The 55,676-nt window shown below is 63.9% G+C and carries 57 protein-coding genes (1 of these 57 running past the window's edge); 28 read left to right on the top strand and 29 right to left on the bottom strand.

Going from position 1 to position 55,676, the window contains the following annotated elements:
- From F6X61_RS15955 to F6X61_RS15920, 8 genes are all read right to left on the bottom strand, one after another.
- Nucleotides 1-771: the 5' portion of an ABC transporter ATP-binding protein gene (locus F6X61_RS15955; protein ID WP_153787430.1), read on the bottom strand. It extends 198 nt beyond the left edge of the window; 771 of the gene's 969 nt are visible here — the first part of the coding sequence; the start codon lies at nt 769-771; the stop codon falls past the left edge of the window.
- 10 nt (nt 772-781) lie between these two features.
- Complete coding sequence (locus tag F6X61_RS15950) at nt 782-1,708, bottom strand: ABC transporter permease subunit (RefSeq protein ID WP_153787429.1); 927 nt, start codon at nt 1,706-1,708, stop codon at nt 782-784.
- A gap of 10 nt (nt 1,709-1,718) precedes the next feature.
- Nucleotides 1,719-2,729 (bottom strand): ABC transporter permease subunit, encoded by a 1,011-nt coding sequence (locus F6X61_RS15945; protein ID WP_125465371.1) that lies wholly within the window; start codon nt 2,727-2,729, stop codon nt 1,719-1,721.
- A gap of 74 nt (nt 2,730-2,803) precedes the next feature.
- Entirely contained in the window at nt 2,804-4,399 is a 1,596-nt protein-coding gene (locus tag F6X61_RS15940; RefSeq protein WP_153787428.1) for an ABC transporter substrate-binding protein, read from the bottom strand.
- 71 nt (nt 4,400-4,470) lie between these two features.
- Complete coding sequence (locus F6X61_RS15935; RefSeq protein WP_153787427.1) at nt 4,471-5,838, bottom strand: OprD family porin; 1,368 nt, start codon at nt 5,836-5,838, stop codon at nt 4,471-4,473.
- A gap of 175 nt (nt 5,839-6,013) precedes the next feature.
- Nucleotides 6,014-7,606 (bottom strand): ABC transporter substrate-binding protein, encoded by a 1,593-nt coding sequence (locus F6X61_RS15930; protein ID WP_153787426.1) that lies wholly within the window; start codon nt 7,604-7,606, stop codon nt 6,014-6,016.
- 217 nt (nt 7,607-7,823) lie between these two features.
- Nucleotides 7,824-9,449, bottom strand: a complete 1,626-nt coding sequence (locus F6X61_RS15925) for an ABC transporter substrate-binding protein (RefSeq protein WP_153787425.1) — start codon at nt 9,447-9,449, stop codon at nt 7,824-7,826.
- 309 nt (nt 9,450-9,758) lie between these two features.
- Entirely contained in the window at nt 9,759-10,478 is a 720-nt protein-coding gene (locus F6X61_RS15920; protein ID WP_153787424.1) for an SIMPL domain-containing protein, read from the bottom strand.
- A gap of 199 nt (nt 10,479-10,677) precedes the next feature.
- On the opposite strand from F6X61_RS15920, the gene F6X61_RS15915 reads away from it, so the two are divergent.
- Together F6X61_RS15915 and F6X61_RS15910 are read left to right on the top strand one after the other, a co-directional pair.
- Complete coding sequence (locus tag F6X61_RS15915; RefSeq protein ID WP_153787423.1) at nt 10,678-11,934, top strand: ATP-binding protein; 1,257 nt, start codon at nt 10,678-10,680, stop codon at nt 11,932-11,934.
- Nucleotides 11,934-12,494, top strand: a complete 561-nt coding sequence (locus F6X61_RS15910; protein ID WP_153787422.1) for a response regulator transcription factor — start codon at nt 11,934-11,936, stop codon at nt 12,492-12,494. Before F6X61_RS15915 ends, F6X61_RS15910 begins: the two co-directional genes overlap by 1 nt.
- 114 nt (nt 12,495-12,608) lie before the next feature.
- Here the strand turns inward: F6X61_RS15910 and F6X61_RS15905 are convergent, their stop codons facing one another.
- Nucleotides 12,609-12,800, bottom strand: a complete 192-nt coding sequence (locus F6X61_RS15905) for a hypothetical protein (protein ID WP_110993461.1) — start codon at nt 12,798-12,800, stop codon at nt 12,609-12,611.
- Between the two features lie 14 nt (nt 12,801-12,814).
- Nucleotides 12,815-14,449 (bottom strand): phospholipase, encoded by a 1,635-nt coding sequence (locus F6X61_RS15900; protein ID WP_153787421.1) that lies wholly within the window; start codon nt 14,447-14,449, stop codon nt 12,815-12,817.
- Nucleotides 14,450-14,638: 189 nt separating this feature from the next.
- On the opposite strand from F6X61_RS15900, the gene F6X61_RS15895 reads away from it, so the two are divergent.
- Entirely contained in the window at nt 14,639-15,580 is a 942-nt protein-coding gene (locus F6X61_RS15895; protein WP_153787420.1) for an AEC family transporter, read from the top strand.
- 51 nt (nt 15,581-15,631) lie between these two features.
- Nucleotides 15,632-16,987 carry an amino acid permease gene (locus F6X61_RS15890; protein ID WP_153787419.1) on the top strand — a complete coding sequence of 452 codons (1,356 nt, stop codon included), beginning with the start codon at nt 15,632-15,634 and terminating at the stop codon, nt 16,985-16,987.
- A gap of 64 nt (nt 16,988-17,051) precedes the next feature.
- On the opposite strand, the gene F6X61_RS15885 is transcribed toward F6X61_RS15890, so the two are convergent.
- The 6 genes from F6X61_RS15885 to gatC form a co-directional block, all read right to left on the bottom strand.
- Complete coding sequence (locus F6X61_RS15885) at nt 17,052-17,429, bottom strand: carboxymuconolactone decarboxylase family protein (protein ID WP_153787418.1); 378 nt, start codon at nt 17,427-17,429, stop codon at nt 17,052-17,054.
- A gap of 10 nt (nt 17,430-17,439) precedes the next feature.
- Nucleotides 17,440-18,483: a calcium/sodium antiporter gene (locus F6X61_RS15880; protein ID WP_153787417.1), complete on the bottom strand. Its 1,044-nt coding sequence runs from the start codon at nt 18,481-18,483 to the stop codon at nt 17,440-17,442.
- 61 nt (nt 18,484-18,544) lie between these two features.
- Entirely contained in the window at nt 18,545-18,919 is a 375-nt protein-coding gene (locus tag F6X61_RS15875; RefSeq protein ID WP_153787416.1) for a septal ring lytic transglycosylase RlpA family protein, read from the bottom strand.
- Between the two features lie 81 nt (nt 18,920-19,000).
- A complete protein-coding gene (gene gatB / locus F6X61_RS15870; protein WP_153787415.1) occupies nt 19,001-20,446 on the bottom strand; it encodes an Asp-tRNA(Asn)/Glu-tRNA(Gln) amidotransferase subunit GatB in 1,446 nt (481 codons plus the stop codon).
- Between the two features lie 11 nt (nt 20,447-20,457).
- On the bottom strand, nt 20,458-21,909 hold the full coding sequence (gene gatA / locus F6X61_RS15865; protein ID WP_153787414.1) for an Asp-tRNA(Asn)/Glu-tRNA(Gln) amidotransferase subunit GatA: 1,452 nt from the start codon (nt 21,907-21,909) through the stop codon (nt 20,458-20,460).
- A gap of 15 nt (nt 21,910-21,924) precedes the next feature.
- The gene (gene gatC, locus F6X61_RS15860) at nt 21,925-22,212 is read right to left on the bottom strand and encodes an Asp-tRNA(Asn)/Glu-tRNA(Gln) amidotransferase subunit GatC (RefSeq protein WP_110993452.1); all 288 of its coding nucleotides are present in this window, start codon (nt 22,210-22,212) and stop codon (nt 21,925-21,927) included.
- A 208-nt stretch (nt 22,213-22,420) separates the two neighbouring features.
- On the opposite strand from gatC, the gene mreB reads away from it, so the two are divergent.
- From mreB to tldD, 8 genes are all read left to right on the top strand, one after another.
- Nucleotides 22,421-23,458: a rod shape-determining protein MreB gene (mreB, locus tag F6X61_RS15855; RefSeq protein ID WP_003255163.1), complete on the top strand. Its 1,038-nt coding sequence runs from the start codon at nt 22,421-22,423 to the stop codon at nt 23,456-23,458.
- Between the two features lie 167 nt (nt 23,459-23,625).
- Entirely contained in the window at nt 23,626-24,660 is a 1,035-nt protein-coding gene (gene mreC, locus F6X61_RS15850; RefSeq protein ID WP_153787413.1) for a rod shape-determining protein MreC, read from the top strand.
- Nucleotides 24,660-25,148, top strand: coding sequence for a rod shape-determining protein MreD (mreD, locus tag F6X61_RS15845; RefSeq protein ID WP_110993450.1), 489 nt, complete (start codon nt 24,660-24,662; stop codon nt 25,146-25,148). The genes mreC and mreD overlap by 1 nt, the downstream gene beginning before the upstream one ends.
- A 32-nt stretch (nt 25,149-25,180) precedes the next feature.
- A complete protein-coding gene (locus F6X61_RS15840) occupies nt 25,181-25,780 on the top strand; it encodes a nucleoside triphosphate pyrophosphatase (protein WP_153787412.1) in 600 nt (199 codons plus the stop codon).
- A gap of 53 nt (nt 25,781-25,833) precedes the next feature.
- Complete coding sequence (gene rng / locus F6X61_RS15835; protein WP_153787411.1) at nt 25,834-27,291, top strand: ribonuclease G; 1,458 nt, start codon at nt 25,834-25,836, stop codon at nt 27,289-27,291.
- 88 nt (nt 27,292-27,379) lie between these two features.
- A complete protein-coding gene (locus F6X61_RS15830) occupies nt 27,380-31,189 on the top strand; it encodes a YhdP family protein (RefSeq protein WP_153787410.1) in 3,810 nt (1,269 codons plus the stop codon).
- Nucleotides 31,190-31,202: 13 nt separating this feature from the next.
- Complete coding sequence (locus F6X61_RS15825) at nt 31,203-32,054, top strand: carbon-nitrogen hydrolase family protein (protein WP_153787409.1); 852 nt, start codon at nt 31,203-31,205, stop codon at nt 32,052-32,054.
- A gap of 2 nt (nt 32,055-32,056) precedes the next feature.
- A complete protein-coding gene (gene tldD / locus F6X61_RS15820) occupies nt 32,057-33,496 on the top strand; it encodes a metalloprotease TldD (protein ID WP_153787408.1) in 1,440 nt (479 codons plus the stop codon).
- 62 nt (nt 33,497-33,558) lie between these two features.
- Here tldD and yjgA read toward each other — a convergent pair whose 3' ends face one another.
- Nucleotides 33,559-34,080 carry a ribosome biogenesis factor YjgA gene (gene yjgA / locus F6X61_RS15815; protein ID WP_110993444.1) on the bottom strand — a complete coding sequence of 174 codons (522 nt, stop codon included), beginning with the start codon at nt 34,078-34,080 and terminating at the stop codon, nt 33,559-33,561.
- A gap of 109 nt (nt 34,081-34,189) precedes the next feature.
- Between yjgA and pmbA the strand changes: the two genes are divergently transcribed.
- From pmbA to F6X61_RS15785, 6 genes are all read left to right on the top strand, one after another.
- Nucleotides 34,190-35,536: a metalloprotease PmbA gene (pmbA, locus tag F6X61_RS15810; protein ID WP_110993443.1), complete on the top strand. Its 1,347-nt coding sequence runs from the start codon at nt 34,190-34,192 to the stop codon at nt 35,534-35,536.
- A gap of 197 nt (nt 35,537-35,733) precedes the next feature.
- Nucleotides 35,734-36,135 (top strand): FagA protein, encoded by a 402-nt coding sequence (locus F6X61_RS15805; protein WP_153787407.1) that lies wholly within the window; start codon nt 35,734-35,736, stop codon nt 36,133-36,135.
- Nucleotides 36,128-37,504, top strand: coding sequence for a lyase family protein (locus F6X61_RS15800; protein ID WP_153787406.1), 1,377 nt, complete (start codon nt 36,128-36,130; stop codon nt 37,502-37,504). The genes F6X61_RS15805 and F6X61_RS15800 overlap by 8 nt, the downstream gene beginning before the upstream one ends.
- A 25-nt stretch (nt 37,505-37,529) precedes the next feature.
- Nucleotides 37,530-37,991 (top strand): hypothetical protein, encoded by a 462-nt coding sequence (locus tag F6X61_RS15795; RefSeq protein WP_110993440.1) that lies wholly within the window; start codon nt 37,530-37,532, stop codon nt 37,989-37,991.
- A 1-nt stretch (nt 37,992) separates the two neighbouring features.
- Complete coding sequence (locus tag F6X61_RS15790; protein ID WP_153787405.1) at nt 37,993-38,604, top strand: superoxide dismutase; 612 nt, start codon at nt 37,993-37,995, stop codon at nt 38,602-38,604.
- An 11-nt stretch (nt 38,605-38,615) separates the two neighbouring features.
- Nucleotides 38,616-39,509 (top strand): ZIP family metal transporter, encoded by an 894-nt coding sequence (locus tag F6X61_RS15785; protein WP_153787464.1) that lies wholly within the window; start codon nt 38,616-38,618, stop codon nt 39,507-39,509.
- Between the two features lie 3 nt (nt 39,510-39,512).
- Here the strand turns inward: F6X61_RS15785 and F6X61_RS15780 are convergent, their stop codons facing one another.
- The 12 genes from F6X61_RS15780 to F6X61_RS15725 form a co-directional block, all read right to left on the bottom strand.
- Nucleotides 39,513-39,833 (bottom strand): helix-turn-helix domain-containing protein, encoded by a 321-nt coding sequence (locus tag F6X61_RS15780; protein ID WP_153787404.1) that lies wholly within the window; start codon nt 39,831-39,833, stop codon nt 39,513-39,515.
- Nucleotides 39,826-40,197, bottom strand: a complete 372-nt coding sequence (locus tag F6X61_RS15775) for a type II toxin-antitoxin system RelE/ParE family toxin (RefSeq protein WP_153787403.1) — start codon at nt 40,195-40,197, stop codon at nt 39,826-39,828. Before F6X61_RS15775 ends, F6X61_RS15780 begins: the two co-directional genes overlap by 8 nt.
- A gap of 93 nt (nt 40,198-40,290) precedes the next feature.
- Nucleotides 40,291-40,563 carry an HPr family phosphocarrier protein gene (locus F6X61_RS15770; RefSeq protein ID WP_011532412.1) on the bottom strand — a complete coding sequence of 91 codons (273 nt, stop codon included), beginning with the start codon at nt 40,561-40,563 and terminating at the stop codon, nt 40,291-40,293.
- 20 nt (nt 40,564-40,583) lie between these two features.
- Nucleotides 40,584-41,438 carry an RNase adapter RapZ gene (gene rapZ, locus F6X61_RS15765; protein ID WP_153787402.1) on the bottom strand — a complete coding sequence of 285 codons (855 nt, stop codon included), beginning with the start codon at nt 41,436-41,438 and terminating at the stop codon, nt 40,584-40,586.
- Between the two features lie 2 nt (nt 41,439-41,440).
- The gene (gene ptsN, locus F6X61_RS15760; protein WP_110993433.1) at nt 41,441-41,905 is read right to left on the bottom strand and encodes a PTS IIA-like nitrogen regulatory protein PtsN; all 465 of its coding nucleotides are present in this window, start codon (nt 41,903-41,905) and stop codon (nt 41,441-41,443) included.
- Nucleotides 41,906-41,917: 12 nt separating this feature from the next.
- Nucleotides 41,918-42,226, bottom strand: a complete 309-nt coding sequence (gene hpf, locus F6X61_RS15755; RefSeq protein WP_110993432.1) for a ribosome hibernation-promoting factor, HPF/YfiA family — start codon at nt 42,224-42,226, stop codon at nt 41,918-41,920.
- A 78-nt stretch (nt 42,227-42,304) separates the two neighbouring features.
- Nucleotides 42,305-43,798 carry an RNA polymerase factor sigma-54 gene (locus F6X61_RS15750; RefSeq protein WP_153787401.1) on the bottom strand — a complete coding sequence of 498 codons (1,494 nt, stop codon included), beginning with the start codon at nt 43,796-43,798 and terminating at the stop codon, nt 42,305-42,307.
- A gap of 184 nt (nt 43,799-43,982) precedes the next feature.
- The gene (lptB, locus tag F6X61_RS15745) at nt 43,983-44,708 is read right to left on the bottom strand and encodes an LPS export ABC transporter ATP-binding protein (protein ID WP_153787400.1); all 726 of its coding nucleotides are present in this window, start codon (nt 44,706-44,708) and stop codon (nt 43,983-43,985) included.
- On the bottom strand, nt 44,709-45,233 hold the full coding sequence (lptA, locus tag F6X61_RS15740) for a lipopolysaccharide transport periplasmic protein LptA (RefSeq protein ID WP_110993429.1): 525 nt from the start codon (nt 45,231-45,233) through the stop codon (nt 44,709-44,711).
- Nucleotides 45,220-45,792: an LPS export ABC transporter periplasmic protein LptC gene (lptC, locus tag F6X61_RS15735; RefSeq protein WP_153787399.1), complete on the bottom strand. Its 573-nt coding sequence runs from the start codon at nt 45,790-45,792 to the stop codon at nt 45,220-45,222. The genes lptA and lptC overlap by 14 nt, the downstream gene beginning before the upstream one ends.
- A gap of 8 nt (nt 45,793-45,800) precedes the next feature.
- Complete coding sequence (locus F6X61_RS15730; RefSeq protein ID WP_153787398.1) at nt 45,801-46,325, bottom strand: HAD family hydrolase; 525 nt, start codon at nt 46,323-46,325, stop codon at nt 45,801-45,803.
- Nucleotides 46,326-47,300: an SIS domain-containing protein gene (locus F6X61_RS15725; RefSeq protein WP_153787397.1), complete on the bottom strand. Its 975-nt coding sequence runs from the start codon at nt 47,298-47,300 to the stop codon at nt 46,326-46,328.
- Nucleotides 47,301-47,546: 246 nt separating this feature from the next.
- Here F6X61_RS15725 and F6X61_RS15720 point away from each other — a divergent pair, with 246 nt between their 5' ends.
- The 10 genes from F6X61_RS15720 (at nt 47,547) to hisC (ending at nt 55,475) form a co-directional block, all read left to right on the top strand.
- On the top strand, nt 47,547-48,356 hold the full coding sequence (locus tag F6X61_RS15720; RefSeq protein ID WP_110993425.1) for an ATP-binding cassette domain-containing protein: 810 nt from the start codon (nt 47,547-47,549) through the stop codon (nt 48,354-48,356).
- Entirely contained in the window at nt 48,356-49,153 is a 798-nt protein-coding gene (gene mlaE / locus F6X61_RS15715) for a lipid asymmetry maintenance ABC transporter permease subunit MlaE (RefSeq protein ID WP_110993424.1), read from the top strand. Before F6X61_RS15720 ends, mlaE begins: the two co-directional genes overlap by 1 nt.
- A complete protein-coding gene (gene mlaD / locus F6X61_RS15710) occupies nt 49,153-49,638 on the top strand; it encodes an outer membrane lipid asymmetry maintenance protein MlaD (RefSeq protein ID WP_110993423.1) in 486 nt (161 codons plus the stop codon). Before mlaE ends, mlaD begins: the two co-directional genes overlap by 1 nt.
- A gap of 9 nt (nt 49,639-49,647) precedes the next feature.
- Nucleotides 49,648-50,301, top strand: a complete 654-nt coding sequence (locus F6X61_RS15705) for a phospholipid-binding protein MlaC (protein ID WP_110993422.1) — start codon at nt 49,648-49,650, stop codon at nt 50,299-50,301.
- Nucleotides 50,298-50,600: a lipid asymmetry maintenance protein MlaB gene (locus F6X61_RS15700; protein ID WP_153787396.1), complete on the top strand. Its 303-nt coding sequence runs from the start codon at nt 50,298-50,300 to the stop codon at nt 50,598-50,600. Before F6X61_RS15705 ends, F6X61_RS15700 begins: the two co-directional genes overlap by 4 nt.
- A gap of 118 nt (nt 50,601-50,718) precedes the next feature.
- Nucleotides 50,719-50,958: a BolA family protein gene (locus F6X61_RS15695; protein ID WP_110993420.1), complete on the top strand. Its 240-nt coding sequence runs from the start codon at nt 50,719-50,721 to the stop codon at nt 50,956-50,958.
- Between the two features lie 23 nt (nt 50,959-50,981).
- Nucleotides 50,982-52,247, top strand: a complete 1,266-nt coding sequence (gene murA / locus F6X61_RS15690; RefSeq protein ID WP_153787395.1) for a UDP-N-acetylglucosamine 1-carboxyvinyltransferase — start codon at nt 50,982-50,984, stop codon at nt 52,245-52,247.
- Between the two features lie 93 nt (nt 52,248-52,340).
- A complete protein-coding gene (gene hisG / locus F6X61_RS15685; RefSeq protein ID WP_011532429.1) occupies nt 52,341-52,976 on the top strand; it encodes an ATP phosphoribosyltransferase in 636 nt (211 codons plus the stop codon).
- Nucleotides 52,977-53,103: 127 nt separating this feature from the next.
- Complete coding sequence (gene hisD / locus F6X61_RS15680; protein WP_153787394.1) at nt 53,104-54,426, top strand: histidinol dehydrogenase; 1,323 nt, start codon at nt 53,104-53,106, stop codon at nt 54,424-54,426.
- A 2-nt stretch (nt 54,427-54,428) separates the two neighbouring features.
- On the top strand, nt 54,429-55,475 hold the full coding sequence (gene hisC, locus F6X61_RS15675; protein WP_153787393.1) for a histidinol-phosphate transaminase: 1,047 nt from the start codon (nt 54,429-54,431) through the stop codon (nt 55,473-55,475).
- Nucleotides 55,476-55,676 lie beyond the last annotated feature (201 nt).

The raw sequence follows: 55,676 nt of genomic DNA, 5'->3' as shown, positions 1-55,676 counted from the left end.
GGGGATGGCCGCCAGCAGCGCTTCGCTGTAGGGGTGGGCGGGGATGTCGAAGAGTTCCGGCACCTGGCCGACCTCGACGGCCTGGCCTGCATACATTACACACACGCGCTTGGCAGTCTCGGCGACCACGGCCAGGTCGTGGGTGATCAGGATCAGCGCCATGTTGCGCTCTTTCTGCAGGTTGACCAGCAGCTCCATGATCTGCGCCTGGATGGTCACATCCAGCGCGGTGGTCGGCTCGTCGGCGATCAGCAGCTTGGGTTCACCGGCGATGGCCATGGCGATCGCCACCCGTTGGCTCATACCACCGGACAGTTGGTGCGGGTAGGCGTCCAGGCGGCTTTCGGCGCCCGGGATCTCGACTTTTTTCAGCAGCTCCAGGGCACGCTGGCGGGCGGCCTTGCCCTTGAGCCCGAGGTGTTGGCGCAGCACTTCCTCGATCTGGTAGCCCACGGTGTAGCTGGGGTTGAGCGCGGTCATCGGGTCCTGGAAGACCATGGCGATGTCCTTGCCCACCACCTTGCGCCGTTGCCGGCCGCTGAGCTTGAGCATGTCGGTGCCGTCGAAGGTGAGGGCATCGGCGGTGATGCGCCCGGGGGCGTCGATCAGGCCCATCAGGGCCATCATGGTGACCGACTTGCCGGAGCCGGACTCGCCGACGATGGCGAGGATCTCGCCGGCGTCCACGTTCAGGTCGAGGCCGTCCACCACCGGTACTGCATTGGCGTCGCCGAAGCGCACGTTCAGGTTGTTGATCTGCAACAGTGACATGGCGTTCTCCTCAGGCGGCGTTCTTGAGTTTCGGGTCCAGCGCATCGCGCAGGCCGTCGCCCATCAGGTTGATTGCCAACACACTGAGCAGGATGGTCAGGCCGGGCAGGCTCACCACCCACCAGGCACGCTCGATGTAGTCGCGCGCCGAGGCCAGCATGGTGCCCCACTCGGGGGTGGGCGGCTGCACGCCAAGGCCGAGGAAGCCCAGGGCGGCGGCGTCGAGGATCGCCGAGGAGAAACTCAAGGTGGCCTGCACGATCAGCGGCGCCATGCAGTTGGGCAGCACGGTGACGAACATCAGCCGTGGCAGGCTGGCGCCGGCCAGACGTGCGGCGGTCACGTAGTCACGGTTCAGCTCGCCCATCACCGCGGCGCGGGTCAGGCGCACGTAGGACGGTAGCGAGACGATGGCGATGGCGATCACCGTGTTGATCAGGCCAGGGCCAAGGATGGCGACGATGGCCACGGCCAGCAGTAGCGAGGGCAGGGCGAGCATGACGTCCATCAGGCGCATGATCGACGGGCCGAGGATCTGCGGGAAGAACCCGGCCAACAGGCCCAGCAGGATGCCGGGGATCAGCGACATCACCACCGACGACAGGCCGATCAGCAGCGACAGGCGTGCGCCCTGGATCAGGCGCGAAAGCAGGTCGCGACCCAGCTCGTCGGTGCCGAGGATGAACTGCCAGGTGCCGCCTTCGAGCCACACCGGCGGCGTGAGCAGGAAGTCGCGGTACTGCTCGCTGGGGTTGTGCGGTGCCACCCAGGGGGCGAACAGTGCGCAGAACACCACCAGGGTCATGAAGGCCAGGCCGGCCACCGCGCCTTTGTTGCGCGAGAAGGCCTGCCAGAACTCCTTGTAGGGCGAGGGGTAGAGCAAGCTGTGGTCAACCGCGGCTGGCGGAGTGACGGATTTTGGAATCGGGCTGGTCATGACGAAGTCCTCAGCGCTGATGGCGGATGCGTGGGTTGACCAGGCCGTAGAGGATGTCCACGACGAAGTTGACCAGGATCACCAGGCAGGCGATCAGCAGAATGCCGTTCTGCACCACAGGGTAGTCACGGGCGCCGATGGCTTCGATCAGCCATTTGCCGATGCCCGGCCAGGAGAAGATGGTTTCGGTGAGCACTGCGCCGGCCAGCAGCGTGCCGACCTGCAGGCCGAACACGGTCAGCACCGGGATCAGGGCGTTGCGCAGGCCGTGGATGAACACTACGCGGGCAGGCGACAGGCCCTTGGCGCGGGCGGTGCGGATGTAGTCCTCGCGCAGCACTTCGAGCATCGACGAGCGGGTCATTCGGGCGATCACCGCCAGCGGGATGGTGCCCAGCACGATGGCCGGCAGGATCAGGTGCATCAGTGCGTCCTTGAACGCCCCTTCTTCGTCGCTGAGCAGGGTGTCGATGAGCATGAAGCCGGTCTTCGGCTCGATGTCGTAGAGCAGGTCGATGCGGCCGGAGACTGGCGTCCAGCCCAGGCTCACAGAGAAGAACATGATGAGAATCAGGCCCCACCAGAAGATCGGCATGGAGTAGCCGGCCAACGAGATGCCCATGACGCCGTGGTCGAACAGCGAGCCGCGCTTGAGCGCGGCGATCACCCCGGCCAGCAGGCCGATGATGCCGGCGAACAGCAGGGCGGCAAAGGCCAGTTCGAGGGTCGCCGGGAACAGTGTGGTGAACTCGTGCCAGACGCTCTCGCGGGTGCGCAACGACTCACCGAGGTCGCCCTGGGCAAGCTTGCCGACGTAGTCCAGGTACTGCACTGGCAGCGGTTTGTTCAGGCCAAGGCGCTCCATGGCCTGGGCGTGCATTTCGGGGTCGACCCTGCGTTCGCCCATCATCACTTCGACGGGGTCGCCGGGGATCAGGCGTATGAGCGCGAAGGTCAGCAAGGTGATACCGAAGAAGGTCGGGATCAGCAGGCCCAGGCGCCGGGCAATGAAACTCAACATGTTTGGGGTACCTCATCAGCCACTAAGGGCAGAGCCGCCGGCTGCCTTGCAGATCGCCGGCGGTCGTTGTTGTTCTACTTCACCTTGGTGGTGGCGAAGTTATTGTTGGTCAGTGGGTTGATCACGTAGCCCTCGACGTTCTCGCGCATCGCGGTGAACATCTTCGGGTGGGCCATGCTGATCCACGGTTGGTCCTCATCGTACACCGCCAGCGCTTCGCTATAGAGCTTGGCGCGTTCGTCGTTGTCGATGGCTTCACGGGCGCGGGTGATCAACTGCTGGAACTTGGGGTTGCACCAGCGCGCATAGTTCTCGCCGGATTTTGCCGCATCGCAGCTGAGCAGCGGGCTGAGGAAGTTGTCCGGGTCGCCGTTGTCACCGGCCCAGCCGGTTGACACGAGGTCGGCCTCGCCGTTTTTGGCCCGGCGCAACATTTCGGCCCATTCCATCACGCGAATATCGAGCTTGATACCGACCTTGGCCAGGTCGGCCTGCAGCATTTCCGCTGACAGGCGCGGGTTGGGGTTGGTCGGACCACCACCGTTGCGGGTGAAAAGGGTGATCACGGTGCCTTCCGGAACGCCGGCTTCCTTGAGCAGGGCGCGAGCCTTGTCCAGGTCGTGGGGCGGGTTCTGGTTGGTACTGTTGTAGCCGAGCATGGTCGGTGGATACGGGTTGACCCCTACCATCGCGTTGCCCTTGCCGAACAACTGGTCGACGTGGGTCTGGCGGTCGAAGGCCATGTTGATCGCCTTGCGCACGCGTACGTCGCTCAGGTACTTGTGCTCGGTGTTCATCGAGATGTAGCCGGTGACCAGCGCTTCGATCTCGGCGACCTTGAGTTTCGGGTCGGCCTTGATCGAGGACACGTCGTCAGGTTTGGGGTACAGCGCCACCTGGCACTCGTTGGCACGCAGTTTCTGCAGGCGGACATTGCTGTCGGTGGCGATGGCGAAGATCAAAGCGTCAGCCGGTGGCTTGCCACGGAAGTAGTCCGGGTTGGGCTTGAAGCGGACCTGGGCATCCTTGTTGTAGCGCTGGAACACGAAGGGCCCGGTACCGATCGGCTTGCTGTTGAGGTCGCCGGTCTTGCCGGCCTTGAGCAACTGGTCGCCGTATTCGGCGGAGTAGATCGAGGTGAAGGCCATGCCCAGGTCATGCAGGAAGGGGGCTTCCGGACGGGTCAGGGTGATCACCACGGTGTGGTCGTCGGTCTTCTCCACCGATTTGAGCAGGTCCTTGAAGGCCATGCTCTCGAAATAGGGGTAGCCGACGCTGCTCTTGTCGTGCCACGGGTGGTCCGGCCTGAGCTGGCGGTTCAGGCTCCACACTACGTCGTCGGCGTTGAAGTCGCGGGTAGGGGTGAAGTAGTCGGTGCTGTGGAATTTGACGCCTTCACGCAGGTGGAAGGTGTAGACCAGGCCGTCCGGGCTGATGTCCCAGTGGGTGGCCAGGGCCGGCTGGATATCCGTGGTGCCTGGCTTGAAGTCGACCAGGCGGTTGAAGATGGTTTCGGCCGAGGCGTCGGCGGTGACGGCGGTGGTGTACTGGACAATGTCGAAGCCCTCGGGGCTGGCCTCGGTGCACACCACCAGCGGCTTGGCCGCAACGGTGGATGCAGCGCCCAGGATGACCGCTGCCAGGGCAGCGCGTAGCGGTAACGATTTCATGAAACCTCCCTGCAGTGCTATTCCAGCGTAGCCGCCACGGCCCGTGGGGAGTCGGGCCGTGGCGTCAGCGGTCAAAGGATGTTGAATGGAATGGTGGTGACCAGGCGGAACTCGTCGAGGCTGCCATCGCCCTGGGCCTTGCTGGCGCGGTGGGCGGTGTAGGTGGCACGGATGCTGGTGTCTTTCAGTGGGCCGCTCTGCACTGCGTAGCTGGTGCCGAAGCCCCACTCGTAGTGGTTTTCGCCGTCGAGGCCATTGACGTCGTAGGCGGTACCCCGGTAATGGGTGCCGTCGATACCCCAGCCACGGGCGTTGTACAGGTTGAACTTGAGGCCCGGTACGCCATACGGCGCCATGTTCAGCACGTAGCTGATCTGCAGCGATTTCTCGTTGGGGCCGTTGAAGTCCGACAGCAGCGAGTTGGCCAGGTAGATGCCGTTGGTTTCATGCAGGTAGTCGAAGTACTCGTTGCCATTTACCTGCTGCCACGACGCGCTCAGGGTGTGCGCCTGATGGGTCAGGCCGAACGACAGGCTGTAGGTGTCGTTGTCGATCTCGCCCATCTTCTTGCTGCCGGCGTCCACGGTCTTGTAGTAGTTCAGGCCGGTGGTCAGGCTCAACACGGCGCTGTCGCCCAGCACGTGGTTGGCGCCGAAGTAGTACTGGTTCCAGAAGTCGTCGACCTTGGTCGCGTACAGGCTGGTGCTCAGGCTCTTGAGCGGCTGGTAGTTGATGCCGGCGGTGCTGGCGCGGTCGGTTTCGACACCGGTGGCGCTGTACTCGCTGCGGAACTTGCTCAGGCTCTGTTCGGTACGCGGCGAGACGCGGTCGAAGGTGCCCAGGTCGAACGACAGGTTGTCGAACTCGGCGCTGTGCAGGAACGCACCCTGGAAGCTCGATGGCAGCGCGCGGTTGCCGATGTAGGCGATCATCGGGGTGTCGACCGACTGGCGGCCCACGGTGAGGGTGGTGTTGGACACCCGCGCCTTGACGTTGCCCAGGCCCATCTTGCTCCACTGGCCGATCACGTCGCCGTCGCTGTGGGTGAGCGTGCGGTTGTTCGGGCCGGCTACCGCGGCGCGCCCCTGTTCCAGGGCGATGGCATTGTAGGCCGCGGCCTCGACGGCGAAGCCGACGGTGCCCTCGGTGAAGCCCGAGCTGTAGTTGAGGATGGTGCCCTGCAGCCAGTTGTCACGGCTGTGGGTGGGATGACGGGTACCGTCGCTCTTGTAGTACTTCCACAGTGGCGCGCGGGTGGCGCGTTCGCGGGCATACCAGTTGCGGGTACTGCCGGACAGGCTCTGGCCGTCGATGAAGCCCTTGGCTTCGGCTTGTTCACTGCTGGACTTGAGCGTGGTGGGGACGAATTCCTGGCTCATCGGTTCGGCCTGGGCCAGGGCGCTGAAGGCGCCGATAGACAAGGCCAATGCGGTTTTCATGGTGCGTTTCAAAATCAAAGCTCCCTTTCTGTTCTTTTAGTTATTACCCGTGCCTCGTGGGCCGGGCCTGCAACGGTGACGCGGTACTGCAGGTATCCGCCTGGGGTCGCCAGGCAAATCCAGGCTGCACGCGGCCGCGGGAGTGGGTCGCACTCCCGGCCAGACGATGCAGGGGTCAATCGATACTGACGCCGGAGAAAACGTTGCGTCCGAAGGGGCTGACCTTGAAGTCGTTGACGTTGCTGCTCAGTGGCTGGTTGACCGTGGAGTGGGCCACGGGCGTGATCGGTACCTGTTGCTTGAGGCGTTGCTGGGCCTGCTGGTAGAGGGCGCTGCGTTGTTCACGGTCGGTGACCCGTTTGGCTTGCTTGACCAGCGCGTCGTACTGCGGGTCGCACCACAGCGAATAGTTGTTGCTGCCGATGGCGTCGCAGCCATAGAGGGTGCCCAGCCAGTTGTCGGGGTCGCCGTTGTCGCCGGTCCAGCCGATCAGGGCGATATCGTGCTCACCGCTTTTCATGCGCTTGAGGTATTCACCCCACTCGTAGCTGACGATGCGCACCTTGATGCCGAGCTTGCTCCAGTCGGCCTGAAGCATTTCGGCCATGAGCTTGGCGTTGGGGTTGTAGGGGCGCTGCACGGGCATGGCCCAGAGGGTGATCTCGGTGCCTTCCTTGACCCCGGCCTGCTTGAGCAGGGCCTTGGCCTTCTGCGGGTCGAACGGCGCGTCCTTGAGCGAGTCGTCGTAGGACCACTGGGTGGGCGGCATGGCGTTTACCGCAAGTTGCCCGGCCTCCTGGTAGACGGCCTGGATGATCGCCTGCTTGTTCACCGCCATGTCCATGGCCTGGCGCACTTCGAGGCGGTCGAAGGGCGGGTGCTGTGTGTTGTAGGCGATGTAGCCGAGGTTGAAGCCGGGCTGCTGCAGCACCTGCAGCTTGCTGTCCTGCCGGAGTGCGGGCAGGTCGGCCGGGCGCGGGTGCAGGGTGACCTGGCATTCGTTGCGGCGCAGCTTCTGGATGCGCACCGATGGGTCGATGTTGATGGAGAACACCAGGTTGTCGAGCTTCACCTGGTCGGGCGCCCAATAGTCCTTGTTGCCCTTGTAGCGAATCTGCGCGTCTTTCTGGTAGCGCTGGAACACGAACGGGCCGGTGCCGATCGGTTTCTGGTTGATGTCGCTCGGCCGGCCCTCGGCCAGCAGGTGCTCGGCGTACTCGGCGGAGAGGATCGCGGCGAACGCCATGGCGAGGTTCTGGATGAACGCGGCATCGACCTTGTTGAGGGTGAACACCACGGTCAGCGGGGCGGTCTTCTCGATCTTGGCGATGTTCTTGTCCAGCCCCATGCTGATGAAGTACGGGAATTCGGTGGGGTAGGCCTGGCGGAACGGGTGCTGCTTGTCGAGCATGCGGTTGAAGGTGAACAGCACGTCGTCGGCGTTGAAATCGCGGGTGGGCTTGAAGCCCTTGTTGGCGTGGAACTTCACCCCGGGCCGCAGGTGGAAGGTGTAGCGCAGGCCGTCGTCGGAGACCTGCCAGTCGGTGGCCAGGGCCGGATGCACGGCGGTGCCGCCGCGCTCGAACTCGACCAGGCGGTTGTAGATCGGTTCGGCGGCATCGTTGTCGGTGGCCGAGGTGTACTGGGCGGTGTCGAAGCCTGCCGGGCTGCCTTCGGAGCAGAACACCAGGTTGTTGGCCAGTGTCAGCGGCGCGTGACTCAGCAGGCCGAGTGCAAAGAGGGTGGAGCACAGCGTGGTAGGGCGCATGGCAAATCCTTTGTCCTGGTCTTTTCTGGCCGCGACAGGCAAAGCGCGGCGATGACATCCCGGCCCTGACGATAGAGGCGTCAAGGTGTGGGAGCCATGGTTCAGATACTGATATGGGAGCGGGAGCATTCCGGCGAGTGCGGTGGAAAAGTCCTACGCGCCGCCCGGTCATGTCGTCGCCCCGCCGCAACCCGTGCGGGCGGGGCGATCATGGCCGTTACTTGTCCACGCTTACCCCGTAGAAGGAGTTCAGGCCGAAGGGGCTGATCTTGAAATCCTTCACGGACGTGCTCATGGGTTGATACACGGTGGAGTGGGCGATCGGGGTGATCGGCACCTGTTCCTTGAGGATGTGTTGCGCCTGCTTGTACAGCTCGGTGCGTTTGGCCTGGTCGGAGGTGGCCTTGGCTTGCTTGATCAGGTCGTCGTACGGCTTGTAGCACCACTTGGAGAAGTTGTTGCCGTCCATGGCGTCGCAGCCATAGAGGGTGCCCAGCCAGTTGTCCGGGTCACCGTTGTCGCCGCTCCAGCCAATCAGCATGGCACCCTGCTCGCCGCCCTTGGAGCGCTTGATGTACTCGCCCCATTCGTAGCTGACGATCTTGGCCTTGATGCCGATCTTGGCCCAGTCGGACTGCAGCATTTCGGCCATCAACTTGGCGTTGGGGTTGTAGGGGCGTTGCACCGGCATGGCCCACAGGGTGATCTCGGTGCCTTCCTTGATGCCGGCTTCCTTGAGCAGCTGCTTGGCCTTTTCGGGGTCGTACTTGGCATCCTTGACGGTGGTGTCGTAGGACCACTGCGTTGGCGGCATGGCGTTGACCGCCAGCTGGCCGGCGCCCTGGTACACCGACTCGATGATCTGCTGCTTGTTCACCGCCATGTCGAGAGCTTCACGCACCTTGAGTTGCGACAGCGGGTTAGGCTCGTTGCTGCCCTTGACCTTGTCCATCACGTTGTAGGCGATGTAGCCGAGGTTGAAGCCGGCCTGGTCGGGCATCTTCAGCTTCGGGTCCTGCTTCAGCGGCTGGATATCGGCCGGGCGGGGGAACAGGGTGACCTGGCACTCGTTCTTCTTGAGCTTCTGCATGCGCACCGAGGCGTCGGTGCTGATGGCGAAGATCAGGTTGTCGATCTTCACGTCCTCGGGCTTCCAGTAGTCCTTGTTGCCCTTGTAGCGGATCTGCGCGTCCTTCTGGTACTTGCTGAACACGAACGGGCCGGTGCCGATCGGCTTCTGGTTGATGTCGGCGGGCTTGCCTTGCTTGAGCAACTGGTCGGCGTATTCGGCCGACTGGATCGACGCGAAGCTCATGGCCAGGTTCTGGATGAACGCTGCATCGACTTCGTTGAGGGTGAACTTCACGGTGTGGTCATCGACCTTCTCGACCTTGGCGATGTTCTTGTCCATGCCCATGTCGGTGAAGTACGGGAATTCGGTGGGGTACGCCTTGCGGAACGGCTGGTCCTTGTCGAGCATGCGGTTGAAGGTGAACAGCACGTCGTCGGCGTTGAATTCGCGGGTCGGCTTGAAGTAATCGGTGGTGTGGAACTTGACGCCTTCACGCAGGTGGAAGACGTAGGCCTTGCCATCGTCGGACACTTCCCACTTGGTGGCCAGGCCCGGAATCACCGCGGTGCCGCCACGTTCGAATTGCGTGAGTCGGTTGAAGATGGTTTCGGCGGAGGCGTCGAAGTCGGTTCCGGTGGTGTACTGGCCAGGGTCGAAACCGGCCGGGCTGCCTTCGGAGCAGAACACCAGGTTGGTCGCGGCGAGGGCGGACGGAGCGCCGGCTAGCAAGCCTGCGCCGACCAGGAACGGAATGACTGCGTGTTTGAGCATGGTGGCCTCATTGTTGTCATTTTTTGAGTGAGGCGGCCTCGTGAGCCGACCTGCGGATACTTATGCAGGGGCTATTCCCAATGCAACACTCAGCAGAGTGGTTGGCGGCAAAACGTGGGACGGTCGTACATGGATGTCGCATTCATATAAGTTTGGCGAATGTTGATCGTTTGCGCGCTCCAAAATGGTAAGAATTTCAAGATGTTTCGCATTTTGCATGACAGGCGGACGCACCTGATTGGTGCGTAGGAATAGTCGGAAAGTGCTGTCAGTGGCGGATTTCATCGCCACTGACATCCACTTGGAGGGTCAGGGCACCTGGACTTCGATCAGGCCATCGGCGCTCATGCTGACTTCGCTGGTGCCGGCCTCGATATCAGGCGCTGGCGCTGCCGCTTCGTCGGCAGCCTTGGCCATCATCGCCATCGGTGCGCTACGCAGGTAGGGGCGCGGGTAGCCGCTGCTGTTGAGGTTCAGGCTCACCACCTTGTAGCCCTTGCCGCCGAGCGCTTCAGTGGCCAACTGGGCACGGGCCTTGAACGCGGCCACGGCATCCTTGAGCAGCTCGTCCTCGCTGGTCTTGCGGGTGGCCGGGGCGATGGAGAAGTCCATGCCGCCCATCTTCAGGTCCTGCAGCAATTCACCGGTGAGCTTGGACAGGGCCGGGAAATCGGCACTTTCCAGGCGCAGCTCGGCGCGCTCGCGCCAGCCGGTGATCTTCTGGCCCTTGGTGTCGTAGATCGGGTAGCTGTTGCGGCTGCCCTGGCTGATCTTCACGTCCTTCACGTCACGGGCCTGCTGCACGGCCTTGTTCATGGTTTCGGTGATCTGCTTGGCGAGCTTGCCCGGGTCGCTGTTCTGCGCTTCGCTGTACAGCGTCACGACCATCAGGTCGCGGGCGACTTCCTTGCTGACTTCGGCGCGCAGCGACACCTGGTTGTAGCGTGGCTCGTCGGCGGCCACGGCGGGCAGGGTGGCGAGCAGGCCGCAGGACAGGGCAAAGGCTTTGCCGCGACGGGAAATGTGCATGTGTAGCTCCTTGGCAATGAAAAGCGTGGTTGGAACGTTCGTGCCACGCATGGCCGATCAGACCGGGGACAGTGTAGTGGGTTCAAAAATGCCATCATGAATCTGTGACAAAGTGTGGCGCTTTGCCGCATCGCTGCAGCGAGGCGCCTGGCTTCGGTATACTCCAGCCGATTTTTCTGGAGCCTCATCGGGAGAGCTCATGCTCGCCGCCGCACATCCGCTGTCCGCTACACGCCAGAACCTTTGGCGCCTGACCTTCATCCGCATCCTGGTCCTGGCTGCCCAGGCCGGCTCCGTGGGCGTGGCCTACTGGACCGAGTTGCTGCCGCTGCCATGGTTCTCGCTGGTGGTCACCCTGGCCTTGTCGTCGCTGCTGTGCGCGTTCACCGCCGTGCGCTTGCGCCTGTCACTGCCGGTCACCGAACTCGAGTACGCGCTGCAGCTGGCCTGCGACCTGCTGATCCACAGCGCGCTGCTGTATTACTCCGGTGGTTCGACCAACCCCTTCGTCTCTTATTACCTGGTGCCGCTGGCGATCGCCGCCGTCACGCTGCCGTGGATCTACTCGCTGGTGCTGTCGGGCATCGCGCTGGTGGCCTACAGCCTGCTGCTGGTGCAGTTCTACCCGCTGGAGGCCTTGCCGCAGTCGCGCGACACCATGCAGGTCTACGGCATGTGGCTGAGTATCGCCCTGGCCGCAGCGGTGATTACCTTCTTCGCCGCGCGCATGGCTGAGGAGTTGCGCCGCCAGGAGCACCTGCGCGCCGAGCGCCGTGAAGAGAGCCTGCGCGACGAACAACTGCTGGCGGTGGCCACCCAGGCCGCTGGCGCCGCCCATGAGCTGGGCACGCCGTTGGCGACCATGAGCGTGCTGCTCAATGAAATGCGCCAGGACCACACCGACCCGCTGCTGCAGGAAGACCTGCAGATCCTTCAGGACCAGGTCAAGCTGTGCAAGGAAACCCTGCAGCAACTGGTGCGCGCTGCCGAAGCCAATCGGCGCCTGGCCATCGTCGAGCAGGACGTCACGGCCTGGCTCGACGAAGCGCTCAACCGCTGGCACCTGATGCGCCCGGAAGCCAGCTACCGTTTCCAGCGCCTGCGCGATGGCCAGGTACCGCGGCTGGCGCCGCCGCCCGACCTGACCCAGGCCCTGCTGAACCTGCTGAACAATGCCGCCGATGCCTGCCCGGACGATCTGGAGGTGCGCCTTGACTGGGACGCCCAGGACATCGTCATCAGCATCCGCGACCATGGCCCCGGCATGCCGCCGGCCATTGCCGAAGCGATCGGCAAACCCTTTATTACCACCAAGGGCAAAGGCTTCGGCCTGGGCCTGTTCTTGAGCAAGGCCAGCGTGACGCGTGCGGGTGGTTCGGTGAAACTCTATAGTCATGAGCAGGGTGGCACCCTGACCGAATTACGCCTGCCCCATGGCAAGCGAGGAGATGAATGATGAGCGAAGAAATCCAGGTCGAAGGCGAAGAACTGCCGCACCTGCTGCTGGTGGATGACGATGCCACCTTCACCCGGGTCATGGCGCGGGCCATGAGCCGCCGCGGTTTCCGCGTGAGTACCGCAAGCTCTGCCGAGGAAGGCCTGAAGCTGGCCGAGCAGGACCTGCCGGACTACGCCACTCTGGACCTGAAAATGGAGGGCGATTCGGGCCTGGTGCTGCTGCCCAAGCTGCTGGAGCTGGACCCGGAGATGCGCGTGGTGATCCTGACCGGTTACTCGAGCATCGCCACGGCGGTCGAAGCGGTGAAGCGCGGTGCCTGCAACTACCTGTGCAAACCTGCCGACGCCGATGATGTGCTGGCTGCACTGCTGTCGGAGCACACCGACCTGGATACCCTGGTGCCGGAAAACCCGATGTCGGTGGATCGCTTGCAGTGGGAGCATATCCAGCGCGTGCTCGGCGAGCATGAAGGCAATATCTCTGCCACCGCGCGAGCGCTGGGCATGCACCGGCGCACCTTGCAGCGCAAGTTGCAGAAGCGCCCGGTACGGCGCTAAAGGCATCGCGGGGCAAGCCCGCTCCCACGGGGGGACAGCTCCCAAGAAGTTGGACACCAATCCAACCCTCGGGGACAGTCCACCCGTAGGAGCGGGCTTGCCCCGCGATTGTTTTTAGAAGGCGCTTACCCCCGAGCGGTCAACCCGCACCGCCAGTGGCCCTGCACCAGCAGGCGCCTCGAACGCCACCAGCCCTCCCGCCGGCACCTTGGCCCGGCCAATGACCTTGCCATCACGCAACAGCTCCAGCGGCATGCCTGCCAGCGACTGACCCGAAGCCAGCTCCAGTTTGATCCTGATGTTCATCGGTGACCTCCTTGTCACGCATTGCGATCGATGTAAGTGGTTGCCACGCCATCAAGGCTGGCGATCAGCTCCGGCGAGCCGCCGCGGAACTGGCGGAACAGGTTGCGCCCGCGCTGCTTGCCGTCCAGCGGCACCTGCACGGTCGGGTGGAACTGCCCGCCCAGTTCGGCATAGGCGCTCCACGGCCCGATATAGGATTCGTTGAACTGCTCGCTCACGCTGAAGGCGTAACGCACCGAGTTGCCCCGCTGCCAGTTGAGGCCGTCCGGTTCGCTGCTTTGCCAGCCGATGATGGCCGGTGAAGCACTCGGTGCGGCGATGAATCCGCTGGGGGTATTGGGCTTGTAGTCCTTGAGCAGCAGGTAGGTGCTCCAGCCCCACCAGTCGCCGATGCGCTCGCGGTCGTTGAGGTTGTTGACGTCCTTGCGCCGCAGCACGGTCTTGCCGTCCTGGAAATACAGCGGGGCAAAGTTGCCCGGCACCAGGTCCTGCTCGGCGGCGTGCAGGTCCGGCGCCAGGCGCAGGGCTGCATAATCCTTGGTCAAGGGCAGGCGGCCATCGACAAAGGCCTGGAACACCTCGTCAGCCGAGCGCTGCACGGCCCGGCCGACCTGGCGACGGTTGGCCACATCGACGCTGTCGAAGTAGCGCTTGTCGCCATAGGCGCGCCATTGCTCGCCTTCGGCGTTGCGCACCAACAGGCCGTACTTGCTGTCTTCATCGTGCATGAAGCGCGAGATCAGCGAGCCGACGTCGCTCGGGGTGACGCTGTCGGCCAATGCCTTGCGCGGCACCCGCAAATGGCCGGCGGAGAACAGGTCGGTGAGGAAGTGATCGGCGAAGGCATTCATGGCGTAGGCCAGTTGCAGGTCGCGCTCTTCGCCACTGGCACGCGCCTTCACGGCTTGCTGCAAGGCGGCGGCGTGGCCGGCCTGGTAGGCCAACAGCGCCCAGGGGCCGAAATGGTCCCAGTTGCTGGCGGCCAGCTTCAGGTAGCGGCCAAGCGGGAACAGGTCGGAAGCGAAACTGCCGCCGCCGGTGATGCGGTTCCAGCGTGCCGACAGGCTGTCGCCCAATGCGTCGTAGGCTTCATGGGGCTGGCGGCCGTCCTGAATAGCCTGGTTGGCGGCGGCGATTTCTTCCTGCATCACGGCCAGGATCTGCCCGGCCTCGTCCTTGGCCGCCGGCAGGCGGGCCAGGGAGTCGAAGGCCTGGGTGAAGCGTGTGATGCGTTCGGCCTCGCTGGCGCCGTCGGCGATGGGCCGCTCGGGTACGCCATAGAAGTCGCCGCCCAGGGCGATGACCTGGCCGTAGGTCAGGCTCAGGCCGTTGGGCAACGGCAGGGGCGACTGGTGGGCGGGGATGCCCGGCTGGCCAGCTTCGTAACGCAGCAGGGTGTTGTCACCAATGGCGGTGTGCTCACCCCCTTCGAAGAACAGCTCGGGTTTGCGTTTGGGCGCTTGGCCGGTGCCTTGCGGCACGCCGAAGCGATGGTACTTGAGGGTGTGGTGGCCGTGCATGACCAGCATCAGCTGGCTGTCCGGGCCGGGAAGCTCGATGCCCTGCGGGTCGAACAATTGATCGAGGTCGGCAACGACCTGTTTGGCCTGGGCTTGGTTGGCCACGGGCGCGGTTTGCATTCCTGACATGATCAGCTCCTTGCGATGTCGGGATAATCCATTTTTTAACTGTATGCATATACAGTAGTCACCATCATATTCGGGAAATTTCCTACGTCAAGCTCAGTTTGTGCTGCCAACTGGCACCTTCGATGGGCGCAAGGCCCTGGCACTGACGTATGATTAGCCCCCTAACGGCAACCCTCAGGATCAGGCTGCATGCTCGCCCTTCTTATCCAGACACTGAACATCACGGCGCCCGTGTTCGCCATGCTGTTCATGGGCGTGCTGCTCAAGCGCATCCGCGTGATCGACGACAACTTCAGCAAGGTCGCGTCATCGCTGGTGTTCAACGTCTGCATGCCGGCGCTGCTGTTCCTTGGCATCTACCACGCCGACCTGGCCGCTGCGGTCAAGCCCGGGGTCATCCTCTACTTCATCGTCGCTACCCTGGTGGGCTTCGGCCTGGCCTGGGGCCTGGCGATCTGGCGCTGCCCGCCGGCGGACCGCGGCATCTACACCCAGGGCGCATTTCGCGGCAACAATGGCGTGATCGGCCTGGCGCTGGCCGCCAGCCTGTATGGCGACTACGGCATCTCCCTTGGCGCGGTGCTGGCCGGGCTGGTCATCCTCATGTACAACTCGCTGTCGGCAGTGGTGCTGGCGGTGTACAGCCCGGACCTGAAGTCCGACCCGTGGAGCATCTGCAAGAGCATTTTCAGCAACCCGCTGATCATCAGTGTGCTGGTCGCAACGCCCATGGCCTACGGCCAGGTGCCGCTGCCCAACTGGCTGTTGACGTCCGCCGACTATCTGGCGCAGATGACCTTGCCGCTGGCGCTGATCTGCATCGGTGGCACCTTGTCGCTGGCGGCGCTGCGCGACAGCGGCAGGCTGGCGTTCGATGCGAGCCTGGTGAAGATGGTCTGGCTGCCGCTGCTGGGCACCCTGGGCGCCTGGCTGTGCGGTTTCCGCGGGGCTGAGCTGGGCATCCTGTTCCTCTACATCGGCAGCCCCACCGCGGCGGCGAGCTATGTGATGGCGCGGGCGGCCAACGGCAACCACGAATTGGCCGCCTCGATCATCGTGATCACTACACTGATGGCGGCCATCACCACCAACATCGGCATTTTCGTCTTGCAGTGGGGCGGCTGGATCTAGCGCTTCACTGCACACAACACCAACAACAAGGCCTCACCTAAAGGACACTTCATGCAAGACCAGAGCACGCCCGAGCGCTTGCAGCGCGGGCTGAAGAATCGCCATATCCAGCTGATCGCGCTGGGCGGTGCCATTGGCACCGGGCTGTTCCTGGGCATCGCCCAGACCATCCAGCTGGCCGGCCCCTCCGTGCTGTTGGGTTATGCCGTCGCCGGCCTGATGGCCTTCCTGATCATGCGCCAGCTTGGCGAGATGGTGGTCGAGGAGCCGGTGGCCGGCAGCTTCAGCCACTTCGCGCACCACTACTGGAGCGAGTTCGCAGGCTTCGTTTCGGGCTGGAACTACTGGGTGGTCTACGTGCTGGTCGGCATGGCCGAGCTCACCGCCGTGGGCATCTACGTGCAGTACTGGTGGCCGGAGTTCCCCACCTGGGCCACGGCAGCGATCTTCTTCGTGGCCATCAACGCCATCAACCTGACCCAGGTGAAGGTGTATGGCGAGATGGAGTTCTGGTTCGCCCTGGTCAAGGTGGTGGCCATCGTCAGCATGATCGGCTTTGGTGCCTGGCTGCTGGGCAGCGGCCACGGCGGGCCGGACGCCAGCGTCGCCAACCTGTGGCAATACGGTGGCTTCTTCCCCAATGGCGTGACCGGGCTGATCATGGCGTTGGCGGTGATCATGTTCTCCTTCGGCGGCCTGGAGCTGGTCGGCATCACGGCCGCCGAAGCCGAAAACCCGCGCGAGAGCATCCCCAAGGCCACCAACCAGGTGGTGTATCGCATCCTGATCTTCTACATCGGTGCCCTGGCGGTGCTGCTGTCGCTGTATCCGTGGCAGAAGGTGGTGCAGGGCGGCAGCCCGTTCGTGATGATCTTCCACGAACTGGACAGCGACCTGGTGGCGACCATCCTCAACGTGGTGGTGCTGACCGCCGCGCTGTCGGTGTACAACAGCTGCGTCTACGCCAACAGCCGCATGCTGTTCGGCCTGGCCTCCCAGGGCGATGCGCCGCGCCAGCTGCTCAAGGTCAGCCGCCGTGGCGTGCCGCTCACCGCCTTGGGCGTGTCGGCATTCGCCACGGGGATGTGCGTGCTGATCAACTACCTGATGCCCGGTGAAGCCTTCGGCCTGTTGATGGCCCTGGCCGTTTCGGCGCTGGTGATCAACTGGGCGAGCATCAGCATCACCCACCTGAAGTTCCGCAAGGCCAAGCTGGCGGCCGGTATCACGCCGTTCTACCGCAGCTGGGCGCACCCGGTGAGCAACTACCTGTGCCTGGCGTTTATCGTGCTGATTCTGGTGGTGATGTACCTGACGCCACCGATTCGTATCTCGGTGATGCTGATCCCGGCGTGGATCCTGGTGCTGTGGGTGGCATTCAAACTGAAGAAAAAGCGTCAGGGTTGAGGCCCAATCGCGGGGCAAGCCCGCTCCCACACCAGCGTGGGAGCGGGCTTGCCCCGCGATGCTTTCAGCTGGCCTGGTAGCTGTCGATCACTTCCTGCGCCGCCCGGAACGCATCGATCGCCGCCGGCACGCCGGCATACACGGCGCAATGCAGCAGCGCTTCGCGAATCTCCTCCACCGTGCAGCCGTTGTTCAACGCCCCACGCACATGCCCCTTGAGCTCTTGCGGGCACTTGAGCGCGGTCAGCGTGGCCAGGGTGATCAAGCTGCGGGTTTTCAGCGGCAGCCCGTCGCGGGCCCAGACGCTGCCCCAGGCATGTTCGTTGACGAAGTCCTGCAGCGGTTGGGTGAACGCGGTGGCATTGCCCAGGGCGCGGTCGACGAAGGCATCGCCCATCACCTGGCGGCGAATGCTTTCGCCGGTCTGTTTCGTGTCAGCCATGTTGTTTTCCTTAGTGTTGGCGGCGCCAGGCGCGCACCGTCGTATACAGCAGCACGACGCCGAGCGCTGGCAGAACGTAGAACAGCATCAGGTTTTCCAGGCGCCCGGCCAGGGGCAGCCCGGTGGTGAACGTCACCACGTGCAGGCCGTAGGCCAGGTACAGGCAGAGGAACACCAGGCCCTCGGCGCGGGTCACCCGAAAGCCCGAATAGAACACCGGCAGGCACAGCGCCGCGACCCCGAGCATCACCGGCAGGTCGAAATCCAGGGCGTTGGGCGAGATCGACAGCGGCTCGGGCGCAACCACGGCGGTCAGCCCCAGCACCGCCAGCAAGTTGAACAGGTTGCTGCCGATTACCGTGCCCACCGCAACCTCGCGTTCGCCGCGCAGCGCGGCGATCAGGGCGGCGGCCAGCTCCGGCAGCGAGGTGCACACCGCGACCACGGTCAGGCCGATGACCCGTTCGGAGAGCCCGAGGTCAGTCGCAACCTCGACGGCGGCCTGCAGCAGCAGATGCCCGGCCAGGCTAAGCAGGCCGAGGCCCAGGAAGACCTGCAGCAAAACGCCGCTCCAGAAGCGTCCGGCGCCTGTAACCGGCGTATTCGCTGCCGGGTAGGTGCGCGCATGGTGGCGCGACTGGTGCCGAAGCATCAGCAGGTAGCCGAGCAAGCCGAGCAGCAACAGCGCACCTTCGACGCGCCCCAGCTGGCCATTGCCGGCCAGCAGATAGACCAGGCCGCTGGCGGCGATCATCAAGGGAATGTCCAGGCGCACCAGCTGGCGCGACACGCGCAGCGGAATGATCAGCGCGGCCAGACCGAGAATCACCAGCACGTTGAAGATATTGCTGCCGATCACGCTGCCCACCGCCACATCAGGCGCGCCTTGATAGGCCGCCTGCAGGCTGACGGTGAGTTGCGGTGCGGTACTGCCGAACGCCACCAGGCTCAGGCCGATGATCAGCGGGCGTACATGCAGGCGGGTGGCCAGGCGCAGCGCCGCGCGTACCAGCAGCTCGGCGCCGAGGATCAGCAACAGCAGGCCCAGGCCCAGTTGCAGCAGGCTGAAGGTGGGGAGGGTGGCCAGGTCGAAAATGGCGAGGGCTCCAGTCAGGTCAATCGCTCAGACCTTGTACCCGGACTCGCGCCGTTCCGCTACGGAGCATGCCGATTTTTTCCGCTGCGGCGCGTGACAGGTCGATCAGCCGACCGCGTGTGTGCGGGCCGCGGTCGTTGATGCGTACCACCACGCTGCGCTGGTTGGCGAGGTTGGTCACCAGCACCCGGCTGCCGAAGGGGAGGCTGCGGTGGGCGGCGGTGAGGTCATGCTGGTTGAACGGTTCGCCACTGGCGGTGCGTTTGCCGTGGTGGCGGCTGCCGTAGTAGGAGGCGGTGCCGGTTTCGTTGTAACCGCGGGGGTCGATGTCGTGGCTGGCGCAGCCGGCCAGGACGGAGAAGAGGGTAAGGGTGGTGAGGGATCGTTTTAGCAAGTCGGAGACTCCGGTGTTGCTGCAGACGATCGCGGGGCAAGCCCGCTCCCACGTGGGAGCGGGCTTGCCCCGCGATTGGGTTCACCCTTCGAGCTTGGACTTGAGCAATTGGTTCACTTGCCCCGGGTTGGCCTTGCCTTTGGAGGCCTTCATCGCCTGGCCGACGAAGAAGCCGAACATCTTGCCGCGCTTGGCTTCGTCAGCGGCGCGGTACTGTTCGACCTGGTCGGCGTTGGCGGCGAGCATCTCGTCGAGCATCTTGTCGATCGCGCCGGTGTCGGTGACCTGCTTCAGGCCTTTGCTTTCGATGATGTTGTCGGCATCGCCTTCACCGGCGGCCATGGCCTCGAACACGGTCTTGGCAATCTTGCCGCTGATGGTGTTGTCACGGATGCGCAGCAGCATGCCGCCCAGTTGCTCGGCGCTGACCGGCGACTGGTCGATTTCCAGGCCCAGCTTGTTCAGCAGGCTGCCCAGCTCGACCATGACCCAGTTGGCGGCCAGCTTGGCGTCGCCGCCGATCTTCACCACCTGCTCGAAGTAGTCGGCCTGCTCGCGGCTGGAGGCCAGCACGTTGGCGTCGTAGGCCGACAGGCCGTACTGGCTCTGGAAGCGTTCGACCTTCTGTGGCGGCAGCTCCGGCAGGCCGGCGCGCACGCTGTCGAGGAACGCGGGCTCGATGACCACCGGCAGCAGGTCCGGGTCGGGGAAGTAACGGTAGTCGTTGGCTTCCTCCTTGCTACGCATGGAGCGGGTCTCGTCCTTGTTCGGGTCGTACAGGCGGGTTTCCTGCACCACCTTGCCGCCGTCCTCGATCAGGTCGATCTGGCGCTGGATTTCGCTGTTGATCGCTCGCTCGATGAAGCGGAACGAGTTGACGTTCTTGATCTCGCAGCGGGTGCCGAACTCGGCCTGGCCTTTCGGGCGGATCGACACGTTGCAGTCGCAGCGCAGCGAGCCTTCGGCCATGTTGCCGTCACAGATACCCAGGTAGCGCACCAGGGCATGGATCGCCTTGACGTAAGCCACGGCCTCTTTGGCGCTGCGCATGTCCGGCTCGGAGACGATCTCCAGCAGCGGCGTGCCGGCGCGGTTCAGGTCGATGCCGGTGGCGCCGTTGAAGTCTTCGTGCAGGCTTTTGCCGGCGTCTTCTTCAAGGTGCGCGCGGGTCACGCCAATGCGCTTGACGGTGCCGTCTTCCAGGGCGATGTCCAGGTGGCCCTTGCCGACGATCGGCAGGTCCATCTGGCTGATCTGGTAGCCCTTGGGCAGGTCAGGGTAGAAGTAGTTCTTGCGCGCGAACACGTTGCGCGGGCCGATTTCGGCATCGATCGCCAGGCCGAACATGCACGCCATGCGCACGGCTTCCTGGTTGAGCACCGGCAGTACGCCGGGCATGCCCAGATCGACCAGGCTGGCCTGGGTGTTCGGCTCGGAGCCGAAGGTGGTGGCGCTGCCGGAGAAAATCTTCGACTGGGTGGCGAGCTGGGTATGAATTTCCAGCCCGATCACAACTTCCCATTGCATGTGTGAATTCCTCAGAAGCCGTTGGGGGCGCGGGTGTGCCAGTCGGTGACTTGCTGGTAACGGTGCGCGATGTTGAGCAGGCGGCCTTCCTGGAAATACGGGGCCAGCAGCTGCACGCCCACCGGCAGGCCATCGACGAAGCCGGCCGGCATCGACAGGCCCGGCAGGCCCGCCAGGTTGGCGGTGATGGTGTAGACGTCTTCCAGGTAGGCGGCGACCGGGTCGCTGCTCTTGGCGCCGAGCTTCCAGGCCGGGTTTGGCGTGGTCGGGCCGAGGATCACGTCGACGTCGTGGAAGGCGGCCACGAAGTCGTTCTTGATCAGGCGGCGGATCTGCTGCGCCTTGACGTAGTAGGCATCGTAGTAGCCGGCCGACAGGGCGTAGGTGCCGACCATGATCCGGCGCTGCACTTCGACGCCGAAGCCTTCACCGCGCGAGCGCTTGTACAGGTCGGTGAGGTCCTTGGGGTTTTCGCAGCGATAGCCGAAGCGCACGCCGTCGAAACGCGACAGGTTGGAGGACGCTTCCGCCGGGGCGATCACGTAGTAGGCCGGGATGGCGTGCTGCATGTTCGGCAGGCTGATCTCTTTGACCACCGCGCCGAGCTTTTCCAGCTCCTTGACGCTGGCATGCACCAGTTCGGCGATGCGCGGGTCGAGGCCGGCGCCGAAGTATTCCTTCGGCACGCCGATGCGCAGGCCTTGCAGCGAGCCGTTCAGGTTGGCGCTGAAGTCCGGCACTGGCTCGTCGACCGAGGTCGAGTCCTTGGCGTCGAAGCCGGCCATGCCTTGCAGCAGCAGGGCGCAGTCTTCGGCGGTACGGGCCAGCGGGCCGCCCTGGTCGAGGCTGGAGGCATAGGCAATCATGCCCCAGCGCGAAACACGGCCATAGGTCGGCTTGAGGCCGGTCAGGTTGGTGAAGGCCGCCGGCTGGCGGATCGAGCCGCCGGTGTCGGTACCGGTGGTGGCCGGCAGCAGGCGCGCGGCCACGGCCGCGGCCGAGCCGCCGGACGAACCGCCAGGCACGTGCTCCAGGTTCCACGGGTTCTTCACCGCGCCGTAGTGGCTGGACTCGTTGGCCGAGCCCATGGCGAATTCGTCCATGTTGGTCTTGCCCAGGGTGACCATGCCGGCGGCGGCCAGCTTGGCGACCACGGTGGCGTCATACGGGGCGGTGAAGTTGTCGAGCATCTTCGAGCCGCAGCTGGTGCGGGTGCCGTTGGTGCAGAACAGGTCCTTGTGGGCGATCGGCGCGCCCAGCAGGGCACCGGTTTCACCGGCGGCGCGGCGGGCGTCGGCGGCACGCGCCTGCTCCAGGGCCTGCTCTTCGGTGACGGTGATGAAGCTGTTGAGCTGCGGGTCGAGCTGCTTGATGCGCGACAGCAGCGCGCCGGTCAGTTCTGCCGAGGAGAACGACTTGTCAGCGAGGCCGCGGGCGATCTCGGCCAGAGTGAATTGATGCATGGCAGGCGCTATCCCTTAATCGATGACTTTCGGAACCAGGTACAGACCGTTCTCGGTCGACGGGGCGACGGCTTGATACTGGTCGCGCTGATTGCTCTCGGTGACCTGGTCGGGACGCAGGCGCTGGGTGGTTTCCAGCGGGTGGGCGAGCGGTTCGATGCCGGTGGTGTCGACGGCTTGCATCTGGTCGACCAGCCCGAGAATGCTGTTCAAGGCGTCGGTAATGCGTGGCAGCTCGCCTTCATTCAGGCCCAGACGGGCCAGATGGGCGATCTTTTCCACGTCGGAGCGTTGCAGCGCCATGGGGATCTCCAGGGGGAACGATGAACGGAATTGTCCGCTAACAAAATGAGGAACATGTCAGGATTCTGGCGGTCAAAGGGCCGCGATCATCGGTAGGCATGCTCGGAAAAACCGCCAATTTAACATATTGGCTCCTTGCCCAAAATCCCTGCCATTGTTAGAGTTTGCCGCACTTTTTTACCCACGCTTTCCCCAGGGTCACTTTCCCATGTTCAAGAAACTGCGTGGCATGTTTTCCAGCGATCTGTCTATCGACCTGGGTACTGCCAACACCCTTATCTACGTGCGTGAGCGCGGTATTGTCCTGAATGAGCCCTCGGTTGTTGCCATCCGTACCCACGGCAACCAGAAAAGCGTCGTCGCTGTCGGTACCGAAGCCAAGCGCATGCTGGGCCGTACGCCCGGCAACATCGCGGCCATTCGTCCGATGAAAGATGGCGTGATCGCCGACTTCAGCGTTTGTGAAAAAATGTTGCAGTACTTCATCAACAAGGTTCACGAAAACAGCTTCCTGCAGCCCAGCCCTCGCGTGCTGATCTGCGTGCCGTGCAAGTCGACCCAGGTAGAGCGCCGCGCCATTCGCGAATCGGCCCTGGGTGCCGGTGCCCGTGAAGTGTTCCTTATCGAAGAGCCGATGGCCGCTGCCATCGGTGCCGGCCTGCCGGTCGAAGAAGCCCGCGGTTCGATGGTCGTCGATATCGGTGGCGGTACCACTGAAATCGCCCTGATCTCGCTCAACGGCGTGGTCTATGCCGAGTCCGTGCGTGTTGGCGGCGACCGCTTCGACGAAGCCATCGTTACCTACGTGCGCCGTAACTACGGCAGCCTGATCGGCGAATCCACCGCCGAGCGCATCAAGCAGGAAATCGGCACCGCCTACCCGGGCGGCGAAGTGCGCGAAGTCGACGTCCGTGGCCGTAACCTGGCCGAAGGCGTTCCACGTGCCTTCACCCTGAACTCCAACGAAGTGCTCGAAGCCCTGCAAGAGTCGCTGGCGACCATCGTCCAGGCGGTCAAGAGCGCCCTGGAGCAATCGCCACCCGAGCTGGCCTCGGACATCGCCGAGCGCGGCCTGGTGCTGACCGGTGGTGGCGCGCTGCTGCGTGACCTCGACAAGCTGCTGGCCCAGGAAACCGGCCTGCCGGTGATCGTCGCCGAAGACCCGCTGACCTGCGTCGCCCGTGGCGGCGGCCGTGCCCTGGAAATGATGGACAAGCACGCGATGGACCTGCTCTCCAGCGAGTGAGCCCTGACGCTGCCGTTACATCGCCCGGTTTACAGGTAGCACGCGCAGTGCTACCTGTATGCGCTGGGTTGGCGCCCGTGAGGGCGTCGTTTTCCGTCAATCCGCAAGCAGGCCGGTGCGTTGCCCCATGTTCAGTGACTTCCTGAGTCGTCCGCGAGGAACGGCCCATTAAACCGCTTTTCTCCAAAGGCCCTTCGCTGGGCGTGCGCCTGCTCGTGCTGGTGGTGATGTCGATCGCACTGATGGTGGTCGACTCGCGTTTCGACCTGCTCAAGCCCGTGCGCAGCCAGATGGGCCTGGTATTGATGGAGTCCTACTGGATCACCGACCTGCCGCAGCGCATGTGGCAGGGCGTGGCTGGCCAGTTCGGCAGCCGCACCGAGCTGATCGCCGAGAACGAGAAACTCAAGACCGAAGCCTTGCTGCTGCAAGGGCGCCTGCAAAAGCTGGCGGCCCTGACCGAGCAGAACGTGCGCCTGCGTGAGCTGCTCAATTCCTCGGCGCTGGTCAACGAGAAGGTCGAGGTTGCCGAGCTGATCGGTGTCGACCCCAACCCGTTCACCCACCGCATCCTGATCAACAAGGGCGAGCGCGACGGGGTGTTCCTCGGCCAGCCGGTGCTCGATGCCCGTGGCCTGATGGGCCAGGTGGTCGAGCTGATGCCGTACACCTCGCGGGTGCTGCTGCTCACCGATACCACCCACAGCATTCCGGTGCAGGTCAACCGCAACGGCCTGCGCGCCATCGCCAGCGGCACCGGCAACCCGGAGCGCCTGGAGCTGCGCCACGTGGCCGACACCGCCGACGTGAAGGAAGGCGACCTGCTGGTCAGCTCCGGCATGGGCCAACGCTTCCCGGCCGGCTACCCGGTGGCCACGGTCAACGAAGTGATCCACGATTCCGGCCAGCCATTCGCCATCGTCCGCGCCATCCCGACCGCCGCGCTCAACCGCAGCCGCTACATGCTGCTGGTGTTCAGCGACCGGCGTACCCCGGAAGAGCGGGCAACGGAAGCTGCGATTGCCCAGGAAGAAGCCGACCGCCAGGGCGCCGGCCATGGCCAGACCCCTGCGGCCCCGGCAACGCCACCCGCGGCCAACCCCGCGCAGCCTGCCGCACCCGCCGCCGCTCCGGCACCTGCCGCAAACGTTACGGCCCCGGCCCACCCGGCCGCAACGCCCGCTCAACCCCGGAGGCAATAATGGCCAGCACCCGTAGCAGAAACGGCTGGGCCATCTGGCTGACCTTTGCCGTCGGCCTGTTGCTCAGCGTCTCGCCGATGCCGCAGTTCATGGAAGTGTTCCGGCCCATGTGGCTGGCGTTGCTGCTGGCGTTCTGGACCCTCACCGTGCCCACCAAGGTCGGCATGACCACCGCCTTCGTGCTGGGCCTGGCCGAAGACGTGCTGTACGGCACCTTGCTGGGGCAGAACGCACTCATCCTCACCCTCATCACGTTCCTCGTGCTGTCGCTGCAGCAGCGCCTGCGCATGTTCCCCATGTGGCAGCAGAGCCTGGTGATCCTGGTGATCTTCGGTATCGCCCAACTGATCCAGCTCTGGCTCAGCGCCCTGACCGGCAACCGCCTGCCAACCCTGGCGCTGGTCTGGTCGGCGGTGATCAGTGCCTTGCTCTGGCCGTGGGTCAGCTTCGCCCTGCGCGGCTTGCGCGTGCGCTTGCATATTCATTGACGCTGCGCCACCACTGACAGGGAGATGTCCACATGCCTCAACTTTACCTGGCCTCCGGTTCGCCGCGCCGTCGTGAACTGCTGACCCAGATCGGCGTGCCGTTCACGGTCGTCAGTGCCCCCATCGATGAAACCCCGCTCCCCGGCGAAGCCCCGGCAGCCTATGTCGAGCGCCTGGCCCAGGCCAAGGCGGTAGCCGGTTTCGCCCACACCGACGGCAACGGCGTGGTGCTGGGCGCGGACACCACCGTGGTGCTCGACGACGAAATCCTCGGCAAGCCGCAAGACCGTGAAGACTTTTTGGCCATGCTCGGCGACCTGTCCAAGCGCGAACACCAGGTGCTCACCGCCGTGGCGCTGACCGACGGCCAGCGCAGCATCAGCCGCTGCGTCAGCACCACTGTGCGTTTTCGCGCCATCTCCTTCGAAGAAGCCCTGCGCTACTGGGCCAGCGGCGAACCGCTGGACAAGGCCGGTGGCTATGCCATCCAGGGCTTGGGCGCGGTGTTCGTCAGCGGCATCGAGGGCAGCTATTCGGCCGTGGTCGGCCTGCCCTTGAGCGAGACCGCCGAGCTGCTGGAGCAATTCGCCATTGCTGTCTGGCAGCCGCAAGAGGGTTCGACAGCGCGCTAGCCAGCCATCCCGCAGCGATCCATCATTACCGAAAACCTTGACGAGAGCCTGCCATGAGTGAAGAGATCCTGATCAACATCACCCCGATGGAATCACGCGTGGCAGTGGTGGAGAACGGTGTCCTGCAGGAGGTGCACGTAGAACGCACCCAGCGCCGCGGCATCGTCGGCAACATCTATAAAGGCAAGGTGGTCAGGGTGTTGCCGGGCATGCAGGCAGCCTTCGTCGATATCGGCCTGGAGCGTGCGGCGTTCATCCACGCCTCGGAGATTTCCCTGCGCGAAGGGTCGGCGGTAGAGACCATCACTGCGCTGGTGCATGAAGGGCAGGCACTGGTGGTGCAGGTGACCAAGGACCCCATCGGCACCAAGGGCGCGCGCCTCACCACGCAGTTGTCGATTCCCTCGCGCTACCTGGTGTACATGCCGCGCAGCAGCCATGTCGGCATCTCGCTGAAGATCGAGGAAGAAGCCGAGCGTGATCGCCTCAAGCAGGTGGTTACCGATTGCATGGCCCAGGAAGACATGAAGGACGCCGGCGGCTTCATCCTGCGCACCGCCGCCGAGGGCGCGCGTGCCGAGGACATTCTCCAGGACATCCGCTACCTGCGCCGCCTGTGGGAGCAGATCGGCTCGCAGATCAAGACCTGTGGCGCCCCTACCGTGATCTATGAAGACCTGGGCCTGGCGCTGCGAACGCTGCGCGACCTGGTCAACGCCAAGATCGAGAAGATCCGCATCGATTCGCGGGAAACCTTCCAGAAGACCACGCAATTCGTCGGCGAGCTGATGCCGGAAATCGCCGATCGCCTCGAGCACTACCCGGGCGAGCGGCCGATCTTCGACCTGTATGGCGTCGAGGACGAAATCCAGCGTGCCCTGGAGCGCAAGGTGCCGCTCAAGTCCGGCGGGTACCTGGTGGTCGACCCGGCGGAGGCGATGACCACCATCGACGTCAACACCGGCGCGTTCGTTGGCCATCGCAACCTCGAAGAGACCATTTTCAAGACCAACCTGGAAGCGGCCACGGCCATTGCCCGTCAGCTGCGCCTGCGCAACATCGGCGGGATCATCATCATCGACTTCATCGACATGGAAGACGAGGAGCACCAACGCCAGGTGCTGCGCACGCTGGAGAAGCAGCTGGAGCGCGACCACGCCAAGACCAACATCATCGGCATCACCGAGCTGGGCTTGGTGCAGATGACCCGCAAGCGCACCCGCGAAAGCCTCGAACAGGTGTTGTGCGAGCCGTGCGCGGCCTGCCAGGGGCGCGGCAAACTGAAGACGCCCGAAACCATCTGCTACGAGATCTTCCGCGAGATCCTTCGCGAAGCCCGCGCCTACCAGGCAGAAGGCTATCGGGTCCTGGCCAATCAGAAGGTGGTCGACCGGCTGCTGGACGAAGAGTCGGGTAACGTCGCCGAACTTGAGACTTTCATCGGGCGAACCATCCGTTTCCAGGTCGAGTCCATGTATTCCCAGGAACAATATGATGTGGTGCTGCTCTGACTGTCACTGAACGTATCTGCCCCAGGGAGGGGCTGGCAAAGCGCTGTTCACCGGCCATAGTTAGTGGACGACTTGGAGGGCCTTGGCCATGGAGCGTCTGACCCGCGTTCTGAGCGCCTTGACCCGCTGGGGGTTGGCAATTTGCGCCCTGCTGGCGGTGCTGGTGGCGCTGTACGTCAGCCTCGGTCGGCAACTCATACCGCTGGTCGCCGAATACCGTGCAGACGCCGAGCTCAAGGCCGAACAGGCCTTGGGCCTGCCTGTGCATGTGGGGGCGCTGGAAGGGCGCTGGAGCGGCCTGGCCCCGGTCCTGCGGGTGCGCGACCTGCAACTGGGCGAAGGCGCTGCCGCGCTGCGCCTGGACGACGTCAAGCTGGTGCCGGACCTGTGGGCCAGCCTCAAGGCGCGCGAAGTGCGCCTGGCGCGCATCCAGCTTGGTGGCCTGCAACTGATCCTGCGTGAAAACGAGCAGGGCGCCTGGGCCCTGGAAGGCTTGCCGCACAAGGATGATGCGCCGCTCGACCCGGCAGATGCCCTCAAGCGCCTGCGTCAGCTGGGCCGGGTCGACCTGTTCGACAGCCAGGTTACCTTGCACCCGTGGCAGCGCGAGCCCCTCACTCTCACCTATGTCAGCCTCGGCCTGCAGGCCGGAGCCTCGCGCCAGAGCCTGGACTTGCGCGCCACCTTGCCCGATGGCCAGCCGCTGGCCGTCAGCCTGCGCAGCCGGGCCACGGCCAAGGCGTGGCGCGATGGCCAGCTCGAAGCCTACCTCAGCCTGCCGCAGAGTGACTGGGCGCGCTGGCTGCCGCCGCGCCTGCTGGGCCAGTGGCAAGCCGATAGCCTGCGGGCCGGCGGGGAGTTCTGGGTCGACTGGCGCCAGGGCCAGCTGCAACGCGCCGTGGTGCGCCTCAATGCACCGCAACTCAAAGGCGCATACAGCGAACGTAAAGCGGTCGCCCTCGACAACGTCGCGTTGTCGGCCTGGTTCCAGCGCCGCAGCGAAGGTTTCGATGTGGCCGTGGACTCGCTTGCCGCGAGCATCGGCAAGACCCGCTGGGAATCTCACCTGCAACTGGCGCAGCGTACGGGACAGACGCCGGCCGAGGAGTCCTGGCAGGTCCAGGCCGATCGCCTCGAGCTGACGCCCCTGACCCCGTTGATCGACGCCCTGGCGCCGCTGCCGGACAACCTCAAGGCCGTGGTCGATGCCCTCAAGGTCACGGGCGCCTTGCGTAATGTGCGCCTGGACATCCGCCCCAAGGCCGAAGGCGACCAGCGCGTGCAGTTCGCCGCCAACCTGGAGAAGGTCGGCTTCGATGCCTACCACGGAGCGCCTGCGGCCGGTAATGTCAGCGGCGCCATCAGCGGCGACCTGGGCCAGGGCGAGCTGCGCCTGGATACCGAGGCGTTCATGCTGCACTTGTACCCGATCTTCGCCAAACCCTGGCATTACCAGAAGGCCAACGCCCGCCTGACCTGGAAGCTCGACAAGGAAGGGTTCACGCTGATCGCACCCTATATCAAGGTGCTGGGCGAGGAGGGCAAGATCGCGGCCGACTTCCTGATCCGCCTGCTGTTCGAAGAGGGCCGCGAAGACTACATGGACCTGCGCGTCGGCATGACCGAGGGTGATGGCCGCTACACCGCCAAGTACCTGCCCGAGGTGCTCAGCCCGGCGCTCGACGAATGGCTGCGCAGTGCCATCGTCAAGGGTAACGTCGACGAGGGCTACTTCCAGTACCAGGGCTCGCTCAACCATGGCGCGCCGGCCCATGCCCGCGACATCAGCCTGTTCTTCAAGGTGCATGACGCGGCATTGGACTTCCAGCCGGGCTGGCCGCAGGTGCAGCAGGTGGACGGCGAGGTATTCATCGAAGACACCGGTGTGCGCGTCAATGCCCGAAGTGGCATGCTGCTCGACACCAAGGTCAGTGATGTCCGCGTCAACATTCCCCATGTCGACGCCGGGCAGCACAGCCATCTTTACCTGGATGGCGATTTCGACGGCAGCCTCGGCGATGGCCTGAAGATTCTCAAGGACGCCCCCATCGGCACCGGTGCGATCTTCGCCGGCTGGGAAGGCGAGGGGCCGCTCAAGGGCAAGGTCAAGCTGGACATTCCCCTGGAGCATGGCCAGCGGCCCAAGGTGCGGGTGGACTTCGCCACCGCCAACGCCACGCTCAAGGTGGCGCCGCCAACCCTGGAACTGAGCCGCCTCAAAGGTGATTTCAGCTTCGATTACGACAAGGGGCTGAGCGGCAAGGACATCGCGCTGCAGGCGTTCGGCAAGCCGGTCACGGCGCAGATTGCCGCCGAAGGCAAGGACGGGCAGATCCAGAGCCGCATCACCGCCACTGGCCAGGTGGGCCTCAAGGCGCTTACCGACTGGCTGCAGTTCCAGCAGGCGCTGCCCGCGTCGGGGGACCTGCCCTACCAGTTGCAATTGCTGCTGGGCAGCCACGATAACCGGCTGACCGTCAATTCCTCGCTCAAGGGCCTGGCCATCGACCTGCCGGCGCCATTCGGCAAGGCGGCCACTGATATCCGCGACAGCCGCTTCAGCCTGACCTTGCAAGGCCCGGAGCGGCGCATCGACGCAGCTTATGCAGACCTGGCCCGCTTTGCCTATGCCGCACCCGCCGACAAACTTGGCCAGGGCCGTGGCGAACTGCTGCTGGGCAGCGGTGAGGCCAACCCGCCCGGCGGCCAGGGCTTGCGGGTCCGTGGACACCTCGAAACGCTGGACCTGGCCCCCTGGCAGGCACAGATGTCGAGCCTGGCCGGCCAGGACCCAGGCGGCAGTGCCCGGCAGAACCTGCAAGGCGTCGACCTGAGCATCGGCCAGCTCAAGGCGTTCGGCATGGACCTCAACCAGGCCGTGGTGCGTCTGGTGCGTAGCGGCCCAGCCTGGGACCTGCGCCTGGACAGCAAGGAAGTCATTGGCAATGCACGTATTCCCGATGCCAAGGGTGTGCCGCTCAACATCCGCCTGCCATCGCTGCGCCTGCCCCCCGCCGATCCAAACGTGACCGCGCCGGAAAACGCCCCGGACCCGTTGGCCAGCGTCGATCCGCGCAACGTGCCGCCGCTGAACCTGACCATCGACAAGCTGTATCGGGGCGACGACCTGTTCGGCAGTGCAACCCTGAAAGTACGCCAGACGCCCCGTGGTATCGCCCTTAGCGATGTCGATCTGGACCTCAAGGGCCTGCACATCGATGGCAGTGGCGGTTGGGAAGGTGAACCGGGCAGCACGTCGAGCTGGTACAAGGGCCGCCTGGACGGCAAGAACCTGGGCGATGTGCTCAAGGCCTGGGGCTTTGCGCCCACCGTGACCAGCCGAGATTTTCGCATGGACGTAGACGGCCGCTGGCCGGGTTCGCCCGCCTGGGTGAGCCTCAATCGCTATTCGGGCAGCCTCGACGCGGCGCTGCGTACCGGCCAGTTCGTCGAGGTCGAAGGTAGCGCCCAGGCCCTGCGGGTGTTCGGCCTGCTCAACTTCAACTCGATTGGCCGACGCTTGCGCCTGGACTTCTCCGACCTGTTCAGCAAAGGCCTGGCCTACGACCGGGTGAAAGGCCTGCTGGTGGCGAGCGAGGGGGTGTACGTGACCCGCGAGCCGATCACCGTCACCGGCCCGTCGAGCAACTTCGAGCTCGATGGCACCCTGGACCTGGCGCGTGATCGGGTCGACGCCAACCTGATGGTGACGCTGCCGGTGACCAACAACCTGCCGCTCGCCGCGCTGATCATCGGCGCGCCAGCGGTGGGTGGGGCGCTGTTCCTGGTCGACCGCCTGATCGGCGACCGTGTGGCGCGTTTTGCCAGCGTGCATTACCGCGTCGAGGGGCCGGTGAAAGAGCCTAAAATCACCTTTGTGAAACCTTTTGATAAATAAGCCCGGGGTTGCGATGACGTCAGCAGTGATCCAGATGGTCAGCCAGGACGATGTGCTGGCCAACCTGCAACGTGCCGCTGCGCTGCTCGAGCAGGCCGCTGCCGGCGGTGCGCGGCTGGCGGTGCTGCCGGAGAACTTCGCGGCCATGGGCCGGCGCGACGCTGCCGCCATCGGGCGGGCCGAGGCCCTGGGCGAAGGGCCGATCCTGCCGTGGTTGAAACGCACGGCCCGCGACCTCAAGTTATGGATTGTCGCCGGCACGTTGCCGCTGCCACCGGTCGGCCAGCCTGAGGCAAAGTCTCACGCCTGCTCGCTGCTGATCGATGAGCACGGCGAGATCGCCGCACGCTACGACAAGCTGCACCTGTTCGATGTGGATGTGGCCGACAACCGTGGCCGCTACCGCGAGTCGGACGACTATGCCCACGGTAGCCAGGTGGTGGTGGCCGATACGCCAGTGGGGCGCCTGGGCTTGTCGGTGTGCTACGACCTGCGCTTTCCCGAGTTGTACAGCGCCCTGCGCGCTGCCGGTGCCGAGCTGATCAGTGCGCCGGCGGCGTTCACCGCGGTGACCGGCGCGGCGCACTGGGAGGTGCTGATCCGCGCGCGGGCCATCGAGACCCAGTGCTATGTACTGGCCGCCGCCCAGGGCGGCATGCATCCAGGGCCGCGGGAAACCCACGGCCAGGCGGCGATCGTCGACCCTTGGGGGCGGATCGTCGCGCAACAGGCGCGTGGCGAGGCAGTGCTGCTGGCCACGCGTGACAGCGAAGAACAGGCGTCCATCCGGGCGCGCATGCCGGTGGTTACCCACCGGCGCTTTTTCCCGCAGGACGCTTTGCGGCCTGCGCACACCTCGGAGTGACTATGAGCCAGATGTTATCCACCGTCAGTGAGCAGCTCCTGGCCCCGGGCGGCTTGACCCTCGACAGCTTGCAGACGGTGCTCGGCGAGCTGGCGGGCCCCGGTATCGACGCGGCAGACCTGTATTTCCAGGGCCAGATCTCGGAAACCTGGGCGCTGGAAGACGGCATCGTCAAAGAAGGCAGCTTCAACCTCGACCAAGGCGTGGGCGTGCGTGCCCAGTCCGGTGAGAAAACCGGCTTTGCCTACAGCAATGCGATCAACCTTGAAGCCCTGACTTCGGCCGCCCGCGCCGCCCGCTCGATCTCCCGCGCCGGGCAGAACGGCAAGGTACAGGCGTTCCGCAGCCAGGACGTGACCGCGCTGTACGCACCGGACAATCCGCTGGACGTGCTCAGCCGCGCCGAGAAAGTCGAGCTGCTCAAGCGCGTCGATGCCGCCACCCGTGCGCTCGATCCGCGGATCCAGCAGGTCAGCGTGAGCATGGCCGGGGTGTGGGAGCGCATCCTGATTGCCGCCGCCGACGGCAGCCTGGCGGCCGACATTCGGCCGCTGGTGCGTTTCAACGTCAGTGTGATCGTCGAGCAGAACGGTCGTCGCGAGCGCGGCGGGCAGGGCGGTGGCGGGCGTACCGACTACCGCTATTTCACCGAGGAGCGGGTGATGGGCTATGCCCGCGAAGCGCTGCGCCAGGCGCTGGTCAACCTCGAAGCGATCCCTGCTCCGGCCGGTACCCTGCCGGTGGTGCTGGGCTCGGGCTGGTCCGGTGTGCTGTTGCACGAAGCGGTCGGCCATGGCCTGGAAGGCGACTTCAACCGCAAGGGCAGCTCGGCGTTCAGCGGGCGCATCGGTGAGAAAGTGGCGTCGAGCCTGTGCACCATCGTCGACGACGGCACCCTGGAAGGGCGCCGCGGTTCGCTGAGCGTCGATGACGAAGGCACCCCGACCGAGTGCACCACGCTGATCGAGAACGGCATCCTCAAGGGCTACATGCAGGACAAGCTCAACGCCCGCCTGATGGGCATGGCGGTGACCGGTAACGGCCGTCGCGAATCCTACGCCCACCTGCCGATGCCGCGCATGACCAACACCTACATGCGTGCCGGCGACAGCGACCCGCAGGAGATCATCGCCTCGGTGAAGAAGGGCATCTATTGCGCCAACCTCGGCGGTGGCCAGGTGGATATCACCAGCGGCAAGTTCGTGTTTTCCACCAGCGAGGCCTACCTGATCGAGGACGGCAAGATCACCGCACCGGTCAAGGGCGCCACGCTGATCGGCAATGGCCCGGAGGCGATGAGCCGGGTGTCGATGGTCGGCAACGACCTGGCACTGGACAGCGGCGTGGGGACGTGCGGGAAGGATGGGCAGTCGGTGCCGGTGGGCGTTGGCCAGCCGACTCTGAAGCTGGATGCCATTACCGTAGGCGGTACGGGCGCTTGATGAATAATCGCGGGGCAAGCCCGCTCCCACAATCGTGGGAGCGGGCTTGCCCCGCGATGGGCTCAACGCAGGCCGCGCTGGGTCTCGTCGAGCTCGCGGATGTACTTGAACACTTTACGCATGGCAGCAGGCGGCTTGTTCCGCGCCTTCTCGTGCTGGGCATGACGGATCAGCGAGCGCAGTTGCTGGCGGTCGGTGTCGGGGTACTCGTTGACGAAGCGCTCGAGGTCCTCGTCGTTGCCGTCGATCAGGCGGTCGCGCCAGCGCTCCAGGTTGTGGAAGCGCTCGTTGTACTGACGGGTCGAGCTGTCGATCTGGTCGAGCACGGCATGGATGGCGTCGAGGTCCTGCACGCGCATCAGCTTGCCGACGAACGACATGTGGCGTTTACGGGCGCCATGGGCAACGTGCTTGCTGGCCTCGGCCAGCGCCTTGCGCAGCTCGTCGGTCAGCGGCAGGCGCGCCAGGGTGTCGGCCTTGAGGGTGGTGAGGCGCTCACCGAGTTCGACCAGCGCATGCAGCTCGCGCTTGATCTGGGTTTTGCTTTTTTCGCCATCGAAGGCGTCGTCGTAAGAATCAACCATGGGGGCCGTCCGCAAGAAATCGCCGCCATGATAACCAGTCGGGGGCCGCTTGTCCGGCCCGGTCGTAGAATGACCCAAGCCGTACGCAGAATTTTCAGTGGAGAGAACCATGAGTGCAGTCCAGAGCGTAGGCCCCAAGGACCTGCCGGCGTTGCAGGAACAGGTCGAAGCGATCGTCGCCGAAGCGCGCCGCCAGGGCGCCAGCGCCTGCGAAGTGGCGGTGTCGCTGGAGCAGGGCCTGTCCACCAGCGTGCGCCAGCGCGAAGTCGAGACCGTCGAGTTCAACCGCGACCAGGGCTTCGGCATCACCCTCTACGTTGGCCAGCGCAAGGGCTCGGCCAGCACCTCGGCCAGCGGCCCTGAGGCGATCCGTGAGACCGTCGCGGCGGCACTGGCCATCGCCAAGCATACTTCCGAAGACGATTGCTCGGGCCTGGCCGATGCGGCGCTGATGGCCCGCGAGCTGCCCGACCTCGATCTGTACCACGATTGGGACATCGAGCCGGAAAAAGCCATCGAGATGGCGTTGGCCTGCGAGGCTGCCGCCTTCGATGCCGACAAGCGCATCCTCAATGCCGATGGCACCACGCTCAACACCCACCAAGGTGTGCGGGTGTACGGTAACAGCCATGGCTTCATCGGCGGCTACGCCTCCACCCGCCACAGCCTGAGCTGCGTGATGATCGCCGAGGGTGACGGGCAGATGCAGCGTGACTACTGGTACGACGTCAATCGCCAGGGCCATTTGCTGGCCGACCCGAGCAGCATTGGCGTGCGGGCCGCCCAGCGCGCCGCCAGCCGCCTGGGGGCCCGACCGGTGCCGACCTGCGAAGTGCCCGTGCTGTTCAGCGCCGAGTTGGCGGGCGGCCTGTTCGGCAGCTTCCTGTCGGCGATCTCCGGCGGCAACCTGTACCGCAAGTCGTCGTTCCTCGAAGGCACCCTCGGCCAGCGCTTGTTCCCCACCTGGCTGACCCTGGACGAGCGCCCGCACATTCCGCGAGCGCTGGGCAGTGCCTCGTTTGACGGTGATGGCCTGGCGACCTACGCCAAGCCGTTCGTCGACAAAGGCGAGCTGGTGTCCTACATCCTCGGCACCTATTCCGGGCGCAAGCTGGGGCTGCCGAGCACCGCCAACTCCGGCGGTGTGCACAACCTGTTCGTCACCCATGGGGTCGAGGACCAGGCGGCGTTGATCCGTCGCATGGGGCGCGGCTTGCTGGTAACCGAGCTGATGGGGCATGGCCTGAACATGGTCACCGGCGACTATTCCCGTGGCGCGGCGGGCTTCTGGGTAGAGAACGGCGAGATCCAGCATGCGGTGCAGGAAGTCACCATCGCCGGCAATATGAAAGACATGTTCCAGCAAATCGTAGCGATTGGCAGCGATATCGAAACTCGCAGCAATATCCACAGTGGCTCGGTGCTGATCGAGCGGATGACGGTGGCCGGTAGCTGATCTGCTGCTGGATTGTGGGAGCGGGCTTGCCCCGCGATTGGTCTACAGATCATCGCGGGGCAAGCCCGCTCCCACGCTGTCCGCATCCTGTGCACCCCAACCCGGCCATCGCGCCGGGTTTTTATTTGCCTTTCGTCTTTCTTGAATTGATTATATTTATCAATTAATAATGAATATCATTATCCAGTCACCCGGCGATGATCTTCATGAAAACCGTCCTCCACGAACTGCCCTACCTGGAAAACTGGCGCTGGCTCAGCCGGCGTATTCGTTGTGCCCTGGAGCCTGACGAGCCACGCCTGATCGAGCACTACCTGGCCGAAGGCCGTTACCTGGTGTGCTGCACCGAGACCTCGCCATGGACGGTGGCAATGACCTCTTTCCGGCTGCTGCTGGATACCGCCTGCGACCGCATGCTGCCCTGGCACTGGCGCTGCCTGTGCCTCGACCAGGCGTGGCGCCCGTTGCTCGACCTGCGCAACCTCGATCGCCAGGCACACAACGAGCGCTGGCAACCCTTTGCGATGCAACTGGCCACCTGTGTGCTGTTGCCGTCGATTTCTCCCGAAGAACTGATGCAAGGACTTGAAGATGAGTGATACCCGTATCGAGCGTGACAGCATGGGTGAACTGCAGGTGCCGGCCCAGGCCCTGTACGGCGCCCAGACCCAGCGCGCGGTCGACAACTTCCCGGTCAGCGGCAAGCCGATGCCGGCCCAGTTCATCCGCGCCCTGCTGCTGGCCAAGGCGGCCGCGGCCAAGGCCAACGTCGAACTGCAGCAACTGAGCCCGGAGCAGGGCGGGGCAATCGTCAAGGCCGTGGAGCAACTGCTGGCCGAGGATTTCATCCAGCACTTCCCGGTCGATGTGTTCCAGACCGGCTCCGGCACCAGTTCGAACATGAACGCCAACGAGGTGATCGCCACCCTGGCCAGCCGTGTGCTCGGCGAGCAGGTCAATGCCAACGATCACGTCAACTGCGGCCAGAGCAGCAACGACATCATCCCCACCACCATCCACGTCAGCGCCGCCCTGGCCCTGCATGAGCAGTTGCTGCCGGCCTTGCGTCACCTGACGCAGGTGATCGAGAGCAAAGCCGTGGAAGTGCACAAGTACGTCAAGACTGGCCGCACCCACCTGATGGATGCCATGCCGGTGCGCATGAGCCAGGTGCTCGATGGCTGGGCGGCGCAGATCAAAGGCGCCCAGGCCCATGTCGAGGCCACGCTGCCAAGCTTGCAGGCGCTGGCCCAGGGCGGCACCGCAGTCGGCACCGGGATCAATGCCCACCCGCAGTTCGCGGCTGGCTTCGCTCGCCAGCTGAGCGGCCTGACCAAGGTCGAGTTCACCCCGGGCCAGAACCTGTTCGCCCTGATCGGCTCCCAGGACACTGCCGTGGCGTTGTCTGGCCAGCTCAAGACCACCGCGGTGGCGCTGATGAAGATCGCCAACGACCTGCGCTGGATGAACTCCGGCCCGCTGGCCGGCCTCGGTGAAATCGAACTTCAGGGCCTACAGCCGGGCTCGTCGATCATGCCGGGCAAGGTCAACCCGGTGATCCCGGAGGCTACCGCGATGGTTGCCGCCCAAGTGATCGGCAACGACGCCACCATCGCCGTGGCGGGGCAGTCGGGCAACTTCGAGCTCAACGTGATGCTGCCGGTGATCGCTCGCAACCTGCTGGAAAGCATCGAGTTGATGGCCAACGTCAGCCGCCTGCTGGCCGACAAGGCCATCGCGACCTTCAAGGTCAACGAAGGCAAGCTCAAGGAAGCGTTGTCGCGCAACCCGATCCTGGTCACCGCGTTGAACCCGATCATCGGTTACCTCAAGGCTGCCGAAATCGCCAAGACGGCCTACAAGCAGGGGCGCCCGGTCATCGATGTGGCCCTGGAGCACACCGACCTGTCCCGCGACCAGCTCGAAGCGCTGCTTAACCCGGAAAAACTCACCGCCGGCGGCATCTGAGCCAAGGCTGCCCAGGAGACACGTCATGCAGCACTGGAGACGCACCACGCAAAACGCCAATCGCCTGTTCGACCAGGGCGAGCTGGTCGATGCCCGGGAACACTACCTGCAAGCGCTGGCCTTGGCCCAGGTGCTGTTCGAGCGCTGGCATGACGTCGATGAGGCGGTGGCCGCGCTGGTCATCGCCCATCACAACCTGGCCGACCTGCACCTGCGGCTGAATCAGCCGCACGAAAGCGCCGACTACCTATGCGCTGCGCACCAGGCATTGCTCCAGGCCAGCCAGGAGCAACGTCTGCCCCAGGCGCTGCGCGATGCCGCGCTGCGCCACAGCGCACGCACCTACACCGAGTTGCTGAGTTTCATCGCCGACTATGGCCAGTACCCGCGCACCGAGCGCCTGCTCAATCGCCAGGCGCCGGCGACCAGCGAACTGGTCGCGCAAACGGACCTCACGCTTCGCACACCTGCTCATGGAATCCACTGACATGCCCCATACCTTGCCTGCACTGCCTTACGCCTACGATGCGCTGGAGCCGCACATCGATACCCAGACCATGGAGATCCACCACAGCAAGCACCACCAGACCTACATCAACAACCTCAATGCCGCCATCGAGGGCACCGAGTGGGCCGAATGGCCGGTGGAGCAGTTGGTCGGCGCGGTCAAGCAGTTGCCCGAGCAGTTGCGAGGGGCAGTGATCAACCAGGGCGGCGGTCACGCCAACCACACCCTGTTCTGGACCGTCATGTCGCCCAAGGGCGGCGGTGAACCTCAGGGTGAGGTGGCCAAGGCCATCGATGTGCAGCTGGGTGGTTTCGCGGCGTTCAAGGACGCGTTCACCAAGGCGGCGCTGAGCCGCTTCGGCAGTGGCTGGGCCTGGCTCAGCGTCACGCCGGCGAAAACACTGGTGGTGGAAAGCAGTGGCAACCAGGACAGCCCGCTGATGCACGGCAATACGCCGATCCTGGGGCTCGACGTGTGGGAGCATGCCTACTATCTGAAGTACCAGAACCGTCGCCCGGAATACATTGGTGCTTTCTACAACGTGGTCGACTGGGCCGAAGTGGAACGCCGCTACCTTGAAACCCTGAAGTGAGTCGAACCGGTATGCGCTCCGAGGTGATGTCTGTCAGCAGTGTGCGCCTGTTCCGCCTGGCGCTTGGGACCTTGCTGTTGCTGGTTGGCACCGCGCTGCTGGTGGCGCGCGGCATCGCCTGGCTGGACCTGGAACCGCGCATGTTGCGTGCCCTGGAGGGCGGTGCATTGTGCGCACTGGGCACGGCATTGGGGGCGGTACCGGTGCTGGTGATTCGCAACATGCCTGTGGCGCTGGCCGATACCTTGCTCGGCTTTGGCGCCGGGGTAATGTTGGCCGCCACCGCGTTCTCGTTGATCATCCCGGGGCTGGAGGCGGCCCAGGCCATCGGCTACAGCCCCTGGGGCGCCGGTGGCTTGATCAGCAGCGGCCTATTGTTCGGGGCGTTGTGCCTGTTCCTGGTAGATCTGAGGGTTTCCGGGGCATCCCCCGAAGCGCTGGTCGGTACCGGGCAGCAGCCGGTGATCGCTGCGCGGATCTGGCTGTTTGTCATTGCCATCATCGCCCACAACATTCCCGAAGGCATGGCCATTGGTGTGTCTGCCGGGGGCGGGATGGCCGATGCCGACAGCCTGGCCATGGGCATTGCCCTGCAGGATGTGCCGGAAGGGCTGGTGATTGCCCTGGTGTTGGCGGGGGCCGGGATGCCGCGCTTCAAGGCGTTCCTGATTGGCGCTGCGTCCGGGCTGGTCGAGCCGCTGGCAGCGGTGATCTGCGCCTGGTTGGTGAACATTGCCGAACTGCTGTTGCCGCTGGGCCTGGCCTGCGCGGCGGGGGCGATGCTGTTGGTGGTGACCCAGGAAATCATCCCCGAGTCACGCAGCAATGGCCATCACCGGTTGGCAAGCCTGGGCTTGTGCGTGGGCTTCTGCCTGATGATGGTGATGGATACGGCGATGTCCTGAGCCTCAGGCGAAAATCACTTCCACCCGGCCTTCGCGCCGGGTCCTGGGGGCTTCTTTCACCACGATCTGTATGTCCCGGCCCAGGCGGGCGAGGCAATCGATCATCTTGCTTTCGCTGATGCCACGGAATTTGCCGCGGGTCAGGGCGGAGACCTTGGGTTGGCTCAGGCCGAGCAGCTCGGCGGCCTGCAGTTGAGTGAGCTGGCGTGCCTTGATGATGCTGCAGATCTTGCTGGCCAGACGGGCCTTGACCAGCATCTCGCTGGCGTCGGCAAGGTGCAGGTCGGCATAGACGTTGTCAGTGCCTTCTTCGATTTCAATCATGTGTCATCCCCTTCGAATGGGCCTTTGCCTGCTTCAGGCGGGCATGGATCAAATCAACGTCATGCTTTGAGGTTTTGATGCCGCTGCGGGATTTCTTCTGGAAACAGTGCAGCACGTAAACCGCGTCGACCAGGCTGACGGTATAGACCGCCCGATAGGTGTCGCCGTGATGGTCTTCGACCACCTCGAGCACACCGCCCCCTGAAAACCCTTTGAGTACCTTCGCTTGCCAGTGCCTCGCGCCTTCTTGGGCCTGATACAGGGCAAAACCGAATACATCCTGGACATCAGCCGGGAGTGCCTGGATATCCTTCCGAGAGCTTCCAACCCAGAACAGGCGTTTGACATTCTTGATCGCTTCCATGAGATCGCCTCGAATCTATACCTATATTGGTATAGAGGCAATCGCAGGATTGTTCACACCGACAATTGGTAGCGGATGTTACGCGGGGGAGGGCTATTCGCCTTCGTCGAAGAAGTTGTTGATCAACGCCACCAGCGCATCCATGGCGTCGTTGTCCTGCTCGCCTTCGGTGGCCAGGTGCACCTGGGTGCCCTTGCCGGCTGCCAACATCATCACGGCCATGATGCTCTTGCCGTCCACCAGTTTGTCCGGTGCGCGGCCGACCCTCACCTGGCAGGGGAAGCGCCCGGCCACGCCGACGAACTTGGCTGCCGCGCGGGCATGCAGGCCCAGCTTGTTGATGATGGTAATTTCGCGGGCGGGCATCGTGGGGCGGATCCTGTGGGTTAGAGGTCGCGGTGGCGGACCTGGACGTTTTTCAGGGATTGCTGGAGCAACTGGCCGAGCCGTTCGGTGATGTACACCGAGCGGTGATGGCCGCCGGTGCAGCCGATGGCGATGGTGACATAGGCACGGTTGCTGGCGGCGAAGCGGGGCAGCCATTTGAGTAGGTAGCTGGAGATGTCCTGGAACATCTCGTCTACGTCCGGCTGGGCGGCCAGGTAGTCGATCACCGGCTGTTCGAGCCCGGAGTGGTCACGAAGTTCCGGCTTCCAGTAGGGGTTGGGCAGGCAGCGCACGTCGAATACCACGTCGGCATCCACTGGCATGCCGCGCTTGAAACCGAAGGATTCGACCAGGAAGGCTGTACCGGGCTCCGGCTGGTTGAGCAGCCGCAGCTTGATCGAGTCGCGCAGCTGGTACAGGTTCAGGCGAGTGGTGTCGATCTTCAGGTCGGCCAGGTCAGCGATAGGGCCCAGCAGCTCGCTTTCTACCCGGATGGCCTCGGCCAGCGAACGGTTGGCGTTGGTCAGCGGGTGGCGGCGGCGGGTTTCGGAAAAGCGCTTGAGCAGGGTTTCTTCGTCAGCGTCCAGATACAGTACATCGCACTGGATATGCCGATTGCGCGCTTCTTCCAGCAATTCGGGGAAGCGCGTCAGGTGGCTGGGCAGGTTGCGCGCGTCGATGGAGACAGCCACTTTGGGCTGTTGCAACTCGGTGTTGATCAGCGCGTTTTCCGCCAGCTGCGGCAACAACCCGGCAGGCAGGTTGTCGATGCAGTAGTAGCCGTTGTCTTCCAGCACGTCGAGGGCGGTGCTTTTACCCGAGCCGGAGCGGCCGCTGACGATGATCAGGCGCATGTTCAGGCCTCGTTCTGGACGTCCAGGACCACCTGGTAGAGCGCTTCGTTGCTGTTGGCAGCACGCAGGCGCTTACGCACATCCTCGCGATCGAGCATGCTGGCGATCTGGCGCAGCAATTCAAGGTGCGCATCGGTCGCGGCTTCAGGGACCAGCAGGACGAACAGCAGGTCCACGGGCGCGCCATCGATGGCGTCGTAATCGATGGGAGCTTCCAGGTGCAGCAGGGCACTGACGGGCGCAGAGCAACCCTCGAGCCTGCAGTGGGGAATGGCGATGCCATTGCCAAAACCGGTGGAGCCGAGTTTCTCGCGGGCAATCAGCTTCTCGAAGACGTCTTGCATCTCGAGCTCTGGGATCTGCTCGGCAATTACAGTGGCGACCTTTTCGAGGGCGCGCTTCTTACTGCCGCCCGGCACGTTCACGAGGGAACGGCCGGGGGTCAGGATGGTTTCAAGTCGGATCATGGATGAGGGGGATCAGCGGGCGGCTGCGCCTTGCAGCAGGCTTTGCTGTTTTTCCTTGTGTTTTTTCAGTTGGCGGTCGAGCTTGTCGGCAAGCGCGTCGATCGCGGCATACATGTCTTGGTGTTCGGCATTGGCAACGACTTCACCACCGGGTATCTGGAGCGTGGCTTCAACCTTTTGCTGCAGCTTCTCGACTTTCATGATCACCGTCACGTTGGTGATCTTGTCGAAATGACCCTCCAGTCGGGCGAGCTTTTCGAGCACGTAATCGCGCAGTGGTTGGGTGACTTCTACATGCTGTCCACTGATGTTGACTTGCATACAGCTTCTCCTTTGTTGCCCGTGCATAAAGAGGCAGGTATTGCACCTGCCACTGAAACGCTATGGCTTGCCCAGGGGCTACATCAGTCGCTTGCGTTCACTCGAAGGGGCTATGCCCAACGATTCACGGTACTTGGCGACGGTGCGACGGGCTACCTGGATGCCTTGTGCCTCCAGTAAACCAGCGATCTTGCTGTCACTCAATGGCTTTTTCTGATTTTCCGCGGCGACCAGTTTCTTGATGATCGCGCGGATCGCCGTGGATGAGCATTCGCCGCCTTCGGCGGTGCTCACGTGGCTCGAGAAAAAGTACTTGAGCTCATAGATGCCGCGTGGCGTGTGCATGTATTTCTGCGTGGTGACCCGGGAAATGGTCGACTCATGCATACCCACCGCCTCGGCGATGTCGTGCAGCACCAGCGGCTTCATGGCCTCGTCACCGTGGTCAAGGAAACCGCGCTGGTGTTCGACGATCTGGGTCGCCACTTTCATCAGGGTTTCGTTGCGGCTTTGCAGGCTCTTGATGAACCAGCGCGCTTCCTGCAGCTGGTTGCGCATGAAGGTGTTGTCGGCGCTGGTGTCGGCGCGGCGCACGAAGCCTGCGTACTGCGGATTGACCCGCAGGCGCGGCACGGCTTCCTGGTTGAGCTCGACCAGCCAGCGTTCGTTGTCCTTGCGCACGATGACGTCCGGCACTACGTATTCGGGCTCGCTCGACTCGATCTGGGAGCCTGGGCGCGGATTGAGCGTCTGCACCAGCTCGATGACCTGGCGCAGTTCATCTTCCTTGAGCTTCATGCGGCGCATCAGCTGGCTGTAGTCGCGGCTGCCGAGCAGGTCGATATAGTCGCTGACCAGGCGCTGAGCTTCGCTCATCCACGGCGTCGAGGCCGGCAGCTGGCGCAGCTGCAACAGCAGGCACTCACCCAGGGAGCGGGCGCCGATGCCGGCGGGCTCGAACTGCTGGATGCGGTGCAGCACCGCCTCTACCTCGTCCAGCTCGATGTCGAGCTCGGAGTCGAAGCCGGCGCAGATTTCTTCGAGGGTATCTTCCAGGTAGCCCTGGCCGTTGATGCTGTCGATCAGGGTGACGGCAATCAGCCTGTCGGTGTCGGACATCGGCGCGAGGTTGAGTTGCCAGAGAAGGTGGCTTTGCAGGCTCTCGCCCACGGACGTGCGGGTGGTGAAGTCCCACTCGTCATCATCGTTGCTGGGCAGGCTGCTGGCGCTGGTCTGGTAGATGTCTTCCCAGGCGGTGTCGACAGGCAGCTCGTTGGGGATGCGCTCGGCCCACTCGCCTTCTTCCAGGGTTTCGGTGTTGCTGGTGGTTTCCTGGAAACTGGTGTCCTGGGCTTCGGCGACCGGCTTGCTTTCGGCGTTGTCCGCCATCGGGTCGCTGTTGTCGAAGTCGTCGCCGTCTTCCTGGCGTTCGAGCATCGGGTTGGATTCCAGCGCTTCCTGGATTTCCTGCTGTAGGTCCAGGGTGGAGAGCTGAAGCAGACGGATGGCCTGTTGCAACTGCGGGGTCATCGTCAGTTGCTGGCCCATTTTTAGGACGAGCGATGGTTTCATGGCAGGGGCTTAATACCTTGTTAGCCGGCGCACATGCGCCATCTACTACCTGTAGGGCGCTGGGCGCCGATTTTAAGCAAGTTCTTATGCAACTCGTATGCCTGAAATTCTAGCGCTTGCCTAGAGCACAGTTACACTTAAGCCCTGAACGGGCGTGTGCGCCAGTGCTCCAGGCGGGCCTGGATCAGAGGCGGAACTCGTGACCCAGGTAGACCTCCTTGACCAGCTGGTTGGCCAGGATGGTCTCGGCATCGCCCTCGGCGATCAGTTGGCCATCGTTGACGATGTAGGCCGTCTCACAGATGTCCAGCGTCTCGCGAACGTTGTGGTCGGTGATCAGCACGCCGATCCCCTTGTTCTTGAGGTGGTGGATGATCTGTTTGATGTCGCCCACCGAGATCGGGTCGACGCCGGCGAACGGTTCATCCAGCAGGATGAACTTGGGCGCGGTGGCCAGGGCGCGGGCGATTTCGACACGACGGCGTTCACCACCGGAAAGGCTCATGCCGAGGTTGTCGCGGATGTGGCTGATGTGGAATTCCTGCAGCAGGCTTTCCAGCTCCTTGCGCCGGCCGTCGCGGTCGAGGTCCTTGCGGGTCTCGAGGATGGCCATGATGTTGTCGGCCACCGACAGCTTGCGGAAGATCGAGGCTTCCTGCGGCAGATAGCCGATGCCGGATTGGGCACGGCCGTGCATGGGCTGGTGGCTGACGTCGAGACTGTCGATCAGTACCCGGCCCTGATCGGCCTGGACCAGGCCGACGATCATGTAGAAGCAGGTGGTCTTGCCGGCGCCGTTGGGGCCGAGCAAGCCGACGATCTGGCCGCTTTCGATAGACAGGCTGACGTCGCGAACGACTTGCCGGCCTTTGTAGCTCTTGGCCAGGTGCTGGGCTTTGAGGGTTGCCATTTACTCGGCCTTTTTCTTCGGTTGAATGACCATGTCGATACGCTGACGTGGTGCAGTCACGTTGCCGCCGCGGCCGGCGGTCGCCACCTGGGTTTTGGTGTTGTAGACGATCTTCTCGCCTTCGGTGGTGTTGCCTTCGTTCTCGACCTTGGCGCGGTCGGTCAGGATGACCATTTCCTTTTGCGCCTGGTACTGGATGGTCACGGCCCAGCCTTTCATCTTGTCCGGCTTGGCAGCGCTCTGCTGCTGCTCGAAGTAAGCCAGGTTGCCCACCGAGGTGACCACGTCGATGTCGCCGTTGGCGGCGCGGGTCATGGTCACGGTGTTGCCTTTGATCACCATCGAACCTTGGGTGATGATCACGTCGCCGGTGTAGGTGGCCACACCCTGCTTGTCGTCCAGGTGCGCGTTGTCGGCCTGGATGCGAATTGGCTGGTCACGGTCGTTCGGCAGGGCGAAGGCGCTCGCGCTTCCCAGTGCTACGCCCAGGCTGAGCAGAAGGGGGATGGTTTTAACGAGCCTCATACTGTCCTCTTACGTTAGAGAGCAGGTCCATCCTGCCTTCTTTCAAATACGCTTTCATTCCTTTGCCCGTAGTCGTGCCACCGGCGCCGTCGATTCTAACGGCTTGCTCGGTCTGCGCATATTGCTTCTGCGGGAACACGGTCATGCGTGTGCTGGTAATAATGGTTTGACGCTGCTTTTCGTCGGTGCGGGCAACCCGCACATTGTCGATCAATTCGACCTCGGTGCCGTCCGGGTTGACCTCGGCGCGCGTGCTCTGCACATGCCAGGGGTACTCGGTGCCACGGTACATCTGCAGGTCGGGCGTGGTCACCAGGGTGACTTCGCTGGTCTTGAGGTGCTCGACCTTGTCGGCGGTCATTTCGTATTGCAGCTTGCCGTCAGGCAAAAACTGCACGCTGTGAGCGTTGATCGCGTAGTAGTCGATGGCGCTTTCGTCGGTCTGCGCGACCGGCTTGTCGAGGAAACTCTCGGGGCTGATGTTCCAGTACCCGACGGCCACCAGCACGGCGGCTATCACGCCAAGCAGCGCGAAATTTCTGATCTTCTTGCTGAACATGGGGGGCCTTACAGGTAATTGGCGTTGGCAGCGTCCAGGGTGCCCTGGGCCTGCATGATCAGTTCACAGAACTCGCGGGCGGCGCCTTCGCCGCCACGTGCCTGGGTGACGCCGTGGGCATGCTGGCGAACGAACGGCGCGGCATTGCTTACCGCCATGCCCAGGCCTACCCGGCGAATCACCGGCAGGTCGGGCAGGTCGTCACCCAGATAGGCGACCTGTTCGTAGCTTAGATTGAGTTCGGCAAGCAGGCCGTCCAGCACCACCAGCTTGTCCTCGCGCCCCTGGAACAGGTGCGGGATGCCGAGGTTCTTCGCCCGGCGCTCGACCACCGGCGTCTTGCGCCCGCTGATGATCGCCGTGGTGACGCCTGCGGCCATGAGCATCTTGATGCCGTGGCCGTCGAGGGTGTTGAAGGTCTTGAATTCGCTGCCGTCTTCAAGGAAGTACAGGCGGCCATCGGTGAGCACGCCGTCAACGTCGAACACCGCCAGCTTGATGGCCTTGGCGCGTTGCATGAGGTCCTGGTTCATTTACATCACTCCGGCGCGCAGCAGGTCGTGCATGTTCAGGGCGCCGGTCGGCCGGTCGCTCTGATCGACAACGACAAGTGCGCTGATCTTGTGGTCTTCCATGATTTTGAGCGCCTCGGCGGCGAGCATCTCGGCGCGGGCGGTCTTGCCATGCACGGTCATGACTTCGTCGATGAGGGTCTTGTGCACGTCGATATTGCGATCGAGGCTGCGGCGCAGGTCGCCGTCGGTGAATATCCCGGCCAGCGTGCCGTCCTGCTCCAGCACCACGGTCATGCCCAGGCCCTTGCGCGACATTTCGATCAGCGCGTCCTTGAGCAGGGTGCCGCGCTGCACCTGGGGCAGTTCGTCGCCGGCATGCATCACGTTCTCGACCTTGAGCAACAAGCGCCGGCCCAGTGCCCCACCGGGGTGGGAGAAGGCGAAGTCTTCGGCGGTGAAACCGCGCGCTTCCAGCAGGGCGATGGCCAGTGCATCGCCCAGGGCCAGCGAGGCGGTGGTGGAGGAGGTCGGTGCCAGGTTGAGCGGGCAGGCTTCCTGGGCGACGCTGGCGTCGAGATTGACTTCGGCGGCCTGCGCCAGCGGCGAGTCCGGGTTGCCGGTCAGGCTGATCATCTGGATCCCCAGGCGCTTGATCAGCGGCAACAGGGTGACGATCTCGGCGGTGCTGCCCGAGTTGGACAGGGCGAGGATGACATCGTCACGGGTGATCATGCCCATGTCGCCATGGCTGGCTTCGGCCGGGTGCACGAAAAACGCCGGCGTGCCGGTGCTGGCGAGGGTGGCGGCGATCTTGTTGCCGATATGCCCGGATTTGCCCATGCCGACCACGACCACCCGGCCCTTGCTCGCCAGGATCAGCTCGCAGGCCCTGACGAAATCACCGTCGATGCGGGCCAGCAGTGCCTGCACTGCCTCGAGTTCCAGGCGCAAGGTGCGCTGGGCGGATTGGATCAGCTCGCTGGATTGGCTCATGTCGAAAACGCAATGCCTGATGAAAAGGCGGCGATTATAGCCGCAATGTGTGAAAGGCTCATCCATTCGATTGTCGCAAGAATCCACTAGAAGGCTGTCGCCTGCCTGAACAGCCGTATTTGCGGCCTTGGGGGCGTGCCTTCTGCGGTGCTATAGTTCGCCGCTGTTCGGCCCGCCAGGGACCAGTGTGCCTTCAAGATGAAGGCAGGCGTCCATGAAGACGAGGCTGCATTGCAAGGAGTCTAGATGAGTGTGGATAGCGCCTGCGCGGTCGAGCTGAAGGGAGTCACCTTCAAGCGTGGTTCGCGCAGCATTTTCAGCAACGTGGACATTCGCATTCCCCGCGGCAAGGTCACCGGTATCATGGGGCCTTCGGGGTGCGGCAAGACGACTTTGCTGCGTCTGATGGGCGCACAGTTGCGGCCGTCCAGCGGAGAAGTCTGGGTCAATGGCCAGAACCTGCCCGCGTTGTCGCGGGGCGACCTGTTCGATGCGCGCAAGCAGATGGGCGTGCTGTTCCAGAGTGGCGCCCTGTTCACCGACCTCGATGTCTTCGAGAACGTCGCCTTCCCGCTGCGCGTGCACACCGAGCTGCCGGACGATCTGATTCGCGACATCGTCCTGATGAAGTTGCAGGCCGTGGGCCTGCGCGGTGCCATCGATCTGATGCCCGACGAGCTCTCCGGCGGCATGAAGCGCCGCGTGGCGCTGGCCCGGGCGATTGCCCTCGACCCGCAGATCCTCATGTACGACGAGCCGTTCGTCGGCCAGGACCCGATCGCCATGGGCGTGCTGGTCCGTCTGATCCGCCTGCTCAACGACGCTCTGGGTATCACCAGCATCGTGGTTTCCCACGACCTGGCGGAAACCGCCAGCATCGCCGACTACATCTATGTGGTGGGTGATGGTCAGGTTCTGGGGCAGGGTACGCCCGCCGAACTGATGGGCTCGGACAACCCGCGTATCCGCCAGTTCATGAAGGGCGACCCGGACGGCCCGGTACCCTTCCACTTCCCTGCGCCAGACTACCGCGCCGATTTGCTGGGGGCGCGTTGATGCGCAGAAAATCCTTACTCGAACGTATTCGTCTGTTCGGCCGCTCGGCCATCGACGTGCTGGCGGTGCTGGGCCGCTCCTGCCTGTTCCTTGGTCACGCGCTGAGCGGTCGAGGTGGTGTTGGCGGCGGCTTCCAGTTGCTGGTCAAGCAGCTTTATTCGGTTGGCGTGCTGTCGCTGGCGATCATCGTCGTTTCCGGTGTGTTCATCGGCATGGTGCTGGCGCTGCAGGGCTACAGCATCCTCGCCCGCTATGGTTCGGAGCAGGCCGTGGGGCAGATGGTTGCCCTGACCTTGCTGCGTGAGCTCGGGCCAGTGGTGACCGGCCTGCTGTTCGCCGGCCGCGCCGGTTCTGCGCTGACTGCCGAAATCGGCAACATGAAATCCACCGAGCAGCTGTCGAGCCTGGAAATGATTGGTGTCGACCCGCTCAAGTACATCGTCGCCCCACGCCTGTGGGCCGGCTTCATCTCGCTGCCGCTGCTGGCGCTGATCTTCAGCGTGGTGGGCATCTGGGGTGGCTCGTGGGTCGCGGTCGACTGGCTGGGCGTCTACGAAGGCTCGTTCTGGGCCAACATGCAGAACAGCGTTTCTTTCACCGACGACGTGATCAACGGGCTGATCAAGAGCCTGGTGTTTGCCTTCGTCGTCACCTGGATCGCCGTATTCCAGGGGTATGACTGCGAGCCCACCTCAGAAGGGATCAGTCGTGCCACCACCAAGACCGTGGTCTATGCCTCGTTGGCAGTCCTGGGTCTGGACTTTATTCTGACCGCCTTGATGTTTGGAGATTTCTGATGCAAAACCGCACCCTGGAAATCGGTGTCGGCCTGTTCCTCCTGGCCGGGATCCTGGCGCTGCTGCTGCTGGCCCTGCGTGTCAGCGGGCTGTCGGCCAGCCCGAGCAGCGACACGTACAAAGTTTATGCGTACTTCGACAATATCGCCGGTTTGACGGTCAGAGCTAAAGTGACCATGGCCGGTGTGACCATCGGCAAGGTCACGGCCATCGATCTGGACCGCGATTCGTATACCGGTCGGGTCACGTTGCAGCTGGACAAGAACGTCGACAACCTGCCGACCGACTCCACTGCCTCGATCCTGACCGCCGGCCTGCTGGGCGAGAAGTACATCGGCATCAGCGTGGGCGGCGAAGAAGCGGTTCTCAAAGACGGCAGCACCATCCACGACACCCAGTCGGCGCTGGTGCTGGAAGACCTGATCGGCAAATTCCTGCTCAATACCGTGGGCAAGGAACCCAAAGAAGCGCAACCGGCTAATTAAGGAGTTTCCATGATTTCGATCCTGCGACGTGGCCTGCTGGTTCTGCTGGCGGCCTTCCCCCTGCTGGCCATGGCGGCGCCGGGGCAGTCCGCCCGTGACGTCATCCAGGGCACCACGACCCAGTTGCTGAACGATCTCAAGGCCAACAAGGCGCAGTACAAGGCCAACCCTGAGGCGTTCTATGCCGCACTCAACGGCAACCTTGGCCCGGTGGTCGATGCCGACGGCATCTCCAAGAGCATCATGACCGTCAAGTATTCGCGCAAGGCCACCCCGGAGCAGATGCAGCGCTTCCAGGAGAACTTCAAGCGCAGCCTGATGCAGTTCTATGGCAACGCCCTGCTCGAGTACAACAACCAGGGCATCACCGTCGACCCGGCCAAGGCCGAGGACGGCGACCGCACCAGCGTCGGCATGAAGATCACCGGCAACAACGGTGCGGTCTATCCGGTGCAGTACACCATGCAGAAGATTGACGGCGAGTGGAAAGTGCGCAACGTCATCGTCAACGGCATCAACATCGGCAAGCTGTTCCGCGACCAGTTCGCCGACGCCATGCAGCGCAACGGTAACAGCCTGGACAAGACCATCGACGGCTGGGCCGGCGAGGTGGCCAAGGCCAAGGAAGCCGCCGACAACTCGCCGGATAAGGAAGTCAAATGAGTGATGCTGCCGTGAGCATGCCCGAACCCGGTGTGATTTGCCTGGCCGGGGTGCTCGACTACCGCAGCGGGCCGGCCCTGCGCCAGCAGGGCAAGGCCCTGATCGCCGCCAGTGGCGAGCCGCGGTTGGTGCTCGACTGCAGCGCGGTGGTCAAGTCGAGCAGCGTCGGGCTGTCCCTGCTGCTGGCCTTCATGCGTGATGCCCAGGCGGCTGGCAAGGCCTGCGAAGTGCGCGGCATGCCTGCCGACATGCTGGAAATTGCCGGGGTCTATGACCTCGATGAAGTGCTGGCCGTTTGATGGCTGGCACGAAGGTGAAGGCCCCTCGGTCAGCGCATCCCGTCATGGGCTTCGCAGGCGAGGGGCTTTTTTGTATGATGGCCGACCCGCGCGCGTTGGGCGCCGATCGAGGTTGAGCATGCAGGCCGTAGAAGTCAAAAGCTTTCTGGAAGAGAAATTGCCGGGATCCCGGGTCGAAGTTGAAGGCGAAGGCTGCAACTTCCAGTTGAACGTGATCAGCGACGAGCTGGCCGGCCTGAGCCCGGTCAAGCGTCAGCAGGCGATCTATGCTCACCTCAATCCGTGGATCGCCAACGGCGCCATTCACGCGGTAACCATGAAATTCTTCAGCAGCGCAGCCTGGGCTGAGCGCACCTGAGCCAACTTGGCGGCGAGACACAAATGGACAAACTGATTATCACTGGCGGCCCACGCCTCGACGGCGAAATTCGCATCTCCGGTGCGAAGAACGCGGCCCTGCCGATTCTGGCGGCGACCCTGCTGGCCGATGGCCCGGTTACCGTGGGCAACCTGCCACACCTGCACGACATCACCACCATGATCGAGCTGTTCGGTCGCATGGGCATCGAGCCTGTGATCGACGAAAAGCTGGCCGTGGAGATCGACCCGCGCACCATCAAGACCCTGGTTGCTCCTTACGAGCTGGTCAAGACCATGCGCGCCTCGATCCTGGTGCTTGGCCCGATGGTTGCCCGTTTCGGCGAAGCTGAAGTGGCCCTGCCTGGCGGCTGCGCCATCGGCTCGCGTCCGGTTGACCTGCACATCCGCGGCCTGGAAGCCATGGGCGCGAAGATCGAGGTCGAAGGCGGCTACATCAAGGCCAAGGCCCCCGAGGGCGGCCTGCGCGGTGCGCACTTCTTCTTCGACACCGTCAGCGTGACCGGTACCGAGAACATCATGATGGCCGCGGCACTGGCCAAGGGCCGCAGCGTGCTGCAGAACGCCGCTCGCGAGCCTGAAGTGGTCGACCTGGCCAACTTCATCAACGCCATGGGCGGCAAGGTTCAGGGCGCCGGCACCGACACTATCACCATCGATGGCGTCGAGCGCCTGGCCTCGGCCAACTACCGCGTCATGCCCGACCGTATCGAGACCGGTACCTACCTGGTCGCCGCTGCCGTTACCGGTGGTCGCGTCAAGGTCAAGGACACCGATCCGACCATCCTTGAAGCCGTGCTCGAGAAGCTCAAGGAAGCCGGCGCCGATATCACCACCGGTGAAGACTGGATCGAGCTGGACATGCACGGCAAGCGGCCCAAGGCCGTCAACCTGCGTACCGCTCCTTACCCGGCGTTCCCTACCGACATGCAGGCGCAGTTCATTTCGCTCAATGCCATCGCCGAAGGCACTGGTGCAGTGATCGAAACCATCTTCGAAAACCGCTTCATGCACGTCTACGAGATGCACCGCATGGGCGCGCAGATCCAGGTCGAAGGCAATACCGCCATCGTTACCGGCGTCAAGACGCTCAAGGGCGCTCCGGTGATGGCCACCGACCTGCGTGCTTCCGCCAGCCTGGTGCTGTCGGCGCTGGTTGCCGAGGGTGACACCCTGATCGATCGCATCTACCACATCGACCGTGGTTACGAGTGCATCGAGGAAAAACTGCAGATGCTGGGCGCGAAGATCCGTCGCGTACCGGGCTAGTAGCCCGCAGGCGCACGGAGGCGCCTACCGAATCGAATACCGGCCAGGCTCACTGCCTGGCCGGCTGTAGCCGCTTAAGGACCGACGTTTCCCATGTTGACCATCGCGCTATCCAAAGGCCGTATTCTCGACGATACCCTGCCACTGCTGGCCGAGGCCGGTATCGTGCCGACCGAGAACCCGGACAAGAGCCGCAAGCTGATCATCCCCACCACGCAGGACGACGTGCGCCTGCTCATCGTGCGGGCCACCGACGTGCCGACCTATGTCGAGCATGGCGCCGCCGACCTCGGTGTAGCCGGCAAGGACGTGCTGATGGAATACGGCGGCCAGGGCCTGTATGAGCCTCTGGACCTGCAGATTGCCCAATGCAAGCTGATGACCGCTGGCGTCACTGGCGCACCCGAGCCCAAGGGCCGTCTGCGCGTGGCGACCAAGTTCGTCAACGTGGCCAAGCGTTACTACGCCGAACAGGGTCGCCAGGTCGACATCATCAAGCTGTATGGCTCGATGGAGCTGGCCCCGCTGATCAACCTCGCCGACAAGATCATCGACGTGGTCGACACCGGCAACACCCTGCGTGCCAATGGCCTCGAGCCCCAGGAGCTGATCGCCACGATCAGTTCGCGCCTGGTGGTCAACAAGGCCTCCATGAAAATGCAGCACGCCCGCATTCAAAGCCTGATCGACACCCTGCGCAACGCCGTCGAATCGCGACACCGCGGCTGACTTCTGCGCGCGACCTTCGCTGTCGCGCCCGTCTATCCGCGTCATAGCCTTCTTTCTCAGGTGCCCGCGCGGATGGACTGGTAGCCTTGGGCGCCTGAGCATTCGCTAATAAAACGAGGCCCTCGCCATGACCGTGTCCACTGCAATTGCCCGTCTCAACGCCGCTGACCAGGATTTCGCCCGACATCTGGATCATCTGCTGAGCTGGGAAAGTGTGTCCGATGACGCGGTCAACCAGCGCGTGCTCGACATCATCAAGGCCGTGCGCGAGCGCGGTGACGCAGCGCTGGTTGAATTCACCCAGCGCTTCGACGGTGTCGACGCCAAGACCATCGATGACCTGATCCTCGATCGTGCCCGCCTGGAGCTGGCGCTGACCCGCATCACCCGGGTGCAGCGTGAAGCACTGGAGAAAGCCGCCAACCGCGTGCGCCTGTACCACGAGCGGCAGAAGCAGGACTCCTGGCAGTACACCGAAGCCGACGGCACCGTGCTCGGCCAGAAGGTCACCCCGCTGGACCGCGCCGGCCTGTACGTGCCGGGCGGCAAGGCGTCGTATCCCTCGTCGGTGCTGATGAACGCGATTCCAGCCAAGGTTGCGGGTGTCGGTGAAGTGGTCATGGTAGTGCCGACCCCGCGTGGCGAGGTCAATGAGTTGGTGCTGGCTGCTGCCTGCATCGCCGGCGTCGATCGGGTGTTCACCGTGGGTGGCGCCCAGGCCGTCGCGGCCCTGGCCTACGGCACCGAAAGCGTGCCGCAGGTGGACAAGATCGTCGGCCCGGGCAACATCTACGTGGCCACCGCCAAGCGCCATGTATTTGGCCAGGTGGGTATCGACATGATCGCCGGCCCGTCGGAGATCCTGGTGGTGTGCGATGGTCAGACCGATCCGGACTGGATCGCCATGGACCTGTTCTCCCAGGCCGAACACGATGAAGATGCCCAGGCCATCCTGGTCAGCCCCGATGCCGAGTTCCTCGATCGCGTTGCCGCCAGCATCGACAAGCTGCTGCCAACCATGGAGCGCGCCGAGATCATCGAAAAATCGATCAACGGCCGTGGCGCCCTGATTCAGGTGCGCGACATGCAACAGGCCATCGAGGTGGCCAACCGCATCGCCCCCGAACACCTGGAGCTGTCGGTGGCCGACCCGCAGGCCTGGCTGCCGCAGATCCGCCACGCCGGCGCGATCTTCATGGGCCGTCACACCAGCGAGGCGCTGGGCGACTACTGCGCCGGCCCCAACCACGTACTGCCAACCTCCGGCACCGCGCGCTTCTCCTCGCCGCTGGGCGTGTATGACTTCCAGAAGCGTTCGTCGATCATTTTCTGTTCCGAGCAGGGCGCATCCGAGCTTGGCCACACCGCTTCGGTACTGGCCCGTGGCGAGTCGTTGACCGCCCACGCCCGCAGCGCCGAATACCGCATCCTCACCGAGAAGGGGAATTGAGCATGAGTCGTTTCTGGAGTCCCTTCGTCAAGGACCTGGTGCCCTACGTGCCGGGCGAGCAGCCCAAGCTGGCCAAGCTGGTCAAGCTCAACACCAACGAGAACCCCTATGGCCCATCGCCCAAGGCGCTGGAGGCCATGCGTGGTGAGTTGAACGACAACCTGCGCCTGTACCCGGACCCGAATGGTGACCGGCTCAAGCAGGCGGTGGCCGAGTACTACGGTGTCACCCCGGCGCAGGTGTTTGTCGGCAACGGCTCGGACGAGGTGCTGGCGCACATCTTCCACGGCCTGTTCCAGCACGATGCGCCGTTGCTGTTCCCGGACGTCAGCTACAGCTTCTACCCGGTGTATTGCGGGCTGTACGGCATCCCGTATGAGCAGGTGGCGCTGGACGAGCAGTTCCAGATTCGCGTTTCGGACTACAACAAGCCGAACGCCGGGATCATCTTCCCCAATCCCAATGCGCCGACCGGTTGCCTGCTGCCGCTTGAGGCGGTGGAGCAGATGCTGCAGGCCAATCGGGATTCGGTGGTGGTGGTGGACGAGGCGTACATCGACTTCGGTGGCGAGACGGCCATCAGCCTGGTTGATCGCTATGACAACCTGCTGGTGACCCAGACGCTGTCCAAATCGCGTTCGTTGGCTGGGCTGCGGGTTGGCCTGGCTGTGGGGCATCCGGATCTGATCGAGGCGCTGGAGCGGATCAAGAACAGCTTCAACTCGTACCCGTTGGACCGGGCTGCGATTGTCGGGGCTGCGGTGGCGTTCGAGGATCGTGCTTACTTTGACGAGACTTGCCGCAAGGTGATCGACAGCCGTGAGGTGTTGGTTGCGGCGTTGCAGGCGCGGGGGTTCGAGGTGTTGCCTTCGGCGGCGAACTTCATTTTTGCTCGGCATCCGGAGCAGGATGCGGGGGGGATTGCGGCGCGGCTGCGGGAGCAGGGGGTTATTGTGCGGCACTTCAAGCAGGAGCGGATTGTGCAGTTCTTGCGGATTACGGTTGGGACGCCGGAGATGAATCAGGCTTTGCTTGATGCGCTTGATTGATTTGATTTGAGCTGTTGATGCTGGGGCGAATTGGGGGGTGGTTGGATTTCTCCTGATTCGCCCTTTGTTGTTGTTGTTGTTGTTGTTGTTGTTGTTGTTGTTGTTGTTTTGAAAGTTTTATGTGCATTCATTTGCGATGTCGACGCATAGTCACCTTTCCGCCCTTACGGCGGGTTACTTTGGTCTTGGCCAAAGTAACCA

Origin of the sequence: Pseudomonas sp. EMN2, from assembly GCF_009650555.1 — a bacterium.
GTDB classification, from domain to species: domain Bacteria; phylum Pseudomonadota; class Gammaproteobacteria; order Pseudomonadales; family Pseudomonadaceae; genus Aquipseudomonas; species Aquipseudomonas sichuanensis.
Note: the sequence above shows the minus strand (reverse complement) of the source record. Positions and strands in the feature narration are given on the sequence as shown.

Bases quoted from the DNA above. Each gene is read 5' to 3' on its own strand.
- F6X61_RS15910 (WP_153787422.1), top strand. From the start codon at position 11,934: ATGAGCGAAGAAATCCAGGTCGAAGGCGAAGAACTGCCGCACCTGCTG.
- murA (WP_153787395.1), top strand. From the start codon at position 50,982: ATGGACAAACTGATTATCACTGGCGGCCCACGCCTCGACGGCGAAATT.
- F6X61_RS15890 (WP_153787419.1), top strand. From the start codon at position 15,632: ATGCAAGACCAGAGCACGCCCGAGCGCTTGCAGCGCGGGCTGAAGAAT.
- F6X61_RS15925 (WP_153787425.1), bottom strand. From the start codon at position 9,449: ATGCTCAAACACGCAGTCATTCCGTTCCTGGTCGGCGCAGGCTTGCTA.
- mlaD (WP_110993423.1), top strand. From the start codon at position 49,153: ATGCAAAACCGCACCCTGGAAATCGGTGTCGGCCTGTTCCTCCTGGCC.
- F6X61_RS15750 (WP_153787401.1), bottom strand. From the start codon at position 43,798: ATGAAACCATCGCTCGTCCTAAAAATGGGCCAGCAACTGACGATGACC.
- F6X61_RS15695 (WP_110993420.1), top strand. From the start codon at position 50,719: ATGCAGGCCGTAGAAGTCAAAAGCTTTCTGGAAGAGAAATTGCCGGGA.
- gatC (WP_110993452.1), bottom strand. From the start codon at position 22,212: ATGGCGCTGCAACGCTCCGACGTGGAAAAGATCGCCCATCTGGCCCGT.
- mreD (WP_110993450.1), top strand. From the start codon at position 24,660: ATGGCCAGCACCCGTAGCAGAAACGGCTGGGCCATCTGGCTGACCTTT.
- F6X61_RS15785 (WP_153787464.1), top strand. From the start codon at position 38,616: ATGCGCTCCGAGGTGATGTCTGTCAGCAGTGTGCGCCTGTTCCGCCTG.
- F6X61_RS15900 (WP_153787421.1), bottom strand. From the start codon at position 14,449: ATGTCAGGAATGCAAACCGCGCCCGTGGCCAACCAAGCCCAGGCCAAA.
- lptB (WP_153787400.1), bottom strand. From the start codon at position 44,708: ATGGCAACCCTCAAAGCCCAGCACCTGGCCAAGAGCTACAAAGGCCGG.
- F6X61_RS15805 (WP_153787407.1), top strand. From the start codon at position 35,734: ATGATCTTCATGAAAACCGTCCTCCACGAACTGCCCTACCTGGAAAAC.
- rapZ (WP_153787402.1), bottom strand. From the start codon at position 41,438: ATGCGCCTGATCATCGTCAGCGGCCGCTCCGGCTCGGGTAAAAGCACC.
- F6X61_RS15700 (WP_153787396.1), top strand. From the start codon at position 50,298: ATGAGTGATGCTGCCGTGAGCATGCCCGAACCCGGTGTGATTTGCCTG.
- F6X61_RS15840 (WP_153787412.1), top strand. From the start codon at position 25,181: ATGCCTCAACTTTACCTGGCCTCCGGTTCGCCGCGCCGTCGTGAACTG.
- F6X61_RS15795 (WP_110993440.1), top strand. From the start codon at position 37,530: ATGCAGCACTGGAGACGCACCACGCAAAACGCCAATCGCCTGTTCGAC.
- gatB (WP_153787415.1), bottom strand. From the start codon at position 20,446: ATGCAATGGGAAGTTGTGATCGGGCTGGAAATTCATACCCAGCTCGCC.
- rng (WP_153787411.1), top strand. From the start codon at position 25,834: ATGAGTGAAGAGATCCTGATCAACATCACCCCGATGGAATCACGCGTG.
- hisD (WP_153787394.1), top strand. From the start codon at position 53,104: ATGACCGTGTCCACTGCAATTGCCCGTCTCAACGCCGCTGACCAGGAT.
- F6X61_RS15720 (WP_110993425.1), top strand. From the start codon at position 47,547: ATGAGTGTGGATAGCGCCTGCGCGGTCGAGCTGAAGGGAGTCACCTTC.
- hisG (WP_011532429.1), top strand. From the start codon at position 52,341: ATGTTGACCATCGCGCTATCCAAAGGCCGTATTCTCGACGATACCCTG.
- F6X61_RS15830 (WP_153787410.1), top strand. From the start codon at position 27,380: ATGGAGCGTCTGACCCGCGTTCTGAGCGCCTTGACCCGCTGGGGGTTG.
- F6X61_RS15790 (WP_153787405.1), top strand. From the start codon at position 37,993: ATGCCCCATACCTTGCCTGCACTGCCTTACGCCTACGATGCGCTGGAG.
- F6X61_RS15950 (WP_153787429.1), bottom strand. From the start codon at position 1,708: ATGACCAGCCCGATTCCAAAATCCGTCACTCCGCCAGCCGCGGTTGAC.
- hpf (WP_110993432.1), bottom strand. From the start codon at position 42,226: ATGCAAGTCAACATCAGTGGACAGCATGTAGAAGTCACCCAACCACTG.
- gatA (WP_153787414.1), bottom strand. From the start codon at position 21,909: ATGCATCAATTCACTCTGGCCGAGATCGCCCGCGGCCTCGCTGACAAG.
- F6X61_RS15930 (WP_153787426.1), bottom strand. From the start codon at position 7,606: ATGCGCCCTACCACGCTGTGCTCCACCCTCTTTGCACTCGGCCTGCTG.
- mreB (WP_003255163.1), top strand. From the start codon at position 22,421: ATGTTCAAGAAACTGCGTGGCATGTTTTCCAGCGATCTGTCTATCGAC.
- F6X61_RS15730 (WP_153787398.1), bottom strand. From the start codon at position 46,325: ATGAACCAGGACCTCATGCAACGCGCCAAGGCCATCAAGCTGGCGGTG.
- hisC (WP_153787393.1), top strand. From the start codon at position 54,429: ATGAGTCGTTTCTGGAGTCCCTTCGTCAAGGACCTGGTGCCCTACGTG.
- yjgA (WP_110993444.1), bottom strand. From the start codon at position 34,080: ATGGTTGATTCTTACGACGACGCCTTCGATGGCGAAAAAAGCAAAACC.
- F6X61_RS15770 (WP_011532412.1), bottom strand. From the start codon at position 40,563: ATGCCCGCCCGCGAAATTACCATCATCAACAAGCTGGGCCTGCATGCC.
- lptA (WP_110993429.1), bottom strand. From the start codon at position 45,233: ATGAGGCTCGTTAAAACCATCCCCCTTCTGCTCAGCCTGGGCGTAGCA.
- F6X61_RS15725 (WP_153787397.1), bottom strand. From the start codon at position 47,300: ATGAGCCAATCCAGCGAGCTGATCCAATCCGCCCAGCGCACCTTGCGC.
- ptsN (WP_110993433.1), bottom strand. From the start codon at position 41,905: ATGATCCGACTTGAAACCATCCTGACCCCCGGCCGTTCCCTCGTGAAC.
- F6X61_RS15905 (WP_110993461.1), bottom strand. From the start codon at position 12,800: ATGAACATCAGGATCAAACTGGAGCTGGCTTCGGGTCAGTCGCTGGCA.
- F6X61_RS15800 (WP_153787406.1), top strand. From the start codon at position 36,128: ATGAGTGATACCCGTATCGAGCGTGACAGCATGGGTGAACTGCAGGTG.
- F6X61_RS15945 (WP_125465371.1), bottom strand. From the start codon at position 2,729: ATGTTGAGTTTCATTGCCCGGCGCCTGGGCCTGCTGATCCCGACCTTC.
- F6X61_RS15825 (WP_153787409.1), top strand. From the start codon at position 31,203: ATGACGTCAGCAGTGATCCAGATGGTCAGCCAGGACGATGTGCTGGCC.
- F6X61_RS15935 (WP_153787427.1), bottom strand. From the start codon at position 5,838: ATGAAAACCGCATTGGCCTTGTCTATCGGCGCCTTCAGCGCCCTGGCC.
- pmbA (WP_110993443.1), top strand. From the start codon at position 34,190: ATGAGTGCAGTCCAGAGCGTAGGCCCCAAGGACCTGCCGGCGTTGCAG.
- F6X61_RS15705 (WP_110993422.1), top strand. From the start codon at position 49,648: ATGATTTCGATCCTGCGACGTGGCCTGCTGGTTCTGCTGGCGGCCTTC.
- F6X61_RS15885 (WP_153787418.1), bottom strand. From the start codon at position 17,429: ATGGCTGACACGAAACAGACCGGCGAAAGCATTCGCCGCCAGGTGATG.
- F6X61_RS15940 (WP_153787428.1), bottom strand. From the start codon at position 4,399: ATGAAATCGTTACCGCTACGCGCTGCCCTGGCAGCGGTCATCCTGGGC.
- F6X61_RS15775 (WP_153787403.1), bottom strand. From the start codon at position 40,197: ATGGAAGCGATCAAGAATGTCAAACGCCTGTTCTGGGTTGGAAGCTCT.
- F6X61_RS15780 (WP_153787404.1), bottom strand. From the start codon at position 39,833: ATGATTGAAATCGAAGAAGGCACTGACAACGTCTATGCCGACCTGCAC.
- F6X61_RS15895 (WP_153787420.1), top strand. From the start codon at position 14,639: ATGCTCGCCCTTCTTATCCAGACACTGAACATCACGGCGCCCGTGTTC.
- mlaE (WP_110993424.1), top strand. From the start codon at position 48,356: ATGCGCAGAAAATCCTTACTCGAACGTATTCGTCTGTTCGGCCGCTCG.
- lptC (WP_153787399.1), bottom strand. From the start codon at position 45,792: ATGTTCAGCAAGAAGATCAGAAATTTCGCGCTGCTTGGCGTGATAGCC.
- tldD (WP_153787408.1), top strand. From the start codon at position 32,057: ATGAGCCAGATGTTATCCACCGTCAGTGAGCAGCTCCTGGCCCCGGGC.
- F6X61_RS15920 (WP_153787424.1), bottom strand. From the start codon at position 10,478: ATGCACATTTCCCGTCGCGGCAAAGCCTTTGCCCTGTCCTGCGGCCTG.
- F6X61_RS15915 (WP_153787423.1), top strand. From the start codon at position 10,678: ATGCTCGCCGCCGCACATCCGCTGTCCGCTACACGCCAGAACCTTTGG.